55 protein-coding genes, 2 pseudogenes and 1 riboswitch are annotated in these 55,763 nt (G+C 55.9%); of the genes and pseudogenes, 28 read left to right on the forward strand and 29 right to left on the reverse strand.

Annotation, left to right across the window (positions count from 1 at the left end; all coding sequences use genetic code 11):
- From ACRBB0_RS23770 to ACRBB0_RS23795, 6 genes are all read right to left on the reverse strand, one after another.
- The coding region (locus tag ACRBB0_RS23770; protein WP_431376969.1) for a relaxase/mobilization nuclease domain-containing protein at window positions 1-391 on the reverse strand (391 nt) is incomplete at its 3' end.
- The gene (locus ACRBB0_RS23775; RefSeq protein WP_431376970.1) at window positions 388-843 is read right to left on the reverse strand and encodes a plasmid mobilization protein; all 456 of its coding nucleotides are present in this window, start codon (window positions 841-843) and stop codon (window positions 388-390) included. The genes ACRBB0_RS23770 and ACRBB0_RS23775, both read right to left, overlap by 4 nt.
- A 1,115-nt stretch (window positions 844-1,958) precedes the next feature.
- Window positions 1,959-2,732 (reverse strand): anti-sigma factor family protein, encoded by a 774-nt coding sequence (locus ACRBB0_RS23780; protein WP_431376971.1) that lies wholly within the window; start codon window positions 2,730-2,732, stop codon window positions 1,959-1,961.
- Window positions 2,729-3,355 (reverse strand): RNA polymerase sigma factor, encoded by a 627-nt coding sequence (locus ACRBB0_RS23785; RefSeq protein WP_431376972.1) that lies wholly within the window; start codon window positions 3,353-3,355, stop codon window positions 2,729-2,731. The genes ACRBB0_RS23780 and ACRBB0_RS23785 overlap by 4 nt, the downstream gene beginning before the upstream one ends.
- 493 nt (window positions 3,356-3,848) lie before the next feature.
- On the reverse strand, window positions 3,849-5,504 hold the full coding sequence (locus tag ACRBB0_RS23790) for a sulfatase-like hydrolase/transferase (RefSeq protein WP_431376973.1): 1,656 nt from the start codon (window positions 5,502-5,504) through the stop codon (window positions 3,849-3,851).
- Window positions 5,505-5,927: 423 nt separating this feature from the next.
- On the reverse strand, window positions 5,928-6,710 hold the full coding sequence (locus ACRBB0_RS23795) for an ETX/MTX2 family pore-forming toxin (RefSeq protein WP_431376974.1): 783 nt from the start codon (window positions 6,708-6,710) through the stop codon (window positions 5,928-5,930).
- A 624-nt stretch (window positions 6,711-7,334) separates the two neighbouring features.
- On the opposite strand from ACRBB0_RS23795, the gene ACRBB0_RS23800 reads away from it, so the two are divergent.
- From ACRBB0_RS23800 to ACRBB0_RS23830, 7 genes and pseudogenes are all read left to right on the forward strand, one after another.
- Window positions 7,335-8,360, forward strand: coding sequence for a LacI family DNA-binding transcriptional regulator (locus ACRBB0_RS23800; RefSeq protein ID WP_431376975.1), 1,026 nt, complete (start codon window positions 7,335-7,337; stop codon window positions 8,358-8,360).
- A gap of 222 nt (window positions 8,361-8,582) precedes the next feature.
- Window positions 8,583-9,620, forward strand: a complete 1,038-nt coding sequence (locus ACRBB0_RS23805; RefSeq protein ID WP_431376976.1) for an ABC transporter substrate-binding protein — start codon at window positions 8,583-8,585, stop codon at window positions 9,618-9,620.
- Window positions 9,621-9,682: 62 nt separating this feature from the next.
- Window positions 9,683-10,489: an ATP-binding cassette domain-containing protein gene (locus tag ACRBB0_RS23810; RefSeq protein WP_431376977.1), complete on the forward strand. Its 807-nt coding sequence runs from the start codon at window positions 9,683-9,685 to the stop codon at window positions 10,487-10,489.
- Window positions 10,486-11,730 carry a sugar ABC transporter permease gene (locus tag ACRBB0_RS23815; RefSeq protein WP_431376978.1) on the forward strand — a complete coding sequence of 415 codons (1,245 nt, stop codon included), beginning with the start codon at window positions 10,486-10,488 and terminating at the stop codon, window positions 11,728-11,730. Before ACRBB0_RS23810 ends, ACRBB0_RS23815 begins: the two co-directional genes overlap by 4 nt.
- Before the next feature lie 9 nt (window positions 11,731-11,739).
- Entirely contained in the window at window positions 11,740-12,468 is a 729-nt protein-coding gene (locus ACRBB0_RS23820) for an SDR family oxidoreductase (protein WP_431376979.1), read from the forward strand.
- Window position 12,469: 1 nt separating this feature from the next.
- Window positions 12,470-14,116, forward strand: a complete 1,647-nt coding sequence (locus ACRBB0_RS23825) for an FGGY-family carbohydrate kinase (RefSeq protein WP_431376980.1) — start codon at window positions 12,470-12,472, stop codon at window positions 14,114-14,116.
- Between the two features lie 239 nt (window positions 14,117-14,355).
- Window positions 14,356-14,585: pseudogene (locus ACRBB0_RS23830) on the forward strand (integrase core domain-containing protein); the annotation flags it as partial.
- 300 nt (window positions 14,586-14,885) lie between these two features.
- Here the strand turns inward: ACRBB0_RS23830 and ACRBB0_RS23835 are convergent.
- The 9 genes and pseudogenes from ACRBB0_RS23835 to ACRBB0_RS23875 form a co-directional block, all read right to left on the reverse strand.
- Entirely contained in the window at window positions 14,886-15,473 is a 588-nt protein-coding gene (locus ACRBB0_RS23835; protein WP_431376981.1) for a hypothetical protein, read from the reverse strand.
- Between the two features lie 56 nt (window positions 15,474-15,529).
- A complete protein-coding gene (locus tag ACRBB0_RS23840; RefSeq protein ID WP_431376982.1) occupies window positions 15,530-15,685 on the reverse strand; it encodes a peptidase M23 in 156 nt (51 codons plus the stop codon).
- A complete protein-coding gene (locus ACRBB0_RS23845) occupies window positions 15,682-16,161 on the reverse strand; it encodes a hypothetical protein (RefSeq protein ID WP_431376983.1) in 480 nt (159 codons plus the stop codon). The genes ACRBB0_RS23840 and ACRBB0_RS23845 overlap by 4 nt, the downstream gene beginning before the upstream one ends.
- Window positions 16,161-17,432 carry an agmatinase family protein gene (locus ACRBB0_RS23850; RefSeq protein WP_431376984.1) on the reverse strand — a complete coding sequence of 424 codons (1,272 nt, stop codon included), beginning with the start codon at window positions 17,430-17,432 and terminating at the stop codon, window positions 16,161-16,163. The genes ACRBB0_RS23845 and ACRBB0_RS23850 overlap by 1 nt, the downstream gene beginning before the upstream one ends.
- Window positions 17,433-17,531: 99 nt before the next feature.
- Window positions 17,532-18,299: an ABC transporter ATP-binding protein gene (locus ACRBB0_RS23855; RefSeq protein WP_431376985.1), complete on the reverse strand. Its 768-nt coding sequence runs from the start codon at window positions 18,297-18,299 to the stop codon at window positions 17,532-17,534.
- Window positions 18,296-19,108, reverse strand: a complete 813-nt coding sequence (locus ACRBB0_RS23860) for an ABC transporter permease (RefSeq protein WP_431376986.1) — start codon at window positions 19,106-19,108, stop codon at window positions 18,296-18,298. The genes ACRBB0_RS23855 and ACRBB0_RS23860 overlap by 4 nt, the downstream gene beginning before the upstream one ends.
- 88 nt (window positions 19,109-19,196) lie before the next feature.
- A complete protein-coding gene (locus tag ACRBB0_RS23865) occupies window positions 19,197-20,264 on the reverse strand; it encodes a putative urea ABC transporter substrate-binding protein (protein WP_431376987.1) in 1,068 nt (355 codons plus the stop codon).
- Between the two features lie 93 nt (window positions 20,265-20,357).
- Window positions 20,358-20,469, reverse strand: a riboswitch (guanidine-I (ykkC/yxkD leader).
- 377 nt (window positions 20,470-20,846) lie between these two features.
- Window positions 20,847-21,202: pseudogene (locus ACRBB0_RS23870) on the reverse strand (IS3 family transposase); the annotation flags it as partial.
- Window positions 21,203-21,346: 144 nt separating this feature from the next.
- Window positions 21,347-22,237 carry a LysR family transcriptional regulator gene (locus ACRBB0_RS23875; protein ID WP_431376988.1) on the reverse strand — a complete coding sequence of 297 codons (891 nt, stop codon included), beginning with the start codon at window positions 22,235-22,237 and terminating at the stop codon, window positions 21,347-21,349.
- A gap of 140 nt (window positions 22,238-22,377) precedes the next feature.
- Between ACRBB0_RS23875 and ACRBB0_RS23880 the strand changes: the two genes are divergently transcribed.
- The 8 genes from ACRBB0_RS23880 to ACRBB0_RS23915 all read left to right on the forward strand — a co-directional run bounded on the left by ACRBB0_RS23880 (window position 22,378) and on the right by ACRBB0_RS23915 (window position 29,402).
- Entirely contained in the window at window positions 22,378-22,782 is a 405-nt protein-coding gene (locus ACRBB0_RS23880; protein ID WP_431376989.1) for a nuclear transport factor 2 family protein, read from the forward strand.
- A gap of 735 nt (window positions 22,783-23,517) precedes the next feature.
- A complete protein-coding gene (locus tag ACRBB0_RS23885) occupies window positions 23,518-24,003 on the forward strand; it encodes a DUF4262 domain-containing protein (RefSeq protein WP_431376990.1) in 486 nt (161 codons plus the stop codon).
- 977 nt (window positions 24,004-24,980) lie between these two features.
- Window positions 24,981-25,457 (forward strand): endonuclease/exonuclease/phosphatase family protein, encoded by a 477-nt coding sequence (locus ACRBB0_RS23890; RefSeq protein WP_431376991.1) that lies wholly within the window; start codon window positions 24,981-24,983, stop codon window positions 25,455-25,457.
- Between the two features lie 662 nt (window positions 25,458-26,119).
- Complete coding sequence (locus tag ACRBB0_RS23895) at window positions 26,120-26,431, forward strand: hypothetical protein (protein ID WP_431376992.1); 312 nt, start codon at window positions 26,120-26,122, stop codon at window positions 26,429-26,431.
- On the forward strand, window positions 26,428-26,874 hold the full coding sequence (locus tag ACRBB0_RS23900) for a c-type cytochrome (RefSeq protein WP_431376993.1): 447 nt from the start codon (window positions 26,428-26,430) through the stop codon (window positions 26,872-26,874). The genes ACRBB0_RS23895 and ACRBB0_RS23900 overlap by 4 nt, the downstream gene beginning before the upstream one ends.
- Entirely contained in the window at window positions 26,871-28,178 is a 1,308-nt protein-coding gene (locus tag ACRBB0_RS23905; RefSeq protein WP_431376994.1) for a multicopper oxidase family protein, read from the forward strand. Before ACRBB0_RS23900 ends, ACRBB0_RS23905 begins: the two co-directional genes overlap by 4 nt.
- Window positions 28,178-28,600, forward strand: a complete 423-nt coding sequence (locus tag ACRBB0_RS23910; protein ID WP_431376995.1) for a c-type cytochrome — start codon at window positions 28,178-28,180, stop codon at window positions 28,598-28,600. The genes ACRBB0_RS23905 and ACRBB0_RS23910 overlap by 1 nt, the downstream gene beginning before the upstream one ends.
- Window positions 28,601-28,802: 202 nt before the next feature.
- Entirely contained in the window at window positions 28,803-29,402 is a 600-nt protein-coding gene (locus ACRBB0_RS23915; RefSeq protein WP_431376996.1) for a hypothetical protein, read from the forward strand.
- A 16-nt stretch (window positions 29,403-29,418) separates the two neighbouring features.
- Here ACRBB0_RS23915 and ACRBB0_RS23920 read toward each other — a convergent pair whose 3' ends face one another.
- Entirely contained in the window at window positions 29,419-29,739 is a 321-nt protein-coding gene (locus tag ACRBB0_RS23920; RefSeq protein ID WP_431376997.1) for a DUF6476 family protein, read from the reverse strand.
- Here ACRBB0_RS23920 and ACRBB0_RS23925 point away from each other — a divergent pair.
- The 4 genes from ACRBB0_RS23925 to ACRBB0_RS23940 all read left to right on the forward strand — a co-directional run bounded on the left by ACRBB0_RS23925 (window position 29,738) and on the right by ACRBB0_RS23940 (window position 33,384).
- Window positions 29,738-30,757: an RluA family pseudouridine synthase gene (locus ACRBB0_RS23925; RefSeq protein ID WP_431376998.1), complete on the forward strand. Its 1,020-nt coding sequence runs from the start codon at window positions 29,738-29,740 to the stop codon at window positions 30,755-30,757. The two genes, ACRBB0_RS23920 and ACRBB0_RS23925, sit on opposite strands and share 2 nt — an antisense overlap.
- A 170-nt stretch (window positions 30,758-30,927) precedes the next feature.
- Window positions 30,928-31,167: a DUF6525 family protein gene (locus ACRBB0_RS23930; protein ID WP_431376999.1), complete on the forward strand. Its 240-nt coding sequence runs from the start codon at window positions 30,928-30,930 to the stop codon at window positions 31,165-31,167.
- Between the two features lie 200 nt (window positions 31,168-31,367).
- Entirely contained in the window at window positions 31,368-32,264 is an 897-nt protein-coding gene (gene rpoH / locus ACRBB0_RS23935) for an RNA polymerase sigma factor RpoH (protein ID WP_431377000.1), read from the forward strand.
- A 130-nt stretch (window positions 32,265-32,394) separates the two neighbouring features.
- The gene (locus ACRBB0_RS23940) at window positions 32,395-33,384 is read left to right on the forward strand and encodes a Gfo/Idh/MocA family protein (RefSeq protein WP_431377001.1); all 990 of its coding nucleotides are present in this window, start codon (window positions 32,395-32,397) and stop codon (window positions 33,382-33,384) included.
- Between the two features lie 64 nt (window positions 33,385-33,448).
- Here ACRBB0_RS23940 and ACRBB0_RS23945 read toward each other — a convergent pair whose 3' ends face one another.
- Window positions 33,449-34,417, reverse strand: coding sequence for an NADPH:quinone oxidoreductase family protein (locus ACRBB0_RS23945; RefSeq protein WP_431377002.1), 969 nt, complete (start codon window positions 34,415-34,417; stop codon window positions 33,449-33,451).
- A 290-nt stretch (window positions 34,418-34,707) separates the two neighbouring features.
- Here ACRBB0_RS23945 and ACRBB0_RS23950 point away from each other — a divergent pair, with 290 nt between their 5' ends.
- The 4 genes from ACRBB0_RS23950 to ACRBB0_RS23965 all read left to right on the forward strand — a co-directional run bounded on the left by ACRBB0_RS23950 (window position 34,708) and on the right by ACRBB0_RS23965 (window position 37,822).
- Window positions 34,708-35,082: a helix-turn-helix domain-containing protein gene (locus ACRBB0_RS23950; RefSeq protein WP_431377003.1), complete on the forward strand. Its 375-nt coding sequence runs from the start codon at window positions 34,708-34,710 to the stop codon at window positions 35,080-35,082.
- 59 nt (window positions 35,083-35,141) lie between these two features.
- Window positions 35,142-35,942: an inositol monophosphatase family protein gene (locus tag ACRBB0_RS23955; protein WP_431377004.1), complete on the forward strand. Its 801-nt coding sequence runs from the start codon at window positions 35,142-35,144 to the stop codon at window positions 35,940-35,942.
- 77 nt (window positions 35,943-36,019) lie between these two features.
- Window positions 36,020-37,360 (forward strand): 8-oxoguanine deaminase, encoded by a 1,341-nt coding sequence (locus ACRBB0_RS23960; protein ID WP_431377005.1) that lies wholly within the window; start codon window positions 36,020-36,022, stop codon window positions 37,358-37,360.
- A 30-nt stretch (window positions 37,361-37,390) separates the two neighbouring features.
- On the forward strand, window positions 37,391-37,822 hold the full coding sequence (locus tag ACRBB0_RS23965) for a CAP domain-containing protein (RefSeq protein ID WP_431377006.1): 432 nt from the start codon (window positions 37,391-37,393) through the stop codon (window positions 37,820-37,822).
- Window positions 37,823-37,837: 15 nt separating this feature from the next.
- Here the strand turns inward: ACRBB0_RS23965 and guaD are convergent, their stop codons facing one another.
- Window positions 37,838-39,127: a guanine deaminase gene (gene guaD, locus ACRBB0_RS23970; protein ID WP_431377007.1), complete on the reverse strand. Its 1,290-nt coding sequence runs from the start codon at window positions 39,125-39,127 to the stop codon at window positions 37,838-37,840.
- A gap of 135 nt (window positions 39,128-39,262) precedes the next feature.
- Between guaD and mgtE the strand changes: the two genes are divergently transcribed.
- Window positions 39,263-40,648 (forward strand): magnesium transporter, encoded by a 1,386-nt coding sequence (mgtE, locus tag ACRBB0_RS23975; protein WP_431377008.1) that lies wholly within the window; start codon window positions 39,263-39,265, stop codon window positions 40,646-40,648.
- Window positions 40,649-40,657: 9 nt separating this feature from the next.
- A complete protein-coding gene (locus tag ACRBB0_RS23980) occupies window positions 40,658-41,215 on the forward strand; it encodes a 5-formyltetrahydrofolate cyclo-ligase (protein ID WP_431377009.1) in 558 nt (185 codons plus the stop codon).
- Between the two features lie 10 nt (window positions 41,216-41,225).
- On the opposite strand, the gene ACRBB0_RS23985 is transcribed toward ACRBB0_RS23980, so the two are convergent.
- Window positions 41,226-41,798, reverse strand: a complete 573-nt coding sequence (locus ACRBB0_RS23985; RefSeq protein WP_431377010.1) for a hypothetical protein — start codon at window positions 41,796-41,798, stop codon at window positions 41,226-41,228.
- Window positions 41,791-43,056: a phosphoribosylamine--glycine ligase gene (gene purD, locus ACRBB0_RS23990; protein WP_431377011.1), complete on the reverse strand. Its 1,266-nt coding sequence runs from the start codon at window positions 43,054-43,056 to the stop codon at window positions 41,791-41,793. The genes ACRBB0_RS23985 and purD overlap by 8 nt, the downstream gene beginning before the upstream one ends.
- A 70-nt stretch (window positions 43,057-43,126) precedes the next feature.
- On the opposite strand from purD, the gene ACRBB0_RS23995 reads away from it, so the two are divergent.
- The 3 genes from ACRBB0_RS23995 (at window position 43,127) to phaR (ending at window position 46,012) form a co-directional block, all read left to right on the forward strand.
- Window positions 43,127-43,717: a hypothetical protein gene (locus ACRBB0_RS23995; RefSeq protein ID WP_431377012.1), complete on the forward strand. Its 591-nt coding sequence runs from the start codon at window positions 43,127-43,129 to the stop codon at window positions 43,715-43,717.
- Window positions 43,718-43,799: 82 nt separating this feature from the next.
- A complete protein-coding gene (xseA, locus tag ACRBB0_RS24000; RefSeq protein ID WP_431377013.1) occupies window positions 43,800-45,350 on the forward strand; it encodes an exodeoxyribonuclease VII large subunit in 1,551 nt (516 codons plus the stop codon).
- A 95-nt stretch (window positions 45,351-45,445) separates the two neighbouring features.
- Window positions 45,446-46,012 (forward strand): polyhydroxyalkanoate synthesis repressor PhaR, encoded by a 567-nt coding sequence (phaR, locus tag ACRBB0_RS24005; protein WP_431377014.1) that lies wholly within the window; start codon window positions 45,446-45,448, stop codon window positions 46,010-46,012.
- Between the two features lie 57 nt (window positions 46,013-46,069).
- On the opposite strand, the gene ACRBB0_RS24010 is transcribed toward phaR, so the two are convergent.
- From ACRBB0_RS24010 to ACRBB0_RS24050, 9 genes are all read right to left on the reverse strand, one after another.
- Entirely contained in the window at window positions 46,070-47,275 is a 1,206-nt protein-coding gene (locus ACRBB0_RS24010; protein ID WP_431377015.1) for a DegT/DnrJ/EryC1/StrS family aminotransferase, read from the reverse strand.
- Window positions 47,276-47,392: 117 nt separating this feature from the next.
- Window positions 47,393-48,694, reverse strand: a complete 1,302-nt coding sequence (locus ACRBB0_RS24015) for an NAD(P)/FAD-dependent oxidoreductase (RefSeq protein ID WP_431377016.1) — start codon at window positions 48,692-48,694, stop codon at window positions 47,393-47,395.
- A 76-nt stretch (window positions 48,695-48,770) separates the two neighbouring features.
- Complete coding sequence (locus ACRBB0_RS24020; protein WP_431377017.1) at window positions 48,771-50,129, reverse strand: glutamine synthetase family protein; 1,359 nt, start codon at window positions 50,127-50,129, stop codon at window positions 48,771-48,773.
- Window positions 50,126-50,821: a type 1 glutamine amidotransferase gene (locus tag ACRBB0_RS24025; RefSeq protein ID WP_431377018.1), complete on the reverse strand. Its 696-nt coding sequence runs from the start codon at window positions 50,819-50,821 to the stop codon at window positions 50,126-50,128. Before ACRBB0_RS24025 ends, ACRBB0_RS24020 begins: the two co-directional genes overlap by 4 nt.
- 66 nt (window positions 50,822-50,887) lie before the next feature.
- Window positions 50,888-52,246 (reverse strand): glutamine synthetase family protein, encoded by a 1,359-nt coding sequence (locus ACRBB0_RS24030; RefSeq protein ID WP_431377019.1) that lies wholly within the window; start codon window positions 52,244-52,246, stop codon window positions 50,888-50,890.
- 103 nt (window positions 52,247-52,349) lie between these two features.
- Window positions 52,350-53,156 (reverse strand): ABC transporter permease, encoded by an 807-nt coding sequence (locus ACRBB0_RS24035; protein ID WP_431377020.1) that lies wholly within the window; start codon window positions 53,154-53,156, stop codon window positions 52,350-52,352.
- On the reverse strand, window positions 53,153-54,034 hold the full coding sequence (locus tag ACRBB0_RS24040; RefSeq protein ID WP_431377072.1) for an ABC transporter permease: 882 nt from the start codon (window positions 54,032-54,034) through the stop codon (window positions 53,153-53,155). The genes ACRBB0_RS24035 and ACRBB0_RS24040 overlap by 4 nt, the downstream gene beginning before the upstream one ends.
- Before the next feature lie 97 nt (window positions 54,035-54,131).
- Window positions 54,132-54,854 carry a transporter substrate-binding domain-containing protein gene (locus ACRBB0_RS24045; protein WP_431377021.1) on the reverse strand — a complete coding sequence of 241 codons (723 nt, stop codon included), beginning with the start codon at window positions 54,852-54,854 and terminating at the stop codon, window positions 54,132-54,134.
- Window positions 54,855-54,899: 45 nt separating this feature from the next.
- Window positions 54,900-55,676 (reverse strand): ABC transporter ATP-binding protein, encoded by a 777-nt coding sequence (locus ACRBB0_RS24050; protein WP_431377022.1) that lies wholly within the window; start codon window positions 55,674-55,676, stop codon window positions 54,900-54,902.
- Window positions 55,677-55,763: the final 87 nt, after the last annotated feature.

The raw sequence follows: 55,763 nt of genomic DNA on the forward strand, positions 1-55,763 counted from the left end.
GTTTGTAATGCGACAGGTTGATTGCCTTCATTTGCGACGCGTCGATTTTGGACCACACGCAATGCGCATGCCGCCGCCCGTTCTTCTCATGAAACACAATCGCGCGTGGCTGGCCTGTCAGGCCTAACCGCGCCTCGACATCTTTGATGGCAGTTTCAAAGGTCGGGACGTCGACCGTCTCATGCGGTGGCGGGTTCAACGAGAGTGAAAACAGATACTTCTTGCACTTGGTTCCGCTGGCAATGGCCTCAACCTCGGCAAATGCTTCGCCGAGGTCTTGTGTCATAAACCCCTCAACCGCATGCACGGTGACATGATCATTGTCCCGCGGATTGAGCAAATGCCGCGCCAGCTCCGCCCCAAAGGCCCGCTCGTTGCCTTCGAGGATCACGTCGCGCTGCGCTTTCCGAGTGCCTGCATCAAAGCCGAGCGGATCGCCAAGAGATGCGCATTCGCCTCAGCAATCTGAGCCTTGGTCTCCTCGCTCTCAATCAAAATGCCCAGATTGGCATGATGCGCGAGCTGATTGAGATTGCTGGCAATCCGCGACTGCCCCAACAAGGCCAGCACTTCAGCCACGGCTTTCTTATCCGCCATCGCATCCGCAGGCCGCGTCTTGCGCAACTTCGCATCTTCGGCAAACACACAAGCCCGCACATAGGCGCTGAGCGTCATCCCTGCCGCCAGCTTTTCCAACCGATCCCGCTCTTCGCGCGTCAACCGCAGCGTAAAAGGCGACATCTCCCGCCGAGGCGACGCCTTGGACGGTTTGCTTTGGTGCTGTGCTGCCGCCTGAAACCCTTCGGTCACATCAGGCGCATGCTTCGCCTCGCCCCAGCTCATAGCCCAGGCTCCGGCAAGTCGATCTGGAGCGCGGGCTCATTAGTAGTGTCGACTTCTTCCGCCTCACACGCTCGAGCCGCAATCTCATCCAACCTGTGGATAACTTCTGGCTCACCCTTGAGAACCTCCGCCCAATCCTCTAACTCAGAAAGCAACTGCTCCGCGAGCTCAGGTTCTAGGTTCCTCCTCTCCGGTGCACCACTTGAGACTTTCAGGTCTTCGAACTCCCTTAACGCTATGAACCGTTTGCTATTTCTGGGGTTCTCGGTCCCTCAATTCGTCTTTTCTTGATGCGGTCTGCGAAGGCCCATTTCAGGGTCAATCTTCGCATTTTGATTTGACATTTTCATTTACTTTCAGTCTCTTACGGTGGTCGGCGCGTGTTTTTTTCGTCAAACGTTTGAACAGGGGCCATCGGTTTGGTGGAGTGTTCGGCCAGTATAGCTTTGCGTTTTCCAATCCGGCGCTTTTGACTCGAAACCTGCAATCCCGTTGCGGTTTCTTCCGTCCGACATACGAACTAGAATCTGATCAAACTGCTTTTCAAGTTCAAACATCTGCAGCTTGTTGGCGATGGTGGTTCACAAGGTGATTCACCGTCGATGCTGCCAGACGGAACAGGGTCTTGCTTGGTTGCGAAGTTTTCACAAAGGCACCAATTTCGTTTTCGAGCTTGTCGCCAGGAATGGACTTGGCATAGCTGTCGCAAGTCTTTGTTTGGCAAACAAAATAGTCGTAGTGCCTTGAAGGGCCCCTTTGATGAGGGCGACATCATGGCCACGCCACAGCCATCACAGCAAACAAGGCCGCGCAGGACAAAGTCTTGGCCGATGTTCCTGCGCAGCGGGTTTTTTGCCGTTCTGCCTCGGCGGGCTAAAATCTTTTCAAAGGACTTGAGTGAGATCAGCGGCTCATGCTCGCCTTTAAGCTAGGTGATACGGCTTTGTTACGCAAATCGGAGTGAGAGGGGACTTCGCTCAAATCCCGGTTTATGCAACAAAGCTCAGGCGGTTGGGCACCGTATACCCCATGGTATTTGAGTGGTTTCCTAACAGCTTTGTCTCTTTACAATCCGTAGACGTTTTACACTTGCAAAATCGCTACTGGAAAGCCGTCTAGACCTGTATCGCCGCCGCCTGTGCAATCTCGAGGAGATCTGTGCGACCATCATCGCCCACGATCACGAAATTCGCGTTGCCCTCTCCCCATGTCACAAAGTCAAAGTCACCAAAGTCGCGTTCTGCAAATCCCTGCTGCGGGGTGTTCGTCGCCATCAAGCACAAGGCGACGACCTGTGCATCGGCGTCCGTAAACATCAACTGTGCGACGGGTTTACCTGCTGCAACCAGCAGCCGCGCGCCCTGGAAGGTCAGCCCTTGCGTAGACAAATCCGGCACGCGCACATTCGCCCCGACCGTCGTTGTCAGCCAGCTTTCGATATGATCGGCTTCGTCTGCGCCAACCTCAACGAGATGGCGTTCCTGCTCAGCATACACACGATGATAGGTTGCGATGTCCTTTAACCAACTCGGAGCCGCCGCAACTTGATTGTTCTGGGAAAGGCCACCAACATAACCGATCGCGCCACCAAACAGCAACGCCACTGCAGTCGCGCCAGCTGCAAGCCAACGACGCGCTGACGGTATGCCTGCGTCATTCGCCACAGGCTTAGTCGGCGCATTATGTATGGCCGCGGCCAATTCAAATGGCACTGGCTCCTTCAACACTTGCGCAAACTCTTCCTGCGCTACGTCATCAGCCGCCATCAACTCTTCAAGCTCTGCCTGCAGTGAAACATCGGCCTCAAGAGCCTGTTCTATCTCTCGCGTTTCGGCCTCTGACAATTCGCCATCAAGGAACGCGCTCAGTTTTTCAGCGTACTGGGTCATTCGCTTACTCCTTGCGGTTCTGCAATCTTTTTGGCCAAGGTTTTGCGGGCCCGATGCACCCGGCTCATCACTGTGCCCACCGGAATATCAAACAGCTCAGCGGCTTCTGCATAGCTATAGCCCTCGACCGATACGGTCAGAAGCACAGCGGATAATTCCGCAGGCAAGGATACAATCTGCTTTTGCAACTGTGCCGTCACGACCGAATCCTCGCCTGTCTGCGTAGTCAACAACTCAGAGGTTTCGTCCGCAGGAACCGTCCCTTGCCCGACACGCACCGTACGCTTGCGCATTTCGCTGATCCAAAGGTTGCGCGTAATGCGAAACATCCACCGGTCCAAAGGTTGAGAGGGGTCCCACTGATCTGCTCGACTGAGCGCGCGCAAACACGCCTCTTGCACAAGATCATCGGCCTCGACGACAGAACGAGTCAAGGACCGGGCAAACCGTCTTAGCCTTGGTAAAAGCACGATCAGGTCTTTTTTCAGATCAGCCGACACATCACCCTCGCGATCACGAGCGCTAAACTCTGACGCCCTCCACTTCACGGTCCTTACTGCAACGCTATGCACCGGGATGCAACGTCGTTGGTCAATCAAATCTCCCGTTACAACCGCATTCATTGCTGGCACCTTTTCACCTGTTTCAAAAGGTTTACGCGCCAGTCACCAAAATTATTCCATTTTTTTTGCACCCCACGGGAATAACCCAAGGGCCAATGCGTATTTGTTCGGCACTCAACGCCCATATGTTCCTCAGGAAATGGACCGAAACCAAAACCGGGAAGACCGCCGTGAAACGCAGATAGGTCAGCACAATCGCGGTATTTGTCATGCTGGGTTGCGCTGCATCAGCGCAAACCGTCCGCACCGTAAATTCTGATGTTACAAAAGTCACTTTGTCAGCCAAGATCGGCTTGACGCCCATGTGTTGTGTCAGGGTGAGTGAATGAACTTAACTTTGACAGTGGCTTATGGAGTGGTTGGCCACCCTTTGATCGAACGCAAATGTGGTGCTTGGTGTCTCTGGCTGAATGGGGCCAGACCCTAATTGCTGCCGCCCCAGGAATTTCACAGCCTGGAGCGACGCTTACATTTTAATTGGATCGCTCTGCGTCTACTTGTCGGGCAGCTTTGGTGAGGTGCCCACATATGCCTCAATCAAAGACGGGTGTACCTCTGATCCATCGTACATGAACGGCAACACCCCCTTTAGCCCGGCCGCGCCGCGTTTGTTGATGATCGCTTCGTCAGATTTTGTGACCCGCTGCGACATGCGCCGCCCCCATTGCGCGAGGTAGCCATAGAGCCGGTCAATCGTTTCGGCATGGTCGTCTGTTTTTCCCAGATCTACATATTCATCGGGATCGTTTTGGAGATCGAACAACATGGGCCGAAAGCCGCCTTCCGCGTGCATCATCTTAAAGCGCCCATCAAAGACCATGAACAAGCGGCAATCGCGCGGGGTTAGGTCGTAGGCTTCGGACATTGTGCCACCGACGGTGCTGGCAGAATAGTCAAATTCGCTGATCAGGTACTCGCGCCAGCTTGGGCTTTCACCTGCCAGCAATGGCATCAATGAGCGACCTTCGAGAATATGCGTCGGCACCTCGCCACCTGCGGCCTCGACAAAGGTGGCCGCGATATCAAGACTTTCAACCAAGGCATCGCTGGTTTGGCCTCGGGTTGTGTCGGCGTCTTGGCGCGGATCGTAGATGATCATCGGCACTTTGGCAGATTGGTCATGGAACAGTGATTTCTCGCCCATCCAGTGATCCCCAAGATAGTCGCCGTGATCAGATGTGAGCACGATCATCGTGTTTTTGATCTCACCGGTTTCTTCGAGATGATCCAGAATACGCCCCAGATGGTCGTCGCATTGCTTGATCAGGCCCATGTAGGCCGGGATCACCTTTTGGCGGACCTCATCGCGCTGAAAGGCCTGGCCGACGCGGTTGGTCATATAGGCATTAAAGACCGGGTGTGTGTTGTCCAGTTCCATCTCGTGACGGCGCGGTGGGGGGACGTGTTCTTCGTTGAACATATTATGATAGGGGGCCGGTACGATATAGGGCCAATGCGGTTTGATATAGCTGACATGCGCGCACCACGGGTCTTTGGCTTGCTTCATAAAGTCAATGGTGCGGCTGGTCAGCCATGCTGTCTCGGAATCCTCTTCGTGGATGTGGGCTGGCCTGTCGGCGTTCTCATACATCCAGCCAGAGGCGATCTGGTTGCCGTCTTTCACGCCTGCATTGGCATGGTCGGCCCAGGGGTTGTCGCTTTCCGAATAGCCCTTTTCTTTGAGGTATTCGTTATAGGGGGACCGACTTTCATCATATGGCCCCGCGATCCCTTCGGCCCAAAGACCGTCATCACGGATGTAGATGTCAAATCCACATTCAGCCTGACGTGCGCCAATCACGCTGTCGGGGTCCAGGCCCAGTCGGCTCATCCCTTCGACGTCGGCTTCCATATGGGTTTTGCCAATCAACCAGCAGTCCATGCCTTCGCGGCGCAGGTGATCACCCAGTGTCAGCTCCCCCACACGCAGCGGAAAGTTGTTCCACTGCGCCCCGTGGCTGGATGGGTAACGCCCGGTGTAATAAGACATGCGGCTGGATCCGCAAATGGGCGATTGTACATAGGCATTGGTAAAGCGCAGGCCCATCTCGGCAACTCTGTCAAAGTTCGGAGTGTGCAGATGGGGATGGCCTGCGCAGCTGAGGTAATCAAAGCGCAGTTGGTCGTACATGATGAAAAGAATGTTCATTTCAGTCGGTCCTCGTTCATATCAGTGGCTCCTCTCAAAGAATGCAGGCAATCCGGGGTCGCATTTTCGAATGCGGCCATGGACAAGTTTACGGACCTCAGGCCCGGTTGATCTGTTTGGTAACGAATACGCCCTCAGTCACGCACCGCAGACATTCGGGCGTTGCAAAGCATCGGTTTGAATGGCTCCAGACCAGAAGCAGGCCGCATGTTTGATCAACGTCTGGCTTGGTTTAAAGCCTGTCGACCAACGCTATTGTGGACGGGTTGCCTGTGCGTGCTCGATGCCCAATCACCGCCTGCAACAAACAACTCAGCCATTTCTTGCGATTATTCCTTCCGGTTAACGCGACGCCAAACAGCAAGAGGAAGGCGAAAGCATTGCGAGGATGCCGTCGGCGCGGTGTCCCCGCAGTCAGGCCGCTTATGCGGGCTCAGGCTTAGGTTCCGGCTGGGTCTGGAATTCGCGGACCACCAAGCCGTTTTCGTCCCAAGAGCCGCGCGCGATAATGCGGCCTTTGGCAACCAGCGTCCCGTCGAGTTCATATTCATCGGCGGTCACTATGAAATTTTGCCCGACAACGGCGTCCATCGTGCCGTTGGTCGACACATCGAAGGTTGTGGGATGCCAACCCAATTTGTTGATCAGATCGCTGATCTGCTCATTCACATAGCGGTTGGCGGATGGGGACCGCACATAGACCCTGCCGCGCACTGTCACCATGGCTTTGAACGGGACGCGATAGGTTGCTTCGTTAACGATAAACGAGGTGATGATTTTGCGGTGGGGGGGCACGAAGATCGTGCTCTGATAGCTCCAACTGCGGGATTCTGTTTCGGTCTGGGTTGAGGTGCTTTTGGTGCTCAACGATATGGAGGTCTTGGTACCTCCGACAAAGGGAACGTCGGCCTCGAACTCAGTGTTGACGCTCAGCGCGTTTTCGACGCTCCAGGAATAGGTTTCGGTTGTCGTTTCTTCGACAACGAATTCCTGAAAGTGCTGGGCGGAGGTGCTGTTGATGAATTCCGATCTTGCCACTGTGATCGGGTTGATTTCGCCGGGGAAGACATCGCCGAAGACCAAATCCTGCTTCTCAATATACATGTCGGATTTGGATTCCACCCACTCGTATTTGCCTTGGCTGGGGAAGTTCTGTTCCGTGGCGCGGGCCACGCGGTCGCCGACTGTTTTGTATGGGCTCGTCATTTGCAAATTCCTTTCCTTGCAATATGTTACACAGGTTTTGCCTGTGTGGGTTGGGTTCGGGGGGGTAACGCGGGGCTGCGTGACCGTCTGCACAAGGGTTACGCATGGTCACGTCGGATTATTCACGGCAAAGGAGAAAAAGTTTCGAGCCATGCATTTTCTATGACGGGCGCTTTGCGATCTGGCCCTGACCACGCCCTTTTTCATGCGTGCCAGCCGGGTATAAAGGCGCGTTCAGCGTTCAGTCATCAGGGCACTCACCATGGCGAAATCGCGCGTTAGAAGGACAGTGTCTTTCTTTGGGCCAAGAATGATCCTTTGGGCCAAGGATGATCGGCCCGTGCGAGAGGTTCCCATTTGTGAGGCCGTAGAGTGGAAAAAAAACGCCACCAAAAAAAGGCGCGCGTTCTGACAAGATCCGAACCAAGCTGATCGCGCTTTTGACGTGGCCGATGCACTTTGTCGCGGAACAGGAGCGTCTGCAATTTGATCGTTAGGTTGGGGGCATTCCTCTGAAAATAGTGCAGAAGGTATTCGCCAACATTGCTATTGACTCAACTTCAAACCGTAAGTTAAACGATTAACTATAAAACGTTTAACAGCGTTTGAGGGGGGAGACTAACGATGAGCCATAGGGTGTCCATCAAGGACGTCGCGAAAGAAGCGGGCGTATCAACCGCGACTGTTTCGAACGTTTTTAGCGGCAAGAAACCGGTGAATGACGATTTGGCCGCGAAGGTGAAAAGCGTCGCGGCCCGGCTTGGGTATCAAGTCAACAAAGCGGCGTCTTTGCTTCGCTCTGGTCGTAATAGTGTCGTTTCGGTTTTGGTTCCCGATTTGTCAGACCCATTTTTCACATCAATCATCACCGAGATAGAACATCTGGCTACCGATGATGGGTATGAGATCATTGTTGGAAATTCCAATGACAACGTTGTCACTGAGGCAGGGCGGCTTGACGCTTTGATGGCATGGCAGCCTGCGGGGGTGATTGTCATTCCGTGCACAGACAAAGTGCCGGATCGCCTTAAGACGGAACATGACACGCCCTGCGTCTTTCTTGATCGTATTTCCGAATTTGATGTCGCGGACACTGTCACGATCGACAACGTCGGAGCAGGTATGATCGCGGCAAAGCATCTGACCGACAAAGGGCACACCTGCGTCCTTGTTGCTGCGTCTGATCTTGAAATTGCACCGATCCGAGAACGGGCAGAGGGCGTTGAGGCGCAAATTCAACGGGTTGGCGGTACGGTTGATTTCCTTGAACTGGGGTCCGATCCGCAAATTGGCGCAGCGACCTTGGCCGCATGGATGGATGTGCATCCGCTGCCGTCTGCTATTGTCGCGACCAATGACATGACGACGCTTGCGGCATTGTCATGCATCGCGGATCGCAAGTTCGAATTGCCCGACAAGATTTCCGTTGTTGGATTTGATGACTATGCGTGGATGCAGGCACGCCGCACCGGCATCACGGTGATCAAGCAGCCCGTCGAAGACATCGCAACATCCGCATGGGAGCTGTTGAGGAAACGCATTGGCGGTGACACGTCGCCCATCGTCAATCGGGTCCATGAATGTGGGCTGGTTGCCAGAGATTCCGTCAAGAGCTTCATTACCGGGCAAACCGACGCCCCCCCAAAATGATCGCGTTAACTCAGAACGACATAAGCACGGGCAGCGCCGCAATGGCGATGAGCATATGTCGTGATGAACTAACCAAACCGGCTGCACTGCGCAGCTAAGCGCCGAAAGGCGTCGTCACCAGATTTTTAAGAATTTCGGCACGGCTTCGTCTGTGAACGGGAGGGATGTGTCTAAGGCCGCATCAAAGGGGTTCAACTGAACCAAAAAAACTTGGAGGAAACTATGACTAACTTTTTCAAAGCTGCGGCGGCGTCTACGCTTGTCGCCACACTATGCGCATCGACTGCGATGGCTGACACAGTGGCATTCTTGATGCCCGACCAAGCGTCGACACGGTATGAAGAGGCGGATTGGCCTGGTTTTCAAGACGCGATGGCGGGTTTGTGCTCCGACTGTGAGTTGATCTATCAAAACGGCAATGCCGACGTCGCCCTGCAACAACAGCAGTTCAACTCCGTGATCGCACAGGGCGCATCCGTCATCGTGCTTGACCCCGTCGACTCTGCGGCGGCGGCTGGTCTGGTTGAAATCGCGCATTCCCAAGGCGTCAAAGTGATCGCATATGATCGTCCAATCCCGGACAAAGTGGCTGACTTCTATGTCTCTTTTGACAATGAAGGAATTGGGTACGCGATTGCTCAGTCTTTGGTCGATCATCTGCAAGCGACAGGTGTTCCCGATGGCGCTGGGGTTCTGCAAATCAATGGCTCTCCCACAGATGCGGCGGCTGGTTTGATCCGCGACGGTATCGACCGTGCGCTTGACGCGTCTCCCTATGTGACGCTTTCGGAGTTCGACACACCTGATTGGGCTCCGCCAAAGGCTCAGGAATGGGCCGCAGGTCAGATCACACGTTTTGGTGGCGACATCATGGGTATCGTTGCTGCCAATGACGGCACTGGCGGTGGCGCGATTGCGGCACTCAAAGCGTCTGGCGCGGATCCGCTCCCACCTGTCACAGGCAACGATGCTACCATCGCGGCACTGCAATTGATCATTGCTGGCGACCAGTACAACACAATCTCCAAGCCATCGCAGATTGTCGCTGCCGCCGCTGCGGAAGTTGCTGTTCAGTTGCTCAAAGGCGAGACGCCCAACGCCACAACCGAACTCTACAACACGCCTTCGCAGCTGTTTGTGCCGGCCGTTGTGACCCAAGAAAACATCAAAGAGCTGATCTTTGATGCCGGCATCCAAACTGCTGAAAAAGTCTGCACCGCAGAATACGCAGACGCCTGTGCCGCACTTGGCATTAAGTAAGTGACACGGTGCGGTGCCTGATTGCAGGCACCGCACACCAATGTGGCGAAGAGGAGGACGTCATGACACAGGGAAACACGCATAGAGATGCGCGGGATCCTATCTTGCGGTTGCAAGGGATCGGAAAACAATTTGGTGCTGTGACGGCTCTTGAGGATATTGCATTAGATGTTCACGCGGGCGAAGTTGTCGCCCTTGTTGGTGACAATGGCGCGGGCAAATCGACCTTGATCAAGGTGCTTGCGGGCGTGCACCAACCCACATCGGGGACCATCGAATATCTCGGTGAACAGGTGACTTTGGACACCCCAGGCAAAGCCTTGGAGATGGGCATTGCTACGGTGTTTCAGGATCTTGCCCTATGTGAGAACCTCGACGTTGTGTCGAACCTTTTTCTGGGTCACGAACTTTCGCCTTGGCGTTTGGATGAAGTCCAAATGGAGGTGCGCGCTTGGACCTTGTTGCAAGAGCTCGCGGCACGAATTCCATCTGTTCGCGAACCCATCGCATCCCTTTCGGGGGGGCAGCGTCAAACCGTTGCGATTGCGCGGTCGCTTTTGCTCGACCCTAAAATTATCATGTTGGATGAACCAACAGCGGCCCTTGGCGTTGCCCAAACAGCTGAGGTTTTAAACCTTATTGAGCGTGTGCGGGATCGCGGCCACGGTGTCATCTTGATTTCGCACAATATGGAAGACGTGCGCGCTGTGGCAGACCGTATCGTTGTCCTGCGATTGGGCAAAAACAACGGCACCTTTGATGCCGATACTTCACATCAAGACCTCGTTTCAGCAATCACCGGTGCCAGCGAAAACGCTGTGTCCCGTCGTGCGGAGCGCAAACTCGCAAAAGTGGGCGACACTCAATGACACACGACACAAATAAACCTCAGCTTGATCGGGCAGATAGCCGCGTCAGGCACGACACTGGCCTTATAGGGGCGGCGCGTGGGTTCGTGGATCAGGTGCGATCCGGCGATTTGGGCATGTTGCCGGTCTTCGTCGGCCTCTTGCTCATCTCGGTTGTCTTCAGCAGCCTGAATCCGGTGTTTCTGGCCCCAAATAACCTTGTGAACCTGCTGTTTGACGCCGCCGCAGTGGGCCTTATCGCGCTCGGTGTCGTCTGTGTTCTGCTCCTCGGAGAGATCGACCTGTCCATCGGTTCCATGAGCGGGCTTGCATCTGCGATGACGGGGGTTTTGTGGGTTAATTCCGAGGTGCCTTTGTCGCTCACTATCCTGGCCGTTGCTTTGACAGGTGCGCTTGTCGGTGCTCTCTTTGGGTTCCTGCGCAATCAATTTGAAATGCCGAGTTTTGTCGCGACCCTTGCTGGTCTTCTGGCGTTGCTAGGTCTTCAACTCTATATTCTTGGGCCGACTGGCTCGATCAATATGCCATTCTCGTCACCATTGGTCCGGTTTGGCCAAATTCTCATTATGCCCGCCTGGCTGTCCTACCTTGTCGCCGTTATTCCCGGTGCCTTGATCATATTTGGGACCGCCCGCGCCAACGGGCAACGCGTTGAGGCGGGCCTTTCGTCCAGCGGTCTCAGCGCGGCAATGGCCAAGGCTGTGATCCTAACAGCGGCTCTGGTCTTCGCAGTATTTTATCTTGAACAAGGTCGCGGCGTTCCTTGGATGTTTGGTGTGTTTGTCTCTTTTGTTGTTGTCTTGGATTATGGGCTGACACGGACGAAATGGGGGCGGTCCATGTTTGCCGTGGGTGGCAATGCAGAAGCCGCGCGCCGATCCGGTATCAACGTCAACCGCATTCGAATGTCTGCCTTTGTGGTATGTTCGACACTCGCAGCTCTGGGCGGGGTGTTTGCCGCCGCACGATTGGCCTCAGCCAGTCAGCAAGCAGGTACAGGTGATGTAAACCTAAACGCGATTGCCGCGGCAGTCATTGGTGGCACGTCGCTGTTTGGCGGCCGAGGAACGGCGTGGTCCGCCCTGTTGGGGGTGATTGTGATCATGGCCATATCCAACGGTCTGACCCTTCTGAACCTCAGTTCTTCACTTCGCTATATGATCACAGGTGCGGTTCTTGCCCTTGCCGTGATCGTCGATAGTTTGGCCCGCCGGTCTCGTGCCAGCCATGGCCGCGCCTAAGGAAACGACATGTCCAAGTCCATGCAAAACAAATGTGTAGTTATAACCGGTGCAGCGTCTGGCATAGGTCTGGAATGTGCCAAAACACTGATCGGGGCAGGGGCGAAAGTCGCCCTTGTCGATCATGCCGAAGACAAATTGCGCAGCATTTGCGATGATCTCGGCGCAGGCGCACATGCCATTGTCACTGATCTTCTCGATCCAACGAGCGTTTCCGAAATGGTCCCCAAAATCCTTGATCAATTGGGCGGGCTGGATGTGTTCCATGCCAATGCCGGGGGATACGTTGGGGGGGCTTTGGTCGAGGGCGATCCGGATGAATGGGATCGGATGTTGAACCTCAACATCAACGCAACCTTTCGGGCGGTCCATGCGGTGTTGCCGCATATGGTTGCGCAGAAATCCGGTGATATCATCATGACCAGTTCGATCGCAGGCGTTGTTCCCGTAATATGGGAGCCAATCTACACCGCATCGAAACACGCCATTCAGGCCTTTACCCACACGGTTCGCCGGCAAGTGGCCACTGATGGCGTCCGGGTCGGAGCAATTCTCCCAGGGCCGGTTGTCACAGCATTGCTGGATGACTGGCCCAAAGAGAAAATGGACGAGGCCTTGGCAAATGGCAGTTTGATGCAGCCACAAGAGGTTGCTGATTGCGTGCTTTTCATGCTGACGCGCCCCCGCAATGTCACAATCCGTGATCTGGTAATATTGCCCAATAGCGTGGATCTGTAGCATGGCCCATTCGACTTGTTTCATCGGGATCGACGTTGGCACCGGTAGTGCACGCGCCGGTCTCTTTGACGAAACCGGCGCGATGCTGGGCACGGCCAAGCGCGAAATCACGATTTACAAAGACGCGGGCCATATCGTTGAACAATCCAGTGACAACATATGGGGTGCCATTTGCGCGGCAGTCCAAGAGGCTTTGGCCGAAAGTGGCGTCACGGCGGATGCTGTCAAAGGTATTGGGTTTGACGCGACCTGTTCACTCGTGGCCTTGGATAAGACATTTCAGCCAATTTCGGTAAGCCCGTCCGGGGACAATGCGCGGAATGTGATTGTCTGGATGGATCATCGCGCCACCGCACAAGCCACCCGGATCAATGAGACAAAACACAGGGTGTTGAATTATGTCGGGGGCACGATTTCCCCTGAGATGGAGACGCCGAAACTGCTTTGGCTAAAAGAAAACCTGCCAGAGAGTTACACCGCAGCAGGGCAGTTTTTTGACCTGACCGACTATCTGACGTGGCGCGCGACGGATGATCTTGCGCGGTCCGTGTGCACTGTCACCTGCAAGTGGACTTATATGGCCCACGAAAAGTCCTGGGATGAAAGTTACTTCCATGCGATTGGTCTCAGCGATCTGGCGGATGATGGTTTTGCACGGATTGGCACAAATATCGTTGATGCAGGGACGGCGTTGGGATCTGGCCTTACGGCTCAAGCGGCAAACGACCTTGGCCTGACTGTCGGAACGCCAGTGGGCGCGGGTTTGATTGATGCCCATGCCGGTGGCTTGGCGACCGTCGGGGCCAATGGGCCCGCTCAGGGCGGACAAACGGTGCAAGGCGCGCAAGATCGCATGGCCTATGTGTTCGGGACTTCCGCCTGCACCATGTCATCGTCACAAGACGAGGCATTTGTGCCCGGAGTTTGGGGGCCATATTACTCGGCGATGGTTCCGGGTTTATGGCTGAGCGAGGGCGGGCAATCTGCGGCCGGAGAGGCCATCGTGCAACTGGTAAAACACCATCCCGCCTATGCACAGACGTCACAACTTGCAAAGGGCGCGGGACAGTCTTTGCTGACATACCTGCTCAATTACATTGCCGATCTTGTTGATCACCCCTCCGACGCTGTGGTGTTGGCCAAAGATAAGATCGTGGTGCCTGAATTCTTGGGCAATCGTGCGCCTTTCGCCGATCCAAATGCCAAGGCGGTCATATCGGGGTTGGATGCAGATGTGAGCGTGCAAAGCCTCATTGGGCTCTACATTGCCGGTATCACGGGGCTTGGCTACGGGCTCCGACAAATTCTAACGGTACAGGCGGCCAATGGTGTTGATCCAAAAATAGTTGTGATCAGCGGGGGGGCGGGCGAGCATCCGATCGTCAAACAGCTATTGGCGGATGCCGCCGGTATCCCATTTGCAGAACCCAGCGCAGCCGAGCCTGTTCTATTGGGGGCTGCCATGTTGGGGGCTGTGGCGTCAGGGGTGAAGACCGATGTCGCCACAGCCATGACCGAAATGTCGTCGCTTGGGCGTATTTATACACCTGCAACCGGGCGCATTGAACAGGCGCACTCGCAGCGTTACCGCGCATTTGAAGCCTTACAATCAGCCGCTCGGTTGGGTCGCAGCGCAATAGGGGAATGACAGCTCACACGGTGGCATATGATATGTGATACCTCTGCAAACAGACTGGCTTTTTCTCAGACGACTCTGGTTTGCATTAATACTTACCCTGCCTGATCTGCACTGGTGTCTGATTGCCTAGGGCTGTTTGCAAGAGCCTGGGATTGCAATGTCAGACGGACCGATTTAGCACCGCTTCGAACTTGTCGGCTGATCGAAATTGGGCCCCGGGGAGCACCTCTTTGATGCCTCCGATGACACGGGACGAGCTGCTGAACGCGGAGATGTTCGACAGCCTGGATTACGCCCGTCGAAAGCTGGCACTTTGCCGATACGATTACAACAACGTCAGACCGCATAAATCGCTCGGAAATCAAACGCCCACACAAACGCGCCGGACGCTTGAGCAATTTGAGGGCTCCGCGCCCGGCGCGCTTACCCAAACTGACGACGAGCACTTGAAAACCAGACCCGCAGACTCTCGCTATGAAGGAAGGGCTCGGGGGGCAGGCCAAAATCAATGTCGGATTCTAAGCTGGCAATAGGAAGAAATTTTAACTGCCGATCCATGGCTCGAGGCGGTCACTGAATGGTAGGGTGCTTTTGTTTTTTCAGTCTACAACAAACGTACCAGGCAAGTATTTGGGATTGCTGCTTCGGACACCGACAGAACGTAAGTTAGTGCCCTCAAAATCCGCTTTGTTCGCGCTGCTGTCCTTCGCGCGTGAATTTCAATGTGTTTAGCGACCAATGTTGTCAGATGTCGGATCTGAACCCGGAGCTAGCATCGCTAGGTCAATGAGATTTCTTCTACGTCCTCTGAGAAGCGCCCTCGCTCAAGCAGTATGGTCAGAGTATTCTTTGCAAAAGCACACAAGCGTACCCACTCGTTTGACGACCTAAACCAGTTGACATCCCAAGTGTCTTCGTCGGTAGCGTTAGAGGCTTCTTCAAAGAAATGGATAAACTCGGCGATTGCCTTCTTTTCTTTCTCAATGAAAACGTTGGGAGCTTTGTCATAGTCAAGGGGCAACCAATCATCGACCATATTAATCGCCTCAAATGCACCAAGCCGTGCAAGATCATCAAAAGAGCAATACAAGTCCAGAAGCTCAATCACGCGATTGCGTAATCTTTGAGAAAGAAGTTGCTGACTGATCTCATACATTTCTGAGTCATGGAACATCTTGGATGCGTTGTCTAACGTCAACAATTTCTGCGTATTGAAAGTTTGCCTGGCTCGTGATGTCGCCCCGGTCCGTTCACTTTGGCCCGTGTTGACCGGTGTAAGCCCAAAGCAAACCCGTCTTGTCCCGGCATTTGCTTGTGCAGCATCTGCTGGTCGGGAGGTTGAGCTGCAGTTAGCTTTGCCAAACATGAAGGATTGCTATTGTGATTGGCCGCCACATGAGAAGGCATGGCGGCCAATATTTGTTATCTTCGCAATGCAAAGATGAGCAGGGCAACCGAGAGAATCGCCAATCCGGCGACCATGGGTTCAACCCCATGCGGGTGCAGATGGGCGCCACCGTGTGCCAAAGCGGGCGTGGCTATGAGCGCTGAAACTGCTGTGAATGTCAGTGTTTTCATGTTTCGATTTCCTTTTTACGTGTCAGTAGAAAGTCGCGGATATCCAAGACTGATTTTTCTTCCATCGAGACATAGATCAGCGACATATTGGTGCGTTCTGAGACCATTTCACCGGGGAATGGCAGATAGCTCAACTCGCGTGATCCGAAAGACGGCGAGGCTGTGCCCACTTGCCATTCGGTTTTCAATTCCACGTCGATGAGCTTGAGCGCCTTTGGCCCCGTACTTGAGGCGCGTTCAAAGGGCACGCCTGCCAGCTTGAGATAGCTCGCTTTGTCCTTGGCTTGCAGATAGCCGTCAATGAATTGCACGGCCAAAACTTGCAGATCGGCGGCCTCATCTTGTTCGTGCATATGCGAATGCATGTGGTCCGCGTGGGCATGATTGTGACCCGCCCCATGAGGGGCGTGATCGTGATGGTGGTGGTGACCATGTGCGTCATGATCATGAGAGTGGTGCGAATGGTCGTGCGGCATTACGGGCCTACCTTATGCGGGCCAGCGTTGGACCAGCGCTTGCCAGAAAACTCGCCATGCGGCAGGGCAACGGGTTTATCGATATGACGCTTGTGCGCCCCCAGTTTGTTGTTGGAGACCAAAGCCCCCAACACATCCACAATCACGCGCGTGCCCATCAAAGCAGTGATATCAGAGGTGTCATAGGGCGGAGAAACCTCAACCAATTCCATGCCACAGATGCCCTCGGCCGCGATGCCAGAGGCCAAAGCAAGCGCTTCACGTGGCAAAAATCCACCGGGTTCAGGCCAGCCTGTGCCAGGAACAAAACCGCAATCGATGCTGTCGATGTCAAAGGACAGATAGACCATATCGACGTCTTTCCACGCCATTTCCAAAGCCATTTCAATGGTCTTGTCGATGCCCATCTTCTCCATGTCGCCCATGGTGATGATATTTGTGTTGCGCTCGCGGGCGACCTTGACCGCCTCGCGCGGGACTTGCCAGCCGCCGATACCGATCTGAACCAAATTGGTCGCAGGCACATTGGGCAGGTTGGTGGAATGGAACCACGGCGTCGTGTGCATCCGCTCATCCAAGTCTTTTTCTTGGATGTCTGCGTGGCGATCAAAATGCACGATGCCGATTTTCTTGGACGTGCATTCGGCGATGCCGCGTACACACGGAAAGCCGATGGAATGGTCGCCGCCGATCATGATCGGCAACGATCCCGAGGAAAATACATGGCTGACACCACGGCTGATTTGATCGAAAGACTTTTCGATATTGGCCGGTATTGTAAACACATCCCCCGCATCACAGAGCGTCATCTGTTCGCGCAGATCGACACCCAATTCGTAGTTATACGGCGTATAGAGCGCAGAGATCTTGCGAAGGCCTTGCGGGCCAAAACGCGTGCCGGGGCGATAGGTCGTGCCCCCATCAAACGGAATGCCCATCACCGTGGCGTCGTAATTGGCCACCTCCAACACATCCTCGGCATAGGGCGCTTTGAGGAAGGTGTTGATGCCCGCGAAATGCGGCAGTTCACCGCGCGCAAAGGTCGGGATGGATTTGTCCTCAATCGCATCCGCACCGGTCAAGCCCATGCGCAAGGCCCAGCGGCGTTCTTCATCGGCGCGGCCTTCGGGAATATCGGCCTCTTGCTGCATTGATTTCCAGCCCTGCAGCTTGGACAAATCGGGGTGGTGTGCGCGTTTTTCACGCGCCTTATGGGCTTTTGCTTGGTCCGATGGGTGGTGGGACCGTGTCCGTTTTGGATCTGAAAACACAACCGTCTCCTAATCGTCGTTTGCCCCGATTATGGGGCGGCTTCTAGGCCTTGGTGATCGACCCTGCGCGGGGCCCAGCGGCGCGCAGAGCGGAAAAACTCAAGCGCTGGCCAAACTCGGATAGCGCTCAAGAATGCTTTGAAAAGGCATGCCGCCATCGCGGGCATCGAAATCATAGGTGACGGTCGCGCCATAGGCCCCGGGGTCATGGGGATCCCAACGGGGCTTATCAAAGACCAACACGCGGTCGCCCAGCTTGAAGGCTTCTTCCAGATCGTGACTGACCATAAAGACGGTCATATTGGTCTCGCGGCGCAGCTCCATCAGGAAGTCATGCATCTGAATACGCGTGCCCGGATCAAGAGCCCCGAAAGGTTCATCCAGCAACAGCACACGTGGCTTGGCGGCCATGGCTTGGCCAATGGCCAGACGTTGCTGCATCCCCCCCGACAAAGACGCAGGGTATTGATCGGCCACGTGGTTGAGCCCAATGCGCAAGAGCATCTCATCGGCGTCCTCCACCGCTTTGCGCCGTGCCGCACCACGCAGATACCCGAACCGCGTTTGAAACCCTGTGCCAGCGATTAAGTTTTCGCGCACCGTCAAATGCGGAAACACGGAATAGCGTTGAAACACCACGCCACGTTCCAAATTCGGCTCGACCGCGGGCGCGCCTCCGTCGATGCGAATTTCGCCACGGGTTGGGCGTTCTTGCGCCAAAAGCAGCCGCAGGAATGTGGATTTGCCACAGCCAGAGGCCCCGACGATGGAAATAAATTCGCCCTCATCGATGTCCACATTCACCCGCTCAATGATCGAGCGATCCCCGTAGGCTTGCCAAATATCCGTCACAGAAACAAAACTCATAGCCCGGCCTCCATCCATGGAAAGGCTTTGCGCGATAGGGTTTTGAGCGCCCAATCTATGAGGAAAGCCAAGAGCGTGATCCAGATCACGTAAGTGAGAATGACATCCATCGCGAGGTAACGGCGCACCAAAAAGATGCGATAGCCAAGCCCGACATTGGACGCCACGGCCTCGGCTGCGATCAGGAATAACCACGCAGAGCCAAGTGACAAACGCACGTTGGAAATCAAGCGGGGCAGGATTTGCGGCAGGGCCACACGCAAAGCGATCACAAGCGAAGAGGCTCCGATGGTCTGCGCTTTGATCAGCTGTTCCGTTGGAATGTCCAGCACACGTTGCGACAGGTCGCGGGTCATAAAGGGCGTGATACCGATGATGATCAACACCACCTTGGACAGTTCGCCCAGCCCGAAGACGATGAACAGGATGGGCAGCAAAGCCAGCGGCGGCACCATCGAAAGCACCGCGACAAAGCTCGAAAATGTTGCGCGCATAATTGGGAACAGCCCGATGGCCATGCCCACAACCAACGAGATTGCCGCAGAAATCCCAACGCCCAAGAGAAGCCGCATCAAAGAGGCACCCGTGTCTTTCCACAGCAGGATCTCTTTGGAGCGCTTGTCGGGTTCCGTGAACAGCCGCACAGCAGTGTCCCAAATGGTCGAGGGCGCAGGCAGCAGCTTGTCTTGGGGGTTGGCCGTGAGGCGAATGTCCGAGCCGATGGCATAGGCGATCAGGACAATGACAAAGGGGGCGGCGGCCAAAAACACCGCGTTGGGCCGAGAGGGTATTCGATTGATCAGTCTCATAGGGCTCCTCCGATGGGCTGAGCTTTTGAAGTGATGTCGCGAGAAGAATGGCGCGCGGGCCGTGCCGCACGCCACGCCAATGTGTGACTTACAGCGCGCCGTCTGCCGCCATCTGCATAAAGGTCGCATCAAAGCGGAACTTGATGTTGCCCGCGTCGCCCGTGGTCACGCCACCGGGGTATTCAACGCCAACGAAATCCGCACTTGGCGCGCCTTCGCCCAAGATGCCCTTGTCGAACAAGAATTCAGCCACGCTTGTCATGGTTGTGGGCAAATCAGCCGACGCGGCTTGGGCCACTGCTGCGGCTGGATCAAAGAACATTTCAGTCGCCGCCAATTGCGCTTTGTAGCCCGCAAGATCGGTGCCAGAGGCTTCGGCCATCGCGGTCAGCACCTCTTCATCACCTGCCGCCATAAGAGTCATAACTTCATACCAAGCGCCAGCAACAGCTTTGCCAAAGGCAGGGTTGTCCGCCAAGGTTTCAGTGTTCACCACCATCAGGTCCAAAATTTCGCCGGGGATTTGAGCGCTGTCAAACAGCACGTTTGCGTCGGGATTTGACCCGGTGATTTCAGACACCAGCGGGTTCCACGTCACCACCGCTTCGACGTCGCTTGTGGCATAGGCCGCGATCATATCGGCATCTGAGGTGTTGATCACACCGTCCAGATCGGCCTCTTCTAAGCCCACGGTTTCAAGCCCGCGTGCCAGCAAGTAATGCGACACAGAGAGTTCCACCAAGTTCACAGGCTTGCCTTTGAGATCGGCCAGGCCGCCTTCGCCTTTCAAGATCACCGCATCATTGCCGTTTGAATAATCACCAATGATCAAAGCGGTGGTGTCAACACCGCCGCCCGACGGAATGGACAGCGTGTCCATATTGGTCGCGGAAACCCCGTCAAAAGCGCCTGCTGTATATTGGTTGATGGATTCGACGTAATCGTTGATCTGAACGATATCGACCGTGATGCCATATTTGTCGGCCCATTTGTCCATGATGCCGCTGTCTTCCAAATAGCCCCATGGCATCCAGCCGACATAGATCGACCACGCCAATTTGAAATCTGTTTTTTCTTCGGCGGCCACAGGCAGTGCAAATGCCGATGCAAGTCCGGCTGAGAGCGCCGCAGCGGATAGAATGTTCTTGACTGTCATGACTTTCCCCGTTGTGCGTCCCGCCTGTTTTTAAACACGGCTTTCCCACGCTGGCGGAACAAGAGATGGAGCGCGGACAAAGCCTGCGCAGTAACCTCCCGGGATTTTGCCCCGCCGTGTGCCTTTGCGGATTTTGCCGCCTAGGTGGCGCTTCTCGGACCAGTCCTTGATGTTTTCATCAAGCGGAACCCTAAGCACCCTGCCTCTCAACTACAGAACGCATGCCCGCGCATTTCAACGGACTTGAACAAAATGGCACCGACCCAACGGAGTTTGCCACACAAATGAGCGCTTTTGCCGTCGGGGCGCTTAAAAACAGAGCAGTCTTGAATGTCGAGCCTGGGTTGCTGCCCCGGATTCCGCGTCGCCTCCGATGACGGCAGAAAGCCTTTTTAACCTATGCTGCGGCGGCGACGAAGGTCTGGTTCAAGTTTTAACTCGTGGTCTTGCGCTGCTGAAAGTGGACCTGTGGCGCTTTCGTGCCGTCCCAAGTGCTCGTTTAGGCGAAAGCGACGGGGCTTTTCCTGTCGAGTGCTGAGCGGCGGCGGCGAGGTGTGCAAGCGTGACCATATCAGACCGCTATCTGCAACTGGCAGGGCGGTTTCTGAAAGCCCGTAATCCGCGCGCGCTAACCTCCGTAACATGACACGTGCGCTCCGTTGGAAACTGATTTCGGTGTTCCTCCACAAACCTGAACATCACAGCTTTAAGCTCGCGAAGAACACCGTGGTCTTTTGGGGATGTCCGGCTCCTTCTTGGCCAGCTCTAAATCCTCTTTTGACAGCACATATGTGTCTCGATGCGCTGTAATCCATTTGTTCAGCGCCGACATTCTGACATCCCGACACCCAGATCGTCAGCGACCTGGGTGTCGGCCCACCGGTCAACGCAATCCGCACAGCATCTTGGCGAAATTCGTCCGTCCGGTTCAGTCCCATAGCTCGTCTCCTCTGTTGCAGTAAATGCGATCAAAGGTGCGGTATCAAACCGCGACAGGTCCAGTAGCTAGCTCTATTTTACGAGTGCTTTGCTAAAAGGGAAAACGGTGGATTCGCTCGGGCCAGCCGCTTTTTGCGCAACACCTATGCGAAGCACGAAAGAGTTCCTCGCACATCGTCGTAGAGATGGTCTGCGATGAGTCGGACCCTTGGTGCCAAGCGAATATCGGCATGCATGACGAGGTATAGTGGCTGAGCTGGAAACGAAGCAGTGTCCGACAACTCGATCAGTTCGGGGAGCTTGGCCGCGAAAAACCGCGGTAGTATTGCGATCCCCATTCCGGAGCTAGCGGCGTTTATTAGGGCAACCATATCGTTGCTCAGTAGCCCGATACGCGCCCCCTCCAAACTAACCTTGTTTCTAAGCCATTGGCCCTGCGAACGTTGGGCATCGGGATCCTCGAATCCTAGGTATACCCGGTCGTGCGGTGGGCGCTGGATGTGATCCTCACAGCCATAGAAGCCGTAATCAACTGATGCGACATGTCGAATTACTAGATCGGGACCAGTGACAGTGCCAAGACGGAGCGCGATGTCTGCTTCGGCCTTATCGAGGTCGCTCCTCCGAGTTGTTCCGATGAGCATTGGCCTAATACCTGGATGGATGGCTACGAGGGGGGCGAGCGCAGGCGCGACGAGATGCGACAATACAAGAGGCGGCGCAGAGACCCGCACGTCCCCACTGAGGCCGTCGACGCCCGCTGCAGCGCGGGTCAGCGCGGCGACTTCGTTCTCCACGGCCTCTACCCGAGAGATCAGATGCTCGCCTTCGGAGGTTGGCCGCCACCCGCGAGGCAGGCGGTCGAACAAGCGAAGCCCCAAGGCGTCCTCTAAGCCACTGATGCGGCGAGATACGGTCGAGTGCTCTACACCAAGCATGCGGGCGGCTCCCATCAGACTACCTGCGCGCGAAAGGGCGAGGAAATACCGGAGGTCATCCCATCCTAATCCGTCAATTCGGTCGTTCATGCACATATACCGTCGAAAAATACCTAGTTCCGTGCGCAAATTATCGGAGGGATAAGCTCCTGACACAAGTAAAATTCGGCAAGTGCAGTCCGTTGCGTTGAACGCCTTTGGCACTCTTGACCGAGCTACAAAGGAGAAGAAAATCCATGACACAAACCGCCGTAGAACTCACGCAATCATTCTTAGGAGCGATCTTCTCGGGTGCGATGGAGGCTGCCATAGCTCTCACGTCACCCGAGGCCGTCTTCGTCTCAACAAACCCGCATAGCAACTCAGGCAACCCGATGCACGGAACCTTCGTTGGTCATGAGGGCGCACAGGCCTTCTTCGGAGGCTTCGCAGATGTTCTTGAGCCTGGCGACTTCGAAATCACGGCCGCTTTCGGCGACGACAGGCACGCAGCGCTCTACGGCAAACTCAAACATTCGGTGCGCGCGACCGGCAAACCCTTTGTCAGTGACTGGGCTTTGATCACCCGATTCAAAGATGGAAAACTCATCCTTTACCACTTTTACGAAGATACCGAGGCGCTCGCTGAAGCCATGCGGTGAACTTAGTCTTCGCTGACTGCGACGATGGGGGATAGATCGAAGTTCGGAGCTGCCAGAAACGCATCTTCGGAAATTGCCAAAATGGATCAAAAGTTCATACATTTCGATGCCACCATCCCTTGGCAAAACAGATTGGAGTTTGCCAAGGGTTAGAAGAGCAAACATTGGTGTCCAGGGCAGTATTTGACACAAGCGGGCTCTCAGTTGCTTTCCGGCGGTGCGGCAGGGCTTCGGCAGCGAAATCATATGTGGACCCCGCTACCCAGTGACCGTCCTCAGCCCTTCCAAGTCGTTCGTACAGAGCGCAGCATTGACCCCAACATGGATAGGGGGGCGGAAAGCGGTAGTTCGCGGCAGTTGCAAAGGTAGCACTTCGCCCAGGTTAAAGCGGCCATTCAAGCCCTATCGGAGCGGATCCCACTTACTGCGCCGTGCATCAAGGTCTGCCATGCGCAGATAACGGAGTTTGCAAAGCCGGGCTATCACCCTGACAACCCAACACCGACACGCTGCAACGCCGCGTTGAAACCGGTCATTGGTGGGCTTTGCAGCGAGAATCTGGGATGGATGACGGCTGAGCGGGACAAAACGGTCTTCCATGTCAGGTACCTGAAGGTCTGGTTGGAGGGCTCACGCAGCTCGGCAACGAGCGGTCCTAAGAATTGACAAGTCTGCATATCTTCTGCCAGTCTGGTAGAGCTATTGCTAAGCGCCTATGGGAGCTTTGGAGAACACTTGAAAACTGCACTTGATGTAGATGATGCGTTGCTGGACGCAGACGAAAGAAGCTTCGTTGAAAACGTTCGCACACATGGATGGTTTGGGACACACGTGTTCGAGGACGCTAATGGACTGGGGTTTTCATATACAACGGGCTTTTGGCACAAATTCGCCTTTCCCGAATTGATACTTTTTGCGCTGCCCAAAGAGGTGTCACACGAAATATTCTGGAACTTTTTTAGGGATTTGGAAGCCGAAAAAAGGTTCGTACCGAATGAGCCAATATCCGAAGTTTTGAATGGCTATGATGTGATAATTAGAGAAGTCGAGTCTGATCACTTCCCGGAATACTTGGGATGGAACCGTTGGTTCTATGGTGGCGACAACTTCAATGCGTGCCAAGTTTTCTTTCCGGACAAATTCGGTAGGTTCCCATGGTCTGAAGACACCTCGCCGGAATTCAGCCAACTGCAACCAAATCTTGCGGCTCAAGCAGAATAAGAATTACCTTACCCGGGTTTTGCTGATCCCGTCGGAGAACACGCAATCGGCACAGCGCCCTTCCGGCCAAAGCCGCCGTTCGCGCAACCTGCAGCATCCAGTGAGATGGGCTCCAAGCGGCCTTGCGGCGGTGCAGCGCAAGGTTTCCGCCCAAGATGCGCTGTCACTGCAACACCGGATGACGGGAGACAGCCCAAAGGAGACATCCAACGGGTGTTAGCCATGCTGTGATCGCTCACGCGTTGCCGACATTCACTGCACCAGCGAGCTTGGTGCCTTGGAGAGCTATGAAAATGGGAATTTTCTCTCTAAGGCTGTTTTGCGAGTGACAAGGCAGCTACGCTTCAAATTAATAGTTTTAAGCAAATTTTTTCCCGAGGAAATCGTTAGATGCCTAATAATTTCCGACTTGCGACGTTCAACATCGAAAACCTTTTCACACGACATGATTAAAATGCGTTCCTCCAAGGCCCAAATAGCCGTGGTGCTCGGTTCTTAGCTCCAATTGCTCAGTTCCTCGCTGAGTACGGAGACGGAGACCTTAACGACTTCCAGGATTTTCGACGACTAATCCAAACCGCGTCAATTTCACAGGATGATGACAAGCGCCAACACACGGCACTCGCGCTCGGGCAGTTGAACGCTGATGTGGTTGCGTTTCAAGACGTGGACAATTTTGGCGCGTTAGAGCGGTTCCTGTCTGCATACTATGCCAAGCTCGGCGAAAAGGGATATGGGCACGCCGTTTTGCACGAAGGCAATGATATGCGAGGCATTGACGTCGCCATTGCTACTCACGCTGATTGGCCGATATATACACGATCGCACGTCGATCTGACCCCTGCGTGGTTAGACGATACAGAGTCTGGTGTCGGCCTCCTTGCCTCAAAATTAGGGGGCAAAGCGTCTACAAATCTAGGGGCACCTCAGTCTTTTATTGCCACTTTAAATCTATGGGCGGCGGAAGAGATGCGAGTATGGGAATGCGTCAGCTGGAAGCCATCGCTGTGCGTGAAATCATAAATCGAAAGTTTGAGGCTCCAAGCGAAGCCCTGTGGTGTATCGTTGGGGATCTGAACGACGACAAGCAAGTGATTAAAGTCAAGAAACGTCTCGACGAGGAGGGCAGACAGGTCGAAGACGTTGAAGGGCCGAATGAATCCGGGGTCGACCCGCTTCTAAATGATGGATTTGGCGACAACCTCGTCACTCTTTTGCCGGAGTCGAATAGGTGGACACACGACTACGCAGGCGAGAAGCACAAGACACAACTTGACGACATCATTGCTTCCCCGGCTCTCGCCGAGACGATTGTAGGACTTCCTGAAATTGTAAGTTCCGGGATGCCGTTCCGAGTCCCAAATTCGGATGATATTCCTCGTTTTCCTCGCATTGGTTGGGATAGACCAAAGGCCTCGGACCACTGCCCGCTGGTAGTGGAGTTTCGGATTTAGAAAATTGCTTAACTAAGTTGATCTGATGCGGTCAGTGACGGCCGTATCTCACCTTATGCAACACGCGTTTCGGTAACCTCGGGGAGGTGCACGATAGCCTCGGCCAGTGCAAGGAACGGGGGCAGGTTTGCAGAGACATGAAAGGGAGAGGTCCTTCTCTCTGAGGGCGTTCCCTCGCCAATGGGCAGGCCTGTGTGACAGCGTGTGTGACAGCGTGTGTGACAGCGAAGCCCCCTTGTGTCTGCAATCTGCAGTCGGCACACTGCGGGAATGTGGGCTATTCGGAACATATTTTGCTTTGCGGCAATCTTGGGGGCGGTTCTGATCTGGGTGGGGGCGATGCCCTCCGCTTTGACGGATGCCGCCGACCCGATGGCAGGCGCGATGCATTCAAGCCCTTGTCCTCCGCCTTGTTCGGATCACAGCGACACATCAGACCATGCCTCTGGGGCGTCTTGTGAGGTTTGCGTGACCTGTCTCGCGCTTCGGGACGCGTTTCTGAATGAGGTCGTACAGCCGGTCTTTGCATGTCTTGACGTACCTATTCGGACGGCCGTGCGGCTCAGGGACGCCTTGCTTGGATTTGATCCGCCGCCTCCGCGTTTGTGAACGTGAGCGCCCCAGTTGCGGGCTATCATTCTTTACAGACCACAGGAAACGATATGACCAGAACTTTTGTTTATCCCGGTGCGAGCGTCGCGGCCGGCACCGGTGCTTGGGCGATATTCGCCTCGGGTTCCGAACCCCCTGAACCAAAACGTGCTGCGGGACAGGGGGCGCAGGGCGGGGGCCGAAACGGTGGCGCGCGCGCGTTGGTTCACAAGACTTGCGACCCGGCGCATTATGGGGGCGAATTCATTCAACGCGCGGTTGCGGGCAGGCGCGTCACTGGAGTTTCGGTAGAAGGCCCCGGATCGACGGGCGCGACGGACAAGACGCCAATAGCCTCACTTAAAACGGAGACCTCACAATGAACCTCACCAAGAAAAACATCTGCGTGGCCGTTTTGCTCGCCAGCTTCGGGTCCGTTGCATTGGCGCATGGCGGCGTAAAGAACGCGGCGGTTATGGCCCGCATGGAGGCGATGAAATCCATCGGTGACGCCATGAAAGTCATGGGTGGCATGGCAAAGGGGGCGACCGCCTTTGATGCGACCACGGCGCGTGCTGCCGCAGCTGATGTGGCAAGGTTTGCCGCACAAACCCCCGCTCTGTTTAAGGCCCCCGAAAGCGACCCAAAGACCGAGGCCTTGCCGGAGATTTGGGAGCGCTTTGACGATTTCACTGCCAAGGCGGAACAGACTGAAAGCCTGGCGCTGGCATTATCAAGAACCCTGGAAACGCCGGAGGATTTGAACAAGGGGCTGATGCAGCTGGGCGGATCCTGCAAGGCTTGCCACAAGGTGTATCGCAAATGATTGGGACACCTCTGACCCGCCGTCGTTTGCTGACCTGTGGCGGGGCGGCCTTGGCCCTGCCTCGCTTTGCCCTTGCCGCCCCCATGGTTCTCAGAGCGGAACCTGTGAGCGCGCAAATCTTGCTGGAAGGGGATGGCGTAACAGCAATGCTGGGCCTGAATGGCACAACGCCCGGCCCGGAATTGCGTGTCAATCAAGGGGCGCGACTGGACTTAGATTTCGAAAATCGGATCGGTGCGGACAGCGCGCTGCACTGGCACGGGATTCGCATCGACAACGCTATGGATGGCGTACCGGGTATGACGCAGGATGCGGTCCCCGATGGGGGGCGGTTCCAATATTCCTTTGTCGCGCCTGATGCGGGCACATTTTGGTACCATTCGCACAGCCGCTCGTGGGAGCAGGTGGAGCAGGGGCTTTATGGGCCTTTGATCGTTGAGGAGGCCAACCCACCGCAGGTCGATCATGACGTGACCGTGTTGATCGACGATTGGCGGCTCGAGGAAGACGGCACCTTGATGGGAGGATTTGGCAATATGCATGATTTCGCCCATGCCGGGCGACTTGGTAACTTTGCCAGGGCGATGCCATCTGTTGCGGTGGTCCGTCGGGGCGACCGCCTTCGTTTGCGGTTGATCAATGTGGCCACGGCGCGGGTCTTTCCTGTGACGTTGTCAGGTGCTCAGGGCAAAGTGGTGGCATTGGACGGCATGCCGCTGGCCGCCCCGCGCGACATCACTGAGATTGTGCTTGCCCCCGCGCAGCGTATGGATCTGATCGTCGATGTCACTGACACGCTGCGCTTTGACTTTCCAACACGCGAGGAGCCCTATGAGCTTGGGCGCATTGGCATCGCGGGAGAAAACCCGGCCCCGATAGGCGGCGAGATATCCGCTTTGCCGGAGGCCAATGTGACCGCGCCGGGGGCCTTGGATCACGACCTGGTCCTGACCATGGAAGGCGGTGCCATGGGTGGCGCGCATGCCGGAGAGGGGATCTGGGCCTTGAACGGCCATTCTGGTCTGCCTGACGCGCCCTTTGCGCGCTTCCAAAGGGGAGAGACCGCGCGGATTCGGTTGATCAATGACACGGCTTTTGCGCATGGAATGCATCTGCACGGACACCATTTCCACGAAGTGACAACAGAGGGAGAGATCGGCGACTTTCGCGATACAACTTTGATCAACCGCGGCGAAACCCGCGATATCCTCTGTGTGTTTGATAATCCCGGCAAATGGCTGTTGCATTGCCATATGTTGGGGCATCAGGCATCGGGGATGAAAACCTGGGTGGAGGTCATGTGATGCGATATGTGTTCGGTCTCGTGATGGTCGCCTCGGCGTCCTATGCCAGTCACGAATTTGACGGGCGTGACATTGTTTCCGGTGCTGCGCTGTATGCGGAACACTGTGCGAGTTGCCATGGCGTTGATCTTGAGGGGCAGCCCGATTGGCGGGTTGCGGATGCTGATGGGGTGCTGCCCGCGCCACCCCATGACGAAACGGGCCATACATGGCACCATTCCAGCCAGCATCTGTTCGACTACACCAAGCTGGGCGGTCAAGAGGCGTTGACCCGCATGGGGGTGCAAGGCTTTACCAGCGGCATGCCCGGTTTTGCAGAGACGCTCAGTGACGGTGAGATTTGGCAGATCCTCGCTTTTATCGCGTCGACCTGGCCAAAGCGTCAAGCCGAGGTTCAGGCAGGGCGAAACCCTAAACACTAGAAACGCCCTGCGACGCGTCGAGGAAAACCGACGCGTCGCCCCTGTCGGTATCGCCAGCGAGCTGGTCTCGATTGGTTCAGACCAGTGGTGGTGTGAGGGGAGGGCGTGTGGGTTGAATGGTAATGTGTATTTTGCACATTTTGTTGACTTGCGGGACTGCATGTGAGATGTGTTAATTGCACATTTTTTGAGGGCAGCAATGATGAAATCTGTTTTACTGTGTTCCGGCTTTTTGTTAGCGGCCTGTTCGATGGATATCCAAGGCACCTCTGGGAAGGCTTATTTGGCGTCTGATCAGCCAGGGAATTCACCCATCGCCGCCGCAAATTATGAACCCGAGTTACATTTTCCCGCCCGGATCGGCCTTGTGCGGCTGGTACACGGCGCGATGACCTTGATGCCAGAGCGGGAACGGCTGTTGTTTGCCGGAACGGATATGAGCGCATTGGGCGAGGTGGTGACGCTTGGGCCACTGGAGGCTCAACTTTTTAAAACGGGCAGGTTTTGGGCAACTCAGGACAACATCCGCGCTTTGGCGGCATCGCGGCATTTAGATTTTGTCTTGGTGGTTCAGCTTGATCCCGAACACAACAGCGCTGAGGCTGTTTTTCTAGATGTCAGAAGCGGTTACCCCTATGCGAGCCTAGAGAGCATCCGTCCTGGCCGGGGGAGGACAAACTTATGGGGCAACCGAATGCGCAACCAAAACCGGATCAACGCAGCCAATTATCGGCTGGTTGAGCACATACGCCCAAAGCTTGGCGAGATGTTCCAAGAATTGGCGAAACAGGCCGCCAACTAGTCGCTGTGCGGGGCCGTTATGGCCGGGTTTCTATCTGCAACGTTTGACGCAGATCGCCGGTGGCGCGATCAAAAATCAGGATCTGATTGGCCTCGGTCACAACCGCGTACCAATCCGCGCCTTGGGTATAGGCGGTGGCATGGGCACCCGAGGGCAGTGTGATCACCTCTGGCAGAGGGGCGCGGGCATTGCTATAGCGGTGCCAAATCAAGCCGAGGATGGAGATGATCCCGGCAATCATAACGCCCGTCAGGACCGTCACCAACAGCCGCAAGAACCGCAGTTGGGGTGGTTCGGGCAGATTTTCGCCTGTGTTATCGCCTTGGGGGGTGTCCATGACCAACCTATCTATCACCATTTCGGCCAATCCGCCGTCGCGTCTTGATAAAGCTTTGGCGCGCGATGTGCCAGAGGAGGCCGCGCTGTCGCGTACCCGCTTGGCGCGTTTGATCTCAGAAGGTGCTGTGACGCGCGGTGGTGTGGTCTTGGACAATGCCAAGATGCAGGTTGCAGAAGGTGATGAGATTGACATCGCTGTGCCTGAGCCGGTGAATTACGACGTGGTGGCACAAGACATTCCGCTTGAGATCGTTTGGGAAGATGAAGACCTATGCGTGGTCAACAAACCGGCGGGCATGGTCGTGCATCCGGCACCGGGCACGCCGGATGGGACATTGGTGAATGCCTTGTTGCATCATTTTGGCGGCGCATTGTCCGGTGTTGGCGGTGAGAAACGCCCTGGTATCGTGCACCGAATTGACAAGGATACCAGCGGGTTGCTGGTGGTTGCTAAGTCAGACCGCGCCCATCATGGCTTGGCCAAACAGTTTGAGAAACACACGGCGCAGCGGGCGTATTTGGCGATTGTATATGGGGTGCCTGACCCCGCGGATCCGCGGTTGCGCGGCACCAAGGGCGTGTCTGCGGGCGGAAGCGGTGACATTACCATCACGAGCGGGTTGGCACGGCACAAGACCGAGCGACAAAGGCAAGCGGCGTTTTTCGACGGGCAGGGGCGCCATGCGATTACCCATGCGCGGGTGCTGGAGCGGTTTGGATCGCCTGAGACTTTGTCCTTGGTGGAGTGCCGGTTAGAGACCGGGCGGACCCATCAAATTCGGGTGCATATGACGCATGCGGGCCATTCTTTGATAGGCGATCCGGTTTATGGCGGGCGGCGCAAAGTGTCGGCGAAATCGATCTCCCCCGAAGCGCTGGCGGCTGTGTCGGCGTTTGACCGGCAGGCGCTTCATGCGCGTGAATTGGGGTTTGAGCACCCTGTCAGCGGCGAGGCCCTGCTGTTTCAGGCGGAAATTCCCGACGATATGGCCGAGCTTTTGGCGCTGTTGCGCTAAAGGCTGCGCGGGCCGGGCGGCGATTTTTCGGCGAAAAATCAATCAGCACAGAGCAGTTCCCCGGATCGCGGGGGGCGGTTCATTTTGGATAGTGGCAACTTGAACATGGAATTCGGATTGTATATCGACCCGTTCTGTAATGATATAACATATTGCTATTCGGAGCGGCCATGTCAGGAAATTTGGGACAGACTGTCTTGCGCAAATCGCGCCGAGGTCGGGATAAGATGCGGGCATTTGATGCTTTGCCGCCTGAGCTTCGGCACTGGATGACGGCTGCGGCTCTGCCGTGGTCGGCAGGGTCTTGTTTGAAAATCTGGGGCAGATCGGCCTCCGTGTCTGAGGCCCTAAACCGGCTAGATCGGGCCGAGCAGACCTTGTTGCAAGCGGAAAAACGGCGGAATTCCTGACTGTTAGGGCAGCGCCGCGGGCTGTAGAGTTACTTGTAACAGAGTGCACCTGTGCGTGAATGCACAGAGTTTGGCCTTACAACGACCAAAAGTTGATCTATCTGGGTATCAATCTTTTAGAGGCGCAGGGCTTGAAAGCTATGTTAGCGCTGCCTATCTGGATGTTAACAGTCGTAACATTGATTGGAGGAACAGGGACAATGAGCAATTACGCAAACCTTCCAGCCCCAACGCCTGAAGGCGGGCTGAACCGCTATTTACAAGAGATCCGCAAGTTTCCCTTGCTGGAACCTGAAGATGAGTTCATGGCCGCCAAGGCCTGGGTTGAAAAAGAAGACAGCCGCGCCGCGCATAAGTTGGTGACAAGCCATCTGCGTTTGGCCGCCAAGATTGCGATGGGATATCGCGGTTACGGATTGCCGCAGGCCGAAGTGATTTCGGAGGCCAATGTTGGTCTGATGCAAGCGGTGAAACGCTTTGACCCCGATAAGGGCTTCCGCCTGTCGACCTATGCGATGTGGTGGATCCGCGCTAGCATTCAGGAGTATATCCTGCGTTCGTGGTCTTTGGTGAAAATGGGCACGACATCTGCGCAAAAGAAGCTGTTCTTTAATCTGCGCAAAGCCAAGAGCCGGATCGGTGCCTTGGAAGAGGGCGATCTGCGCCCGGAACATGTGGAGAAAATCGCCACTGATCTGGGGGTGACAGAGCAAGAGGTTGTGTCGATGAACCGGCGGATGTCGGGCGGGGATGCGTCGTTGAACGCCACCGTCGGGTCCGAAGGTGAAGGCACCATGCAGTGGCAGGATTGGCTCGAAGACGAAGATGCGGATCAGGCCGGTGACTATGCTGAGCGCAATGAACTTGATGCACGCCGGGCATTGTTGGCGGAATCGATGGATGTGCTTAACGACCGCGAGAAAGACATTCTGACTCAGCGCCGTTTGGCCGAGAGCGCAGTGACGCTTGAAGAGCTGTCGGGGCAATATGATGTGAGCCGCGAGCGTATTCGCCAGATCGAAGTGCGCGCTTTTGAAAAGTTGCAAAAGCGTATGCGCGAGCTGGCACGTGAGCAAGGGATGCTGACGCAGGCCTGATCTTTTAAGTTCCTCCCTGGCAGAGGCCTCTTTGTGCAAGCGCGCAAAGGGGCCTTTGTTTTTGGGGAGTGCTCGTTTAGTTTCGGCGCTAACATTTTCGGCAGTCGACATAAAGCGAGGGGGATTTGAGATGGCACATGTGCGCTGGGGGATTTTAGGGGCAGCAAAGTTTGCGCGCGAGCATATGGGGCCTGCGATTCATGCGGCGAGGCGTGGGCAATTGGTGGCTTTGGCGACGTCATCGCCAGAGAAGGCCAATCCTTTTGCTGAATTCGCGCCGGGGCTCGTTGTGCATGAGAGTTACGAGGCGTTGATCTCGGATGATGGGGTTGATGCGGTCTATATTCCGCTGCCCAATCATTTGCATGTGGAATGGGCGCTCAAGGCGTTGGAGGCGGGCAAACATGTCTTGGTGGAGAAACCACTGGCAATGAGTGCGCCGGAGTTTGATGCTGTTATTGCCAAGCGTGATGAGACGGGGCTGATGGCGGCAGAGGCCTATATGATTGTGCATCACCCGCAATGGCAGCGCGCCAAGGCGCTGTATGAAGCCGGTGCGATTGGCAAGTTGATGCGGGTCAATGGCGCGTTTTCCTATGACAATGCGGCGGATGTCGGCAATGTGCGCAATGACCCAAGTAAGGGCGGCGGGGCCATTCCCGATATTGGTGTCTATATATATGGTGCGGCGCGGTTTGTGAGCGGCGAGGAGCCCAGTGCCGTTTTGAGCACCGAGATCCGGCGTGAAAACGGGGTGGATGTGTGGAGCCATATGACAGCGCAATTCCCATCCTTTCATTACACTGGGATTGTGTCGATGCGCATGGCCCCGTGGCAGGAGATGGTCTTCCACGGAGATCGCGGAGTTATGCGCCTGACGGCACCGTTTAATGCCAATTTATATGGTGAAGCACGGATTGAGCTGCAGGTGGTCGGAGAAGAGGGGCTTGAAGTGCAAATGATGCGTTATCCGGCCGACAATCATTATGTTCATCAGGTTGAGGCGTTTAATGCATCGGTTCTGGAGGGGGCGGAGTATGCCTGCCCCTTGGAGTTTAGCCGGGGCACGCAAGAGATGATTGATATGGTTTGGGCTGCGGAAAAGGGCGGAGCGCGCTGAAGTGCGCCCCGGCTGCGCGCCCTTTGGGCGGCAGCGGCCCCCCCTCCAGACCGCGCCCATGTGGTTAGAGGTCGGCGATTTGGATGACGACTTTGCCGGTGGATTTGCGTGATCGCAGCAATTCCAACCCTGTCGCCGTCTCTTCGAGAGGAAGCACGTTGCTGACATGGGGCTTGATCTTGCCCTCGCTGTGCCAGGCCATGAGTTGGCTCAGAGAGTTGGTGAGGACTTCGGGCCGGAAAGACAGGTAGCCGCCCCAATACAGACCGAGCACGGAGATGTTTTTAACCAAGAGGTGGTTCGCCTTGATCTGCGGCACGTCGCCGGAGGCAAATCCGATGGTGAGAATGCGGGCCTCTGGGTTGCAAGAGCGGAAAGCGGCGGTGAACTGATCGCCACCGACGGGATCATAGACAACATCGGCACCACCAAGGGCTTTCATTTCGGCGCGAATGTCTTGTGTGGACGCGTCGATCAGGTGATCGGCTCCGGCGTTTTTGGCGGCTTGCAGTTTGTCGGCCCCGCGCGCGCAGGCGACCACCCGTGCACCCATAAGTTTACCAATCTCGACGGCCGTCAGCCCGACACCGCCGGCTGCACCAAGAACAAGGAGGGTTTCGCCCGGTTGCAGGCGGGCGCGATGATCAAGCGCGACATGTGAGGTGCCATAAGCGATTTGCAGGGCCGCCGCGTCGGTCCAACCCATCGAATCAGGAAGTTTCACCGCGCGATTCGCATCGAAGCATCCATACTCCGCGAGCCCGCCCTGACCGCCGAAAACCGCAACACGGTTACCTAACGTAAAGCCTGAGACCTCTGAGCCGACCGCAGTGACAACACCCGAAACTTCCATCCCCAAAGTGAAAGGAAGGGGCGGTGTTTCTTGGTAAGTGCCTTTGACCATGAGAAGATCGGCGAAATTCAGCCCGCAGGCGGCGATTTGCAAACACAACTGTTGGGGATTGGGCTCGGGTGTATCACAATCGGTAATTGCGGGAAGGGATTCGTGTGAAGTGAGTCGATAGGCGCGCATGTGTCTCTCCGATGTCTGGGCGCATGAGTGCCTTTTCCGGTTGGGCCTGTCAAACGGGCCCGGCTGCTATCTGTGTGGTTGTGTGAAGAGTTCGATAACGGGAGATTTGCAACTTTGTGTTGATTTGAGTGCAATTTTACCATCTTAAAGGCTGTGTACATCTTGATCTTAACCTCATTTTTGCTGTAGCACGTCATGTTATGAAGCGCACAGGTTCGGGTTGAGTAGTACTAAGGCGCATGGCGCGTCTTATTCGGCCCGCCCACGAAACAAAGAACGGGAAACTTAGAATGGCGCATCCGGTAGATGTACATGTTGGCAAACGAATTCGTCACCGCCGCTGGCTGGTGGGGATGACACAGCAACAGTTGGCAGAAAAAGTTGGGATCAAGTTCCAACAAATCCAGAAATATGAAACCGGGGCAAACCGCGTTAGCGCGTCTCGCCTTTGGGACATCGCTGATGCGCTGGAAGTCAAAGTCAGTTTCTTCTTTGAAGGGATCGAAACCGAGGGTGCAGAGGCGTCGCAAACGTCTGACAGCGTTCCGGCAGATATCCTTGGCGATAAAGAGGCGCTTGACTTGGTGCGTTCTTACTACGCGATCCCTGAAAACCAGCGTCGCCGTCTGTTCGAATTGGCACGGGTTCTGTCCGACGTCGCTTGAGCTAGGCGTGCCCCTGCGGTAGCACGGCACGGTGGTATCACCGGACCGGAGGGCGCGACATGGTTTCACCTGAGCTAGGAAATGAGCTGATCTCGACCGCAGAGGCGCTTGCCGATGCGGCGAGATTGGCTATTTTGCCGTTTTTTCGGTCAGCTGGATTGCACGCAGACAATAAGCTTTCATCCGGGTTTGACCCTGTGACCGAAGCTGACCGTGCCGCTGAGCGCGCGATGCGTGACGTCTTGGCCAAACACCGTCCGATGGATGCGATTTTAGGCGAAGAATATGGCCATCAGCAAGGCGCTAGCGGGCTGACTTGGGTTTTGGACCCGATTGATGGCACCCGCGGCTTTCTGTCCGGCACGCCGACTTGGGGCGTGCTGATTGCTGTCTCGGATGAAACCGGGCCCATTGTTGGCGTGGTTGATCAGCCCTATATTGGTGAACGTTTTGTCGGTGGGTTTGGTCGGGCAGATTGGACTGGGCCACATGGTGGTGGCCCGCTGATGACCAAGGATACGCAAGTGCTTGAAGACGCGATCCTTTTTACGACCTTTCCAGAAGTGGGGAGCGCTGAGGAAGGCAAGGCGTTTCACAACGTGGCCAAGCAAGTCAAGCTGGTTCGATACGGGATGGATTGCTATGCATATGCGCTTTTGGCGGCTGGGCAGATTGATTTGGTCATCGAAGCGGGGCTTAATGCATATGATATCCAAGGGCCAATTGGCATCATAGAAGCGGCCGGTGGCATTGTTACGGATTGGCAAGGCGGCGCGGCGCATGAGGGTGGCCAGGTGATTGCCGCCGCTAACAAAGATATTCACGCTAAGGTCTTGGCAATTTTGCAGTTGCAGGATTAAACTCACTTTCGGTTGACGTGTCCTTCCCTTTTCTGGCGTCACCGATTTTCGACACACCGAAAAGGGCGGAGATCGTGATGAAGGAAACTCTCATCCGCAACGCCCACACTATCCTGACCGTGGATGATTCGGGCCGCGAAGAAACCCAGTGTGACATCCGGTTGAACGGGGGTGTCATTGCTGAAATAGGCCGGCATTTACAAAGTGATGGCGTGATCATTGATGCGTCCGACTGCGTCGTGACCCCCGGTTTGGTCAATACCCACCATCATTTGTATCAGACCTTGACCCGCGCCGTGCCCGGCGGGCAGGACGCGCTTTTGTTTGGCTGGTTGAAAACGCTTTACCCGATTTGGGAAGGCTTCGGCCCGCAAGAAATGTTCACCTCTGCGCAAATTGGGCTGGCTGAGCTGATGCTTTCTGGCTGTAGCATGAGCTCGGATCATCTTTACCTGTATCCAAATGGATCACGTCTTGAGGATACGATTTTTGCGGCGCAAGAGCTGGGAATCCGGTTTCATCCAACCCGCGGCGCGATGAGTATCGGCGAAAGCGCTGGTGGATTGCCCCCTGACAGTTTGGTCGAAAATGAAGCGGCCATTTTGAACGACTGCATCCGAGTGATCGACGGGTTCCATGACCCGTCCGAGGGGGCGATGGTGCGGGTCGGGGTGGCTCCGTGTTCGCCGTTTTCGGTCAGTCGGGAATTGATGCGCGACGCTGCGCTCTTGGCACGGGACAAAGGTGTCATGATGCACACCCATCTGGCCGAAAATGATGAAGATATCGCTTATAGCTTGGCGCAATTTGGCTGTCGGCCCGGTCAATACGCCGAAGAGCTTGGGTGGACCGGTGACGATGTTTGGCACGCCCATTGTGTGAAGCTTGACGGGCAAGAGATTGATCTGTTTGCCAAAACGGGAACGGGCGTCGCGCATTGTCCATGCTCAAATTGCCGTCTTGGCTCCGGTATCGCGCCGGTCCGAGCGATGCGAGATGCGGGTGTGACGGTTGGCCTGGGCGTTGATGGTTCCGCGAGCAATGATGCGGGTAACTTGGTGCTTGAAGCGCGGCAAAGCATGCTTTTGCAAAGGGTGTCACGCGGGGCCGACGCGATGAGCGCACGCGAGGCGCTGCGCATTGCAACGCGCGGCGGGGCGGCGGTTTTGGGCCGGTCTGATTGTGGGCAAATCGCCGTTGGCAAAAGGGCGGATATTGCGCTTTGGGATGTCACCGGGGTCGAGAGTGCGGGAAGTTGGGACCCTGCTGCTCTTTTGTTGGCCGGGCCGACACAGGTTAAACATCTGTTGGTCGAGGGGCGGCAGGTGGTGCGCGATGGACACGTCACCGGGATTGACCTTGAGAAGGCTATTGTTAAACAGAATCAGCTAGCACAGGCTTTGGTTGAGCAGTTGTAGCTTTGGTCGAAACCAGAACGGAGATTTTCGATGTTGCGCATTGTCATGATTTTGATGTTGGTGGCCGGGCTTGGCCAAACCGCAACGGCGCAACAGGCGCGGCAAATGCTCAATGGCATGCGGGCTGAGCAAGGGCTTGGGGCGGTCAAACCATCTGCTCGGCTTGAGCAGGCTGCGATGGCGCATGCGATGGATATGTCGCGCAATGGGTTTTTCGCTCATAAAGGCTCGGATGGGTCAAACGTGATGAAGCGTGTCCGACGCACAGGTTATGGACCCTGTGTTGTGGCTGAAAACATTGGCAAAGGTCAGCCCAGCCTGACCGCAATCATGGGTGCCTGGGCGGCGTCGCCCAGCCATCGCAAAAATATGCTTAACCAGCGGGTGACGGAATATGGGCTGGTCAAGGCCCCCGGAAACTATTGGGTCATGGTTTTGGGAAAGCCTGGTTGCCGCGGGTGATGTTTTCGCCGCTGGCTAAACTCGTTTTTCTCCAGCAACATAGGTCGCGTTGATCGCACGATCATCTCCCATCATGATTGTCGGGAACACGGCCTCCCAAATGTCGCGCGCACGCGCACTGCGTTGCGCAATTGCTGGGGTCGAGGCCAGATCAAGTACGATGAAATCGGCCTCCATTCCGGCCCCGAGATTGCCGATACGATTTTGCTGATGCAAAGCGCGGGCAGATCCCGCCGTGGCCAGCCAGATCAACTCAGCCGCATGCAAAGGATTGCCGCGCAGTTGGCCGATCTCGTAGGCGGCAGCCATGCTGCGCAACATCGAAAAAGATGAGCCTCCGCCAGTGTCAGTTGCCAACCCTATGTTGTGCCCGCCGGATTTGAGACCAGCCATGTCGAAAAGACCAGATCCGATAAAGGTGTTGGACGTCGGGCAGTGAACCAAAGAAGCCCCAACGTCAGCGAGTTTGTCCTTTTCGCGGGGTTCTAAATGGATTGCATGACCGTAGAGCCCTTTTTCGCCAAGTAATCCAAAGGCTTGGTAGGTGTCTAGATAGTCTCGGGCCTGTGGGTAAAGACCAAGGACCCATTCGATTTCATCGGTTTGTTCGCTCAGATGCGTTTGCATCATGCAATCAGGATTTTCGGCCCATAAAGACCCAAGCGCCTCAAGCTGTTCGGGTGTTGACGTCGGGGAAAACCGCGGTGTGATCACATATGAGGCGCGGCCCTTGTCATGCCAATGCGTTAACAATCGACGGCTGTCATCATAGGCGCTTTGGGCGGTGTCGCGAAGACCATCGGGGGCGTTGCGGTCCATGCAGGTTTTCCCGGCCAGCACCCGCATGTTTCGCTCGGCCGCCGCGGCAAAAAACGCATCAACGGATTCGGGGTGGATTGTGCAAAAAGAGCAAACCGTAGTGGTCCCATTGGCAAGCAGAAAGTCCAGGTATTGCCCTGCGATTTCATCGGCATAGGCGCGATCTTTGAACCGCATTTCCTCGGGGAACGTGTAGCTGTTGAGCCAATCGATCAACCGCTTGCCCCAACTGGCAATGATCCCGGTTTGCGGATAATGCGCGTGGGCATCGACAAATCCGGCGACAATCAGGCCATCGCCATGATCAACGGTTTGCGCCCAAGGATAGGCCGCCCGTAGGTCTGCCGAAGGGCCGACGGCGTGAATAATGCCGTTCTCGACCAAAATACCGCCGCGCGTTTCATGGCGTGCTGCGCCCAATCCATCGACAAAGGGATCGCCGTCAAAGCAAAGGGTTTGGCCGAGATGCAGGCAAGTATTGGTCATGGTCGCTCCTGGTTTGCGCTCAAAGACTATGCGCGCCAGCGACAAAGGTAAATTGCCGCAGGACCTTAGCGCAAGCACCCTGTTCCCCCGCCGCGGCATGTCCTAAAGTCAGGCCAAGACTATTCGGAGGTGCCCATGTCGACTGAAATCCAAAAACAGGTGGCTGAATCCGATGGGGAATATGCGTTAGATCGCAAGGATGTCGCGCGGGTTTTATATGCGGTTGATCGCGAAGACCGCGAGGCGCTTTTGGCGCTGATGGAACCTTTGCATGCGGCTGATATTGCTGACCTTTTGGAGCAAATCAACGCGTTTGATCGGATGCGGCTTGTACGCCTTTACGATCAAGAGTTCGACGGTGAAATCCTGTCGGAGCTTGACGAGGCGATCCGCGAAGACGTTATCGGGATTTTGCACCCGCAGGTGCTTGCCGAAGCGGTGCGTGATCTGGAATCTGACGATGTGGTTGATCTTCTTGAAGATCTTGATGAGCCACATCACGAGACCATCCTTGGGGCTTTGGAAGATAGTGACCGGGCCGCGGTCGAACAATCACTGACCTACCCGGATTTTTCGGCCGGGCGGTTGATGCAGCGCGAAGTTGTGATGGCCCCCGAGCATTGGAATGTCGGTGAAGCCATTGATTATTTAAGAAATAATGAGGACTTGCCGGAGCAATTCTATCATGTGGTGTTGGTCGATCCGCGCCTGCGCCCGATTGGAAATATCTCGCTTGGTCGGTTGATGTCGTCGCGCCGCGAAGTGTTGATGAAGTCGATTGTCGAAGAGACCTTTCAAACCATTCCGGTGATGCAGGACGAAGGGGAAGTGGCCTATGCGTTTAACCAGTATCACCTGATTTCGGCCCCGGTTGTCGATGAAAATGAACGATTGGTTGGTGTGATCACAATCGACGACGCAATGGCGGTTTTGGACGAAGAAAACGAAGAAGACATTTTGCGATTGGCCGGGGTTCAAGAGGAAAGCAGCCTGTCGGATCGGGTTATCGACACGACCAAACGGCGGTTTCCGTGGTTGGCTGTTAACCTTGTGACTTCGGTTTTGGCATCCTTGGTGATTGCGCAATTTGAAGACGCCATTGGGCAATTGGTGGCTTTGGCCGTGTTGATGCCGATTGTGGCATCTATGGGCGGCAACGCGGGAACCCAGTCGTTAACTGTCGCTGTGCGCGCTTTGGCGACCAAAGATTTAACCGGTGCGAACCTGTGGCGCGTGGTGCGGCGTGAAGTGTCGGTGGGTGCGGTCAACGGGGTGATTTTTGCGGTGATTATGGGCATCGTCGGGGTGGTCTGGTTCGGATCCCCGGCGTTGGGCGCGGTGATCGCCGCCGCAATGGTGATCAATCTGGTCGTTGCCGGACTTGCCGGGATCGCCATTCCTGTGGTTCTTGAAAAAGCGGGGGTCGATCCGGCTCTGGCGTCGGGGGCATTTGTGACCACTGTGACCGATGTCGTCGGGTTCTTTGCCTTTTTGGGTTTGGCGGTTTTGGTTTTATTATAAGGACTTAGGATGACGTTAGAGGAACGAAAAGCCGAAGCCAGAAAAGAGGCATTTGCCCTAAGAAAGGCGGCGTTTGACACGCGGCCACCCGGTGCGGCGGGGCATCTAAGCAGCGTCTTGGCGGGTTTTCGTGGCGTGCCGTTATCAGGGTATATGCCGATCCGAACCGAGATTAACCCGCTGTCTGCGATGGCCGAAGCCGCAGCGCATGGCCCGGTTGGCGTGCCTGTGATCACGGCGGCAGGGCAGCCGTTGACCTTTGCACTTTGGGAGCCTGAATGTGAGATGCAAGACGGCGCGTTTGGGGCTCAGATTCCGGCGGACTTGGTCTTTTTTGAGCCAGAGATCGTGATTGTGCCTTTGGTCGCCTTTACCCGGACGGGGGGGCGTTTGGGTTATGGCGGTGGTTTTTATGATAGAACGCTGGAAGGGTTGCGCAGGAAGCGCCCGACATTGGCGATCGGGTTTGCATTTTCTGCTCAAGAGGCCGAAAGTTTACCGCTTGAAGCCACGGATCAACCGCTTGACATGATTGTCACACAGGACGGGGTGTTCCAGATCTCGTAGCGGTCTGAGCTTAGGCTTTGTCGTCAGATTTCATCAGCACTGTTTGAAAATGTTTGACCGATACGGATGGGAGACTGCGCCAAGGTTTATTGGCCTGAACCACAAAGAAACCCAAAGCAAGCAGAAACAGAACCGGCACAGCCACGGCCGTCATACGCTCTGACGTGACGCCGGTTGCGACCATCGCGATTACTAGGCCGAAAGCTGTGGCGATACTGATCAAACCGACCAGAAACATGGCCCATTGTGCGCCCTTTCTCGTGCCCAAACGCACTGGGATATCCGGGTTTTGGGCCGCTAGGATTTGGACAATGCTGGTACACAAAGCCAAATGCGTCGTCCTGTCGGGGTCATTCGCATCGGCTTTGGCACCAATATTGAGCGCGATTTGGGTGGTCTGGTCGGCCGAGGTCATCTCAAGTTCGGTGAAGTGGCTGTCGCCATAATGGCGATCTGCCCAACGCAGTGCGATGACGGTGGTCAGGTCACAATCGCCATTCGGCCCCGTCAGGGTGTGACCGGACAGTTGCCAGTCAGTGACCCCGCGCAAAGGGGCCGGGCGAAAGGAAAAGACCTTAGTCAAGGGCGCGCCAGCCAATGTCACGGCGCACGAAACCGTTTGGCCAGTCTACGGCGTCGACAAGTCCATAGGCACGATCGCGGGCCTCTTGGAGTGTTGCACCACGCGCTGTCGCATTGAGAACGCGGCCACCAACGGCCAGGATTTTTCCAGCCTCAGGGGCGGTTCCGGCGTGAAACATCATGTTGAAACTGTCGCTCGACAACCCGTCCAGGCCTTTGATCTCGGTGCCTTTTTCATAAGACCCAGGGTATCCGTCTGCGGCCATGACCACGGTCATAGCGTGATCATCGGCCCAAGTTACTTTGGCGTCTTGCAAACGGCCTTCGGCGCATGCCTGCATCAGGTCAAAGGCCTGAGCGCCCAAGCGCAGCATCAAGACCTGACATTCAGGGTCACCAAAACGTACGTTATATTCGACCAAACGCGGTTGACCGTTTTCGATCATCAGACCGACATATAAAACGCCTTGGTAAGGGGCCCCACGTTTGACCATTTCGGCCATGGTCGGGCGCACGATCTCGTCCAACGCCTTTTGGGTGACTGCATCATCCATGATCGGGGCCGGGGAATAGGCACCCATGCCGCCGGTATTTGGGCCGGTATCGCCTTCGCCGACCCGCTTGTGGTCTTGGGCGGTGCCGATGGGCAAGCAGGTTTCGCCGTCAACCAGAACAAAGAAGGAGGCTTCTTCGCCGGTCATAAATTCTTCGATCACCACTTCGGCACCAGCGGATCCAAAGCTGCCACCAAACATGTCGTCAATTGCGGCTTCGGCTTCGGCGACGGTTTCGGCGATGATCACACCTTTGCCTGCCGCCAGACCATCGGCTTTGACTACGGTGGGCGCACCGGTTTCGCGCACATGGGCTTTGGCCGCTTCGGCATCAGTGAAATGGCCATAAGCGGCGGTCGGCGCGTTGGCCGCGTCACAGATTTCTTTGGTGAAACTTTTGGAAGCTTCGAGCCGGGCGGCTGCGGCAGAGGGGCCAAATACCGAGATGCCCGCTTCGCGAAGACGGTCTGCAACACCAGCGGCCAGCGGGGCCTCGGGGCCGATGATGACCATGTCTATGGCGTTTTCGCTGACAAATTCGGCAACGGCTCCGCCGTCATTGATATCAAAACTGGCACATTCCGCGATCAAAGCGATCCCGGCATTGCCGGGCGCAACGATCAGTTTGTCGCATTTGGGGTTTTGCAAGGTTGCCCATGCCAGTGCGTGCTCGCGCCCGCCGCTTCCGAGAATAAGGATGTTCATCGCATGGTCCCCTTGGTATCCGTTGGGGGCGGTCTAATGGGCGCAGGTAAAAACGGCAAGAGATACAGGTATGAATGGTTCTCTAAGTGACCCAGACCTATGGTCGCGAATTTCTGAATATCAGTTTTCGCCAGCTGGACCCTGTGACAGTTTCGAAGCCCATCTTTGCAACGTGTTAGATTATGAACCTGATGACATCTCTCAGATGCTCTTCGAATACCGGCGGTTTGCGTATCTACACCTGATTGCTCCTAGGGACGTCCTGCCGTCTTCTTTTGTGGATGAGGTTTGGCTTCAGCACTCCCTGATGGATCACAATGAGTGGAATCAGATTTGCATAGACGCTATTGGACAAAAATTACATTATTCACTCCACGAAAATCCAACTTCAGAGTCCATGAAATATCAAAAAACGTTGGAGTTGTACCAACGTGAGTTTGGACAAAATCCGCCCGATCGAATCTGGTTTCTTGTTGAGAGAGGTCCGCCGTTTTTATTGGCAGCCTGTGTTTGTTTCGGGCTTACGTGCGTCGCGGTGGTCAGCCAAAACTATTGGTTGTTTGGTGTTAGCTTTCTGGCGATGGTCGTTATCATTGGGGTGAATGCGCGTCGGTTGCTCGCCACGCCGCGCATTCCCAACAAGAGATCCAACTGGGGGTAAGGTGGCGTATTCAAAGCGAAGACGTCTGGAACCCAAAGAAAGAACAGCATAGATTGCAGACAATTTAACGATCGAGACGCACATGGATCTTTTCGACGACGGCCCCGAAGAGGCCACGGATAACGCCCCGGAATTCACGGTTTCTGAACTGTCGGGCGCGGTCAAACGCACGATTGAGGGCGAGTTTTCCTTTGTTCGGGTGCGTGGCGAAGTCGGACGGGTCAGCCGGCCGCGATCGGGGCATGTTTATCTCGATCTCAAGGACGACAAATCGGTCATTTCCGGGATCATGTGGAAGGGCGTGGCCTCACGTCAACAGACCCAACCCGAAGAGGGCATGGAAGTCATCGCCACAGGCAAAATGACCACCTTTCCCGGTCAGTCCAAGTACCAGATCATCCTGGAAGAGATCCGTCCGGCAGGGGCCGGGGCCTTGATGGCGATGCTGGAAAAGCGCAAGGCGCAGTTGCAAGCCGAAGGATTGTTTGAGCCTGGGCGAAAGAAGAAACTTCCATATCTGCCGGAAATCATTGGCGTTGTAACATCGCCGTCTGGGGCGGTGATTCGGGATATTTTGCATAGGCTGCGCGATCGGTTCCCGCGCAAAGTACTGGTTTGGCCGGTGGCTGTGCAGGGGGCGAAATGTGCGCCTGAAGTGGTCCGCGCCATCGAAGGATTTAATCGCATGACGCCGGGCGGGGCGATGCCGAGGCCCGATTTGTTGATCGTGGCGCGGGGTGGTGGCTCAGTTGAGGATCTGTGGGGGTTCAACGAAGAGGCGGTCGCGCGGGCGGCGGCGGCATCGGATATTCCGTTGATTTCAGCCGTGGGACACGAAACCGACACGACGCTGATTGATTTTGTTTCGGACATGCGTGCGCCGACGCCGACTGCTGCTGCAGAATTGGCGGTGCCGGTGCGAATGGAGCTTTTGGCCGGGCTGCGCGACTTTGATGCGCGGATGACGCGCGCCGTTGAGCAAAGGCTGGAACTGCGCGGTCAGCGGTTGCGCGATGTGGCGCGGGCTTTGCCTCGGGCGGAGACCTTGTTGGAAGGGCCGAGGCAACGGCTTGATATTCAAGGAGATAAACTTCCGCGCGCCTTGCGGCAGTTGGTGGATCGGCAACGCTTGCGCCTATCGGAAAGCGCTGGAAGCCTCAGGCCTGTTGTTTTGACACGGGCGATTTCAGTTGAGAAATCGCGGCTGATAGATCGGGCGGCACGGCTGGCTCCGGCATTGAGCCGATTGGTTGAGACACGGCGTGAGGCCTTGGCACAACGGGGCAGCCGGTTATCTGCGCGACCGATAACGCGCGAAATTGCCGCACAAGGTGATCGCTTGAACGAGCTGTCACGGCGATTGCATGAGACGCAGCGCAGCCGGGTGAGCGACGCGCGGGCGCGGTTGGATGCGCTTGATCGGTTGCGGGAAACTTTGGGGTACAAAGAAACGCTGCGACGCGGCTATGCGGTGGTGCATGGCGACGGGCATGTGGTGACAAGCAAGGCGGCAGCCGAAGCGGCGTCGGGCCTGGAGATTGAATTTGCCGATGGGAAAATGCGTCTAGGTGGCACAGCAACCCCCAGAAAAGCCCCGAAAAAACCCAAACCAGAGCAAGGCAGCCTGTTTTAACGCCGCATCCCAATAGCTATCCATTTGAAAGGCTTTCTTTTTGTTCTGCGCTCGCATAGGCTTTGCTGCGTTGCTGCATCGCAGGGGAGGCGAGAATGGCCGATAATGATAAGCCGCTACTAATTAAGCGCTATGCTAGCCGGCGGTTGTATAATACCGAAACCTCCGACTACGTGACTTTGGAGGATATTGCCGGGTTCATCCGTGATGGGCGCGATGTGTCGATTATCGATCTGAAATCTGGCGATGATTTGACCCGTCAATACTTGCTGCAGATCGTAGCCGAACACGAGAGCAAAGGTGAAAGTGTGTTGCCGATCAATGTCTTGACGGACTTGGTGCGGAGCTACACAACCCAAGCTGGAAGTTCAGTTCCGCAGTTTTTGGCTGCCAGTTTTGAGATGTTCCGAGACAGTCAATCCAAGTGGATGGAGAACATGGGCGGCGGTGCTAATCCGATGGCGCAGATGAATCCAATCGCAAAAATGCCCGGATTTGAGGCCATGCAAGCCCAGCAAGAAGCCTTTATGAAAGCGATGACCGGTGGCATGGCAGGCACAACAGCGCCGCGCCAGGATGCACCGGAAGAGGGCGAAGATCTGGAAGCCATTCGCAAACAGCTAAGCGAATTGCAGGATAAATTGTCCAAATTGGACAAGTAACGTTGCGGATATTGTGACGATGAAAGGCGGGGGGTAACCCCGCCTTTTTGCGTCTGTTCAGGTGCCGTAAACGCGCAGCGGGCCCATGACCCGCTCGGCGGCTTGCATCAAAACACCGGCGACCGCATCACAATTTTCTGCGGTCAGACGGGCCGGTAAACGGGTATCGCAGGCGCGCATCAACATCTGCCGGGTCTGGGGCTGATCGACCTGTTCTGGCAAAAACTCCCAGTTCCAAAAGGCGCGCGCATTGTCACTGGTCAGGCCAAACACCTGCACCTTGACCCCGAGTTCGGCGGCCGCGCCGACAAAAGACTGCACGTCATCGTCGCTCATCCCATCAAGGTTGAATTGCAATGAATCCGGGGCACGGTTTTCTGGATCAAGTTTGGCAGGAACCGAAATCCACGGGCTTTGATTGATCAAAGCTGCAACATGGTCATGGTTGCGCCGCCCTGCCATGACCCGGTTTTTAAGGATCGGGATTTGCGGGCGGATTACGGCGGCTGAGAGATTTGATAGACGCAAATTGTAGAGCGGCAGCTTGTTTTGCCAGCGGGCAAAAGCCAATTCCAATGCGTCGGAATTTCCGTTGCGATCCATATGTTTGCGCCAATTGTGTTCGTAAGCGCCAGACAAAATCACTGCGCGGGCGATCAGATCGGCATCATCGGTGACCATAATCCCGCCTTCGCCGGCGTTGATCATTTTGTAGCTTTGAAAACTAAAACAACCGACCTTGCCGATGGTGCCAATGTTGCGGCCATGCCATGTGGTTCCGAGGCTATGGGCCGCGTCTTCGACGACGGGAATGTTCGCCGCATCGCACAAGGCCATGATCGCGTCCATGTCCGAGGTATGGCCGCGCATGTGGCTGATGATTACGGCTTGGACACCGGGCAGTTTGGCTTCGAAATCGGCCAAATCAATGCGGTAATTGTCAGCGACTTCGCACAGGACTGGTACGCAATCAGCGTGGATTACGGCCGATGGCACAGCGGCAAAAGTAAAGGCCGGGATCATCACACGGGCGTCACGGGGCAGGCCTAACGCTTTGAGAGACAAGAACAAGGCCGCCGAACAACTGGATACGGCCAATGCGTAGTTGCTGCCAAGCTCTTGGGCGAATTCCTGTTCGAGCAGCGCCACAGGGGCATCTTGTGGCGCGTGATAGCGGAACAGATCGCCAGATTGCAAAAGCCGATCAATTTCCGCGCGGGCGGCTTCGGGGATCGGTTCGGCGTCGTGCATGTTCGGAAGCATGGATTTCAAATTCCTGAATTGCCGTTTTCAATATGCTTAATATATGATGTTGGGCAGGCCAAGAAATTTCCGTGCTCAATGCGCGGATTTCATCAAAACGTCACGTTAGACCAGAGATCAGATTCCCAGGCGGTCCCGCATCGCGTACCAGCTCATGGCCAGTGCCAAAAGCGGCGTGCGAAACCCGCCGCCGCCGGGAAAGGCGGGGGTGGGCAGCTTGGTAAAGGCGTCAAAGCCCTGAGATTGGCCGCGTACGGCCTCGGCCAAGAAGCGCCCCGCCTGAATGGCATTTCCAACGCCGTGGCCGGAATAGCCCGAGGCGGACAGGATGTTGGGCGCAACCCGCGCCAGATAGGGCATGCGTTTCATGGTGATCGCGAGCGTACCGCCCCAAGCGTAGTCAAGTTTGACACCACGGAGATGTGGGAACACCTCCAACATGGGCTTGGACACGGTGGCGCGAATGTCTGTCGGAAACTTGTAGCCATAGCTTTCCCCGCCGCCAAAAAGCAGACGCTTGTCTTGGGACAGGCGGAAGTAATTGACCACAAAACGGTCATCGGCCACGGCAACGTCTTGGGTGAGAACCTCATCAGCACGAGAGCCAAGAGGTTCGGTTGCCACGATAAAATTGTTGATCGGCATGACGCGGGCCGCGACTTTACGGTTGAGACCGCCCATATAGCCGTTGCAGGCAAAGATCAGATGATCGGCCTCGACATGGCCCATATCGGTGGCGATACGGACCTTGGCACCGGCTTTGACATGATGAACATGGGCGCGTTCATGGATCCTCGCCCCTGCCGATGCGGCGGCTTTGGCCAGCCCGAGGGCGAGTTTGAGCGGGTGCAAATGCGCCGCTCCCATATCCAGGATACCGCCGTGATAGTCTGGCGATGGGCACAGGTCGGCAAAGCTGTCCGGGTCTAAAACATCAACGTCATAATCATAGTGCTGCGAGAGATGTGCGGCGTAATCATGGGTCCAGCGCAGGGATTTTTGCGACGAAGCCGCCCAGGCGACACCGGGTTTGAGTGCGCAATCTATGCCATGCTCGGAAATGAGCGCGCGTACCAAGGATTTGGCGTCTTCGCCCAAATCCCACATGCGGCGGGCGACCTCTTGGCCAACCATGCGCTCTAATTCAAGCTGATCCTGACGCTGCCCAGACCCAAGCTGACCGCCATTGCGCCCGGAGGCCCCAAAGCCAACGCGATGTGCTTCAAGGAGGACAACATCAACACCGTGTTGGGCCAAATGCAACGCTGTCGACAGCCCGGTATAGCCGCCGCCGATGATGCAAACATCAGCGCGTGTTGCGCCTTTTAATGTGTCAAACTCAGGCGCTTGGCCGGCCGTTGCCGCATACCAGCTCGGGGGATAGGCCCCGCGCTTATCGTTGGAAAACAACAGGTTCATGGTGACGCGGCTCCCGGTTACTTGTGGCGCAAAACCCTTTTGGGGATGCAAGGCAGTGGCTTGCAAAGGGCGGAGGTCAGACGTTCAACAACAAATGTTCCCGCTCCCAAGGTGAGATCACTTGCAAGAACTCATCGTATTCCGCCCGTTTCACGATCGAAAACACCCGCGCGAAATCGGCACCCAGAACCTCATGCAGCGCTGTTGCGCCTTCAAAGCGATCCAAAGCCTGACCTTGAACGCGGGGAATATCGCCTTCTCCCTGATAGGCGTCGCCGCGATATTGCGCAGAGGGGCGCAGCTTGTTCATCATGCCGAGATAACCACAGGCCAGCGAGGCCGCGATGCCCAAATATGGGTTGCAATCCATTCCGGCGATACGATTTTCAACGCGTCGCGCCTGAGGGGATGACAAGGGGACGCGGATCCCGGTCGTGCGATTATCGCGTGCCCATTCCAGATTGATCGGCGCGGCGTGGTCGCGCACGTAACGGCGAAACGAATTCACATTCGGGGCGAGCACGGCGATGGCTTCGGGCAGGTGGTGTTGCAAGCCTCCGATAAAGTGGAAAAACGCATCGGTTTCGCCTTCTTGCGGGCCGACAAAGATGTTCTGCCCGGTCTCCATATCAAGCACCGAGTGGTGAATATGCATCGCGCTACCCGGCTCATCCGCAATGGGTTTGGCCATGAAGGTGGCAAAACAATCATGGCGCAGGGCGGCTTCGCGGATCAGGCGTTTGAAGAAAAACACCTCGTCTGCCAGCTTGACCGGATCGCCATGCAGTAGGTTGATTTCGAGCTGGCCAGCCCCGCCTTCTTGGGTAATGCCGTCGATTTCAAACCCTTGCGCTTCGGCAAAGTCGTAGATGTCGTCGATCACCGGGCCGAATTCATCGACCGCTGTCATGCTATAGGCTTGGCGCGCCGCTGCCGGGCGACCGGAGCGGCCGGTCATCGGTTTGATGTCCTGGGCGGGGTCAAGGTTGCGGGCGATCAGGAAGAACTCCATCTCGGGGGCGACAATCGGTTCCCAGCCTTGTTTGTGGAAGAGATCCACCACGCGTTTGAGCACGTTGCGCGGCGAATAGGGGATCGGGTCGCCGTGGCGATCGAATGCGTCATGGATGACTTGCAATGTCCAATCGCCAGTCCAGGGGGCGGCCGTCGCGGTGCTCATATCCGGGCGCAGGGTCATGTCTTTTTCGATAAACCCATCGTCGCCTGCGGCTTCGCCCCAACCACCTGTGATGGTTTGGAAAAAGATCGAATCCGGCAGGTGGAAATACTCTTGGCGGGCAAATTTTGACGCCGGTACAGCCTTGCCACGGGCGATGCCGGGCAGATCGGAGATGATGCATTCAACCTCATCCAGGCGTTGACCGGTCAGATAGGCCTGAGCCGCTTCGGGGAGGGATGTGTTCAAATCGCTCATGCGAGTCTCCTTTCGCGGAAAAACCGCGCGAATTGATCAGCCAGCACCTTGGACGAGAGTGGCACACCCAGTTGAGCGGCGGCGTCCTTTAGGATGTTTTGGGGAACAAGGCCCGGACCGCGGGTGTCGATCAGCGCCTGGGTATAGGCATCGCTGAATTCTGGATGGGGCTGCACCGAATAGGCCTGACCGGGATAGAGCAGCGCGGCGTGAGTGCAAAAATCATTGCCGCCAACGGTTTGCGCGCCTTTGGGCGGGGTGATGACCTGATCCTGATGCCACGCATTCAGTGTGATGTCTTGGCCGTTGATGTCATAGCTCTGCGGGCCAATCGCCCAACCATCGGCGTATTTTTCGACTGTGCCGCCAAGGGCTTGGGCGATGATTTGGTGGCCAAAGCAGATGCCAACCACCGGCCTGTCGGCGCCAAAGGCCCCGCGCACCAGTTGTTCTAGCGGTGGGATCCACGCATGGTCTTCGTAGACCCCGTGACGTGATCCTGTGATCAACCAGCCATCTGCGGCTTCGGGGCCTGACGGAAATTCGCCGCGCACCACACAATAGCGATCAAAGTCAAATCCGTAACCAGACAGGAAAGACATGAACACCTCGGGGTATTCGCCAAATTCCGCTACGAGATCTTCGGGCACAAGGCCGGTTTGTAATATGCCGATTTTCAGTCGGTCGGTCATGGGGCACCATAGTGTTTCACCCGACCCTAGGATGCACGGAGGCACCGGGCAAGCCGGGGCGTTTGATCAAACAGTGTCGAGATAGATTTCAACCTGTTCCGCCGGGGTCAGCTCTTGCATGTCGCGGTGTTCCTGCTTTTTGGTCATAAGCAAGTTGCGGATCAGATCGGGCGCAAAGATGCGCGGAATATGGGGGCTGTTTTCGAAGCGCTCGATCGCGGATTTCCAATCGCTGGGCACTTGCGGCAGCTCTTGGTCATAGGAGTTGCCGGTGATAGGGGCAGGCGGTGTTCCCGCATCTTCGATCCCGTTCAACGCAGCCCCCAAAATGGCGGCGAGCGCCAGATAGGGGTTCACATCCCCGCCTGCCACACGATGTTCGATCCGGCGTGCGACCGGGGCACCGGAGGGTACGCGGATCGCAGCCGTGCGATTTTCATAGGCCCAACAGACACTTGTCGGGGCGTGGCTTCCAGGAACCAGACGGTCATAGGAATTGGCATGTGGTGCAAAGATCAGCGTGCTGTCTTGCAATGCGTCCATGCAGCCCGCGATGGCATGGTGCAGGGCAGGGGTGCCTTTTTCGCCGCCATCGTCAAAAATATTTGTGCCAGTCTCATCCAGAACCGAGAAATGCGCGTGCATACCAGAGCCGGAATAATCGTCATATGGTTTGGCCATAAAACTGGCGGCGAAACCGTGGCGTCGCGCCAAGCCTTTGACCAGCATCTTGAACAACCAGGCATCATCGGCGGCGCGTAGCGGGTCAGCGACATGCACCAGATTGATCTCAAACTGTCCCAGACCGGCCTCGGATATGGCGGTGTCGGCGGGAATTTCCATGGCTTCGCAGGCTTCATAAAGCTCGGTGAAAAAGCCATCAAAGGCATCCAGCGCCCGGATCGACAGGATTTCTGCCGCCTTGCGCCGTTTGCCAGACCGGGGGCTGACCGGCACCTGCAGGTTGCGAGTGCTGTCATCAATCAGGAAAAACTCAAGCTCAACCGCAACAACCGGCGTCAGGCCTTTGTCCTTGAAGCGTTCGGCAACGCGGGCAAGCGCATGGCGCGGATCGCCCTCATAGGGGCGGCCATCTTCGTGGAACATCCAGATCGGCAACAGCGCTGTTGGGGCATCAAGCCAGGGCATGGGCACAAAGCCACGCTCGGTTGGGAAGAGTTGACCATCCTTGTCGCCGGTTTCAAAAACCAGCGGGCTGTCTTCGATATCCTCGCCCCAGATGTCGAGATTCAACACCGACATGGGAAACCGCGTGCCGTCGCTCAGAACTTTTTGGGCGCTGGGGATCGGCATGCGTTTGCCGCGCGCAACGCCGTTCAAGTCGCACGCCGCAGCGCGAATGGTGCGGGCCTGCGGATGATCGCGCAGCCAATCTGATGTCGGGCCAGAACCTGAAACGGGCATCTGATGTCCAGTTAGATAATTTGATCAAATTCATCGTATGCGCGCGCGCAAAGGCTGGCAAGAGGCTTTTGTACCACCAGAAACTGTGATCAAACTTTGCGCATTAGCGGATCAGTTTGGGCCGGATCTTGATCTTGGGGCGGGTGTTTTGCGGCAAGTGACGGTTCAGACGATTGTTCACAATGCTAAAAAAGCCGATGACAACCAGCGTCAGCAAAATGAAATACCCGGCCAAAATGGGATACGGGACAAAGGGGTTAAACGTCTTGTCGGCGAAATAATTGGCGTAATACAGCGCGTCGCCCCGTTGCTTGAGCGCCGGAAAACCCGAAAAATAGACAAGGGTTGTGGCGTGAAACAAGAAGATTGCTTCGTTGGTATAGGCGGGCCAAGCGAGCCGAAGCATGGTGGGCCAGGTGATTTTGCGGAACTTCTTTAGGCCGGAAAACCCATAGGCATCAGCGGCTTCGGTGTCGCCTTTGGGAATAGATAAAAGCGCACCGTAGAAAATCTCGCCGCTATAGGCAGCGGTGTTGAGGAACAAGACAGTCAATGCGCCAAGCCAAGGCGCCGTAAAGGCCCCAAGGGCGGGAACCGACCCTTTGAGCGCGACGAACAAGAAATAGGCAAAGAAGAACTGAATAAACAGGGGGGAGCCGCGGAAGATAAAGATAAACCATTCCGACGCTTTGCGCAGAATCCAGACGTTGCTGGATTTTCCAAGCGCAACAGCCGTGGCCAGAAAGAAACCGGCCAAAAGCGCAAGCACGCCGAAATAGATGTTCCAGATCATCCCTGATCCGATCAGGGTGAATTGCTGGCACAGGGTGAAGTCACCACGCGGCAAAAGACGTTCGCCATAGCCGATGGAGCGCAGACTGTAATCTGCAATTGTTTGAAGACAGCTCATGCCGCTTTCCTTTGCGCTTCACCGCCAGCGGTGGCTTGCCCTTTGGTGAGCCGGGCCATGATCCGATCAAGGACCACCTCGGACACCTTTGTGAACGCGAGATAAAACACCAAGAGCGCAAAGAAGTACCACATGCGCCAATCACCATGCGGGTAGTCCGTGAAACGGGCCGTTTTCGAGCCGCCAAGCTCGCGCGCCCAATAAACGATGTCTTCGACGCCAAGCAGGAACAAGAGCGGCGTTGCTTTGATCAAAACCATCCAAAGGTTCGACAGACCGGGAAGGGCATAGACCCACATTTGTGGCACCATAATGCGCCAGAAAGTTTGGCGGCGGTTCATGCCATATGCTTCTGCGGTTTCAAGCTGGGTACGGGGAACGGCGCGCATGGCTCCATATAAGACATTGGCGGCAAAGGCCCCAAACACGATGGCAAAGGTCAAAACCGCCAAGAAGAACCCATAGGATTCATGCACCCATTGCGCCGATGTCGAGAGCGGCAATTTCGCCTCGGCGCAGACGACAAAATCATTGCCTTGGCGGATTGCGTCCTGCCAATCGGGGCATTTCACCTGGTGGCGCAACCACTCAAAACCTTGGTCCAAGGCAATGACAAAAAACAGAAAAAACGCGATGTCGGGGACGCCACGCACAATGGCAATATAGCCGCGGCCAAACCAGCTGAGCGGTGCGAAATGCGACCGCGCCGCCGTTGCGCCGCCAAAGCCAAACAAAAGCGCCGTGGGCGCTGTGATCGCCAGCAAAAGAAGGACCGTGCCAAAGGAGGCGTAGAACGACATATGCTTGCCTGTGGTCAGGAAGCATGACAGCCATTTGATGCCTGCGAGCGTTTCGGGATCTGAACAATAGCCGAAAATGACGGACCTCGTCATGTTGGCGACACAAGGGGGTGCCTTGATGTCGCGTCATGAAAAAGGGCGCGCGCGTGGCACGCACCCCTCTCAAAATTTGTGATTAGAAACGGGGGCTTTCTTCGCCCAGCCACTTGATGATCAGCTCGTTCAAGGTGCCGTCCTCTTTCATCGAGGCCACAGCCGCATCGAATTTGCCGCGCAGCTCGGGGTCAGATTTGCGGAAGGCCATGCCGATGCCGCCGCCCAAAGGCACGTCGTCGCCAACGAATTTCAGCTCATCGGCCGCTTCGACTTCTGGGATCAGATAGTCTTTGTCGGCTATAACTGCGTCCGCTTCACCAGATTTCACCGCTGCGATGGTTTCGTCAGGGGTTGGGAATTCCAGCAATGTCGCGCCGGTGTCGACCACGTGGTTGGCCTGAATGGTGCCTGTCTGAGCCGCAATCACGCCGCCTTCGAGGTCAGCATCATCGGATATCGCCGCGTAGGCAGAGGGCGAGGGAGGTGTGTAGTTCTGTGAGAAATCAACAACTTCGGCGCGCTCAGCCGTGATCGACATGCCGGCGATGATCGCGTCATAGTTGGACGACACCAGATTGGGAATGATGCTGTCCCAATCATTGGTAACCCATTCGCAGGTCAGCTCGGCGCGTTTGCACAGCTCATCGCCCAGCTCACGCTCAAATCCATCAACTTCGCCCGCATCGTTGAGGAAGTTGTATGGAGGGTAAGCGCCTTCGGTGCCCAAACGCACTGTATCGGCGGCCATCGCTGCGCTTGCCAGCATCGCCAGAGCGGCGGTTCCAAGTAGAAGGTTTTTCATTTATTGCTCCCTAGTTGAACTCCGGGGTTAAACCGGAACGCCATGTTAGGCGTGTGTTGTTGACCGCAAAAACCCTTGCAGCCGTTCTGATTTTGGGGCGCCAAACAACTGATCTGGCGCGCCTTCTTCTTCGATCAGACCCTGATGAAGAAAGACCACATGGTCAGACACATCAGAGGCCATTTTCATGTCATGGGTCACAATAAGCATCGTGCGCCCTTCTTGGGCGAGATCTTTGATGACTTTGACAACCTCTTGTTCCAATTCCGGGTCGAGCGCCGATGTCGGTTCATCAAAGAGCAACGCCTCGGGTTCCATGCACAAAGCGCGGGCAATGGCGGCACGCTGTTGCTGACCACCGGACAATTGCGCCGGATAAACATCGCATTTGTCGCCGATCCCCACCTTGTCGAGATATTTGCGTGCCGAGGCTTCGGTTTCGGCTTTGTCTCGTCCCAAAACTGTGACCGGGGCCTCCATCACGTTTTGCAAGATCGTCATATGGGCCCATAGATTGAACTGTTGGAACACCATCGACAGATTGGTGCGAATGCGCAAAATCTGTTTGGCATCACCGGGATGACGCGCGAGGCCGGTGCCTTTCCAGATCACAGGTTCGCCTTTGAACAGGATATCGCCCTGCTGGCTGTCTTCGAGCAGGTTGCAACAGCGCAATAGCGTTGACTTGCCCGATCCTGAAGAGCCGATGAGAGACACCACATCGCCCGCATGGGCCGTGATGTCGACGCCTTTGAGAACCTCAAGCTGGCCATAGGCTTTGTGGAGGTTGCGGATCTCGATAACAGGGCTGGATGCGTTCACGGGGGACCTTGGGCTAATGCATTGTCTGGGTGTTGGCGATGAGAGTGCCGCAAAACTTTAGCCCGATGCAATGCGCAAAACGCGACC

Source organism: Pelagimonas sp., assembly GCF_050633425.1.
Lineage (GTDB): Bacteria > Pseudomonadota > Alphaproteobacteria > Rhodobacterales > Rhodobacteraceae > Pelagimonas.

Coding starts and splice junctions, on each gene's coding strand:
- ACRBB0_RS23950 (WP_431377003.1), top strand. CDS start 34,708: ATGGCGCATCCGGTAGATGTACATGTTGGCAAACGAATTCGTCACCGC.
- xseA (WP_431377013.1), top strand. CDS start 43,800: ATGGATCTTTTCGACGACGGCCCCGAAGAGGCCACGGATAACGCCCCG.
- ACRBB0_RS24045 (WP_431377021.1), bottom strand. CDS start 54,854: ATGAAAAACCTTCTACTTGGAACCGCCGCTCTGGCGATGCTGGCAAGC.
- ACRBB0_RS23865 (WP_431376987.1), bottom strand. CDS start 20,264: ATGACAGTCAAGAACATTCTATCCGCTGCGGCGCTCTCAGCCGGACTT.
- ACRBB0_RS23795 (WP_431376974.1), bottom strand. CDS start 6,710: ATGACGAGCCCATACAAAACAGTCGGCGACCGCGTGGCCCGCGCCACG.
- ACRBB0_RS23965 (WP_431377006.1), top strand. CDS start 37,391: ATGTTGCGCATTGTCATGATTTTGATGTTGGTGGCCGGGCTTGGCCAA.
- ACRBB0_RS23895 (WP_431376992.1), top strand. CDS start 26,120: ATGACCAGAACTTTTGTTTATCCCGGTGCGAGCGTCGCGGCCGGCACC.
- ACRBB0_RS23925 (WP_431376998.1), top strand. CDS start 29,738: ATGACCAACCTATCTATCACCATTTCGGCCAATCCGCCGTCGCGTCTT.
- ACRBB0_RS24035 (WP_431377020.1), bottom strand. CDS start 53,156: ATGAGCTGTCTTCAAACAATTGCAGATTACAGTCTGCGCTCCATCGGC.
- ACRBB0_RS23960 (WP_431377005.1), top strand. CDS start 36,020: ATGAAGGAAACTCTCATCCGCAACGCCCACACTATCCTGACCGTGGAT.
- ACRBB0_RS23855 (WP_431376985.1), bottom strand. CDS start 18,299: ATGAGTTTTGTTTCTGTGACGGATATTTGGCAAGCCTACGGGGATCGC.
- ACRBB0_RS23880 (WP_431376989.1), top strand. CDS start 22,378: ATGACACAAACCGCCGTAGAACTCACGCAATCATTCTTAGGAGCGATC.
- ACRBB0_RS23875 (WP_431376988.1), bottom strand. CDS start 22,237: ATGTGCATGAACGACCGAATTGACGGATTAGGATGGGATGACCTCCGG.
- phaR (WP_431377014.1), top strand. CDS start 45,446: ATGGCCGATAATGATAAGCCGCTACTAATTAAGCGCTATGCTAGCCGG.
- ACRBB0_RS24010 (WP_431377015.1), bottom strand. CDS start 47,275: ATGCTTCCGAACATGCACGACGCCGAACCGATCCCCGAAGCCGCCCGC.
- ACRBB0_RS23825 (WP_431376980.1), top strand. CDS start 12,470: ATGGCCCATTCGACTTGTTTCATCGGGATCGACGTTGGCACCGGTAGT.
- ACRBB0_RS23915 (WP_431376996.1), top strand. CDS start 28,803: ATGAAATCTGTTTTACTGTGTTCCGGCTTTTTGTTAGCGGCCTGTTCG.
- ACRBB0_RS23835 (WP_431376981.1), bottom strand. CDS start 15,473: ATGTTTGGCAAAGCTAACTGCAGCTCAACCTCCCGACCAGCAGATGCT.
- rpoH (WP_431377000.1), top strand. CDS start 31,368: ATGAGCAATTACGCAAACCTTCCAGCCCCAACGCCTGAAGGCGGGCTG.
- ACRBB0_RS23910 (WP_431376995.1), top strand. CDS start 28,178: ATGCGATATGTGTTCGGTCTCGTGATGGTCGCCTCGGCGTCCTATGCC.
- ACRBB0_RS23940 (WP_431377001.1), top strand. CDS start 32,395: ATGGCACATGTGCGCTGGGGGATTTTAGGGGCAGCAAAGTTTGCGCGC.
- mgtE (WP_431377008.1), top strand. CDS start 39,263: ATGTCGACTGAAATCCAAAAACAGGTGGCTGAATCCGATGGGGAATAT.
- ACRBB0_RS23980 (WP_431377009.1), top strand. CDS start 40,658: ATGACGTTAGAGGAACGAAAAGCCGAAGCCAGAAAAGAGGCATTTGCC.
- ACRBB0_RS23805 (WP_431376976.1), top strand. CDS start 8,583: ATGACTAACTTTTTCAAAGCTGCGGCGGCGTCTACGCTTGTCGCCACA.
- ACRBB0_RS23840 (WP_431376982.1), bottom strand. CDS start 15,685: ATGAAAACACTGACATTCACAGCAGTTTCAGCGCTCATAGCCACGCCC.
- ACRBB0_RS23995 (WP_431377012.1), top strand. CDS start 43,127: ATGAATGGTTCTCTAAGTGACCCAGACCTATGGTCGCGAATTTCTGAA.
- ACRBB0_RS23820 (WP_431376979.1), top strand. CDS start 11,740: ATGTCCAAGTCCATGCAAAACAAATGTGTAGTTATAACCGGTGCAGCG.
- ACRBB0_RS24030 (WP_431377019.1), bottom strand. CDS start 52,246: ATGCCCGTTTCAGGTTCTGGCCCGACATCAGATTGGCTGCGCGATCAT.
- ACRBB0_RS23890 (WP_431376991.1), top strand. CDS start 24,981: ATGGGAATGCGTCAGCTGGAAGCCATCGCTGTGCGTGAAATCATAAAT.
- ACRBB0_RS23955 (WP_431377004.1), top strand. CDS start 35,142: ATGGTTTCACCTGAGCTAGGAAATGAGCTGATCTCGACCGCAGAGGCG.
- ACRBB0_RS24025 (WP_431377018.1), bottom strand. CDS start 50,821: ATGACCGACCGACTGAAAATCGGCATATTACAAACCGGCCTTGTGCCC.
- ACRBB0_RS23780 (WP_431376971.1), bottom strand. CDS start 2,732: ATGACCCAGTACGCTGAAAAACTGAGCGCGTTCCTTGATGGCGAATTG.
- ACRBB0_RS23945 (WP_431377002.1), bottom strand. CDS start 34,417: ATGCGCGCCTATCGACTCACTTCACACGAATCCCTTCCCGCAATTACC.
- ACRBB0_RS23800 (WP_431376975.1), top strand. CDS start 7,335: ATGAGCCATAGGGTGTCCATCAAGGACGTCGCGAAAGAAGCGGGCGTA.
- ACRBB0_RS23785 (WP_431376972.1), bottom strand. CDS start 3,355: ATGAATGCGGTTGTAACGGGAGATTTGATTGACCAACGACGTTGCATC.
- guaD (WP_431377007.1), bottom strand. CDS start 39,127: ATGACCAATACTTGCCTGCATCTCGGCCAAACCCTTTGCTTTGACGGC.
- ACRBB0_RS23900 (WP_431376993.1), top strand. CDS start 26,428: ATGAACCTCACCAAGAAAAACATCTGCGTGGCCGTTTTGCTCGCCAGC.
- ACRBB0_RS24020 (WP_431377017.1), bottom strand. CDS start 50,129: ATGAGCGATTTGAACACATCCCTCCCCGAAGCGGCTCAGGCCTATCTG.
- ACRBB0_RS23815 (WP_431376978.1), top strand. CDS start 10,486: ATGACACACGACACAAATAAACCTCAGCTTGATCGGGCAGATAGCCGC.
- ACRBB0_RS24015 (WP_431377016.1), bottom strand. CDS start 48,694: ATGAACCTGTTGTTTTCCAACGATAAGCGCGGGGCCTATCCCCCGAGC.
- ACRBB0_RS23845 (WP_431376983.1), bottom strand. CDS start 16,161: ATGCCGCACGACCATTCGCACCACTCTCATGATCATGACGCACATGGT.
- ACRBB0_RS23860 (WP_431376986.1), bottom strand. CDS start 19,108: ATGAGACTGATCAATCGAATACCCTCTCGGCCCAACGCGGTGTTTTTG.
- purD (WP_431377011.1), bottom strand. CDS start 43,056: ATGAACATCCTTATTCTCGGAAGCGGCGGGCGCGAGCACGCACTGGCA.
- ACRBB0_RS23775 (WP_431376970.1), bottom strand. CDS start 843: ATGAGCTGGGGCGAGGCGAAGCATGCGCCTGATGTGACCGAAGGGTTT.
- ACRBB0_RS23905 (WP_431376994.1), top strand. CDS start 26,871: ATGATTGGGACACCTCTGACCCGCCGTCGTTTGCTGACCTGTGGCGGG.
- ACRBB0_RS23810 (WP_431376977.1), top strand. CDS start 9,683: ATGACACAGGGAAACACGCATAGAGATGCGCGGGATCCTATCTTGCGG.
- ACRBB0_RS23790 (WP_431376973.1), bottom strand. CDS start 5,504: ATGAACATTCTTTTCATCATGTACGACCAACTGCGCTTTGATTACCTC.
- ACRBB0_RS23920 (WP_431376997.1), bottom strand. CDS start 29,739: ATGGACACCCCCCAAGGCGATAACACAGGCGAAAATCTGCCCGAACCA.
- ACRBB0_RS23930 (WP_431376999.1), top strand. CDS start 30,928: ATGTCAGGAAATTTGGGACAGACTGTCTTGCGCAAATCGCGCCGAGGT.